Below are 57671 nucleotides of genomic sequence, written 5' to 3'. Positions count from 1 at the left end.
CGGCAAAAGCACCACGAATTCGTCGCCGCCAAGACGCGCCACGGTATCGTTGCGGCGGATACAGGAGTTCAGGCGTTGGGCCGCAGCCTGCAACACCATATCTCCCGCAGCGTGCCCATAGGTATCGTTTATCTCCTTGAAGCGATCGAGATCCAGGTACAGCAGGGCCAGCATCCTGCCATCGCGCTGCGCCTGAGCAAGACTTTGGTCGAGTCGATTGGCCAGCAATGTACGATTCGGCAGACCGGTCAGAGCATCGTAAAAAGCCAACTGGCGAACCTGTTCCTGCGCCTTTTTGCGATCGCTGACATCGAGCATGACGCCCTGAAAATGGGTAACCGCATCGCCTTGGTCGCGGCCAAGCCAAAGCCGCACATCGACCCAGGCAATATCGCCGTTGTATTTGATCAGGCGAAACTCCAGTGATAACTGTTCGTCACGTCCCCGCTTTATTGCCGAGATCGCTGCAGATAATGCTTTTTCCACGTCGTCCGGGTGCACAATGGACAAAAAATCGACCTTGCCGGAAGTAAAATCCGTGGGCTCGTAACCGAACTGCCGAATATTGTCGGACACAAACTCCGCCGCCCACTTATCTCTCAGCCGCCACAAAAAGGCCACCGCCGGACTCTGATTGACAATCGACTCCAATTCCTGGCGTTGCGCGGATGTGGCTCGCAGCTCCGATTCAGCGCGGGTGCGTTCGATAATCTCCCGATTGAGTTCGTTACGCGAGGCCGTCACGTCCTTGAGATTATCGATCATGCGGTCGAAAGCCCGGGCCAACTGCCCGATTTCATCGCCCTGAGTCATATTCAAATGCCGGTCGAGACGACCTTTTCCGATACGCTCGAACAGTGCGATAGCCCTTTCCAGAGGACGCACAATACCCCTGGAGACATAAAAACCGATCACCAGGGAAAGCAGCACTATGCCCAACGCAGCGGCCGAGATCGATAAGACTGTCCGCGATAGCGAATCGACGAAACGGTTCTGTATATCGGCGTAATCGTCCCGATAGGCCCCGGCCACAATAACCCAATCCCATGGCTCGAAATAGGTCACGGCAACCAGTTTTGCGCGATAGGGCTCCTCCGCTCTATGTCGCCACGGATATTGTTCGAAAATAACGGGGATCTCATCGTTGCTGTGCGGCCTGCGGGAAAGCTGCGAGGCCTTCTGCAGCAGACGGTGCGCGACAATCTGTATCTGCCGGTCCTCGTTTAAGATGGCCGACTTGCCATCGTAACGGGTCAGGGGCGAAATAAGCATTTTACCCCGCTGACTGCCTTTGCTGCCGAGAATATACACATAACCGGTTTTTCCGACCACGAGATCGAGAATCCCGCTTCGCAGGCTCTCCAGACTCTCTTGCCGATACCCGACATACAGGGCACCGACAAGGTGTTTGCCCGTGTTGTCCATGATCGGTTCGTAACGGGTAACATACCAATCGTTCACGACAAAGGAACTGCCCACATAAGGCTTCCCGCTCATCAGCGCGCCGATAACCGGATTCAGACTGCCGTCCGGATTACGTTGGGGGATATAGGTGCCGATAGCCCGTGTGCCGTCATCGTTAAGAACATTGGTGGCCACGCGCAGCATATCGCCGGACTCGTTCATCCGCTGAAACAGCGTGCAAGTCACCCCCAACGTTTTCTGCACCTGATCGACAATCGGAGATTCGCGGGTGATGTCGGCATTCTGACCAAGCCAGCGGGCGCCGACCAGCACCTTGGGCAGTTCTATGGCTTTGACGCTTTTATCGAACTGATTTTCGGCACTCCACCGAACCCGTTCAGGACTGAAAGACAGCCCGCCCTGCTTATCAAGCAGCTTGGTGGCAACATCGAGATTGCGTTTTAAGGACTCGTCCTGAAGCTGCTGGACGGACCGGCACATGAGATAGACGCTCTCCGCCACCTTGCGCGTTTCATTATGAATAAAGCTCTCCATTTCCTCATCGATAGCGGTATCGAGGACATGGACCTGATCGATAGATATCCCGACGATGGTGAATGCCGTAATCAATACCAGCATCAACCCCATACCGATAATCTTGGTACGAATCTTCATATATAGACCTGAGTTTTAGTGAGGCGGGACTAAACAATTTCATAAAGACATAACAAAATAGTCCCGTGCTTGAAGATCCGCCACAAAAACCCTTGCAAGACCTCAGGAGAAATATCCGCCTATCATGCTAACCTCAATCGGCAGCACAGATAAACGAAGCGCGGGAATAAAAACCAACCAATGTTTTACCACAGCATAATTTGCCATTATAGACCATACTTATCGGCCAAAGCCATAGCAAATTTTAGAGAAAAAACCCCCTTGTCACTCACCTGCGATTTGTCTATAGTGGTCGTGCAGAAAGACTCTCTGCTCTGCAGGTGAGGTTTTATTTGCCCCAGCGGAATATTTTTCAAAACGGGTTGAACAAGGATGTGTTGTGTGCCAGCCCAACCTGGATTGGGACGCCTGATACGCAGCCTGTGATTCCCACTTATTTAGGACTCGCTTGGAGGCCTGAAAACCCACGGCAGCAGTGGAGAGTTTTCTACCGGAAGCGCGCGGATATCAACCGGGCGCTTTCTGTTTTAAAACGCTTACGGGCGGAATTTATCGACAGGTAAGCAAGCCGGGACCTCAAGCCGGAAAAATCCACCTCTGCAGCCCACGCTTCGCAATCGTTCACCCTCTGCAGCAGACCTGTCTGACGCCCCTATTTCATATCCATTATCGATGCTCCGGCAGGAGCGTTATTACTACAGGAATCCGCTCCGTCATGTCCTCCAGCCAGACTCTCCAGCAGCCATCGGCAAAAGAAGAAACCGCCGCTTCCGATATCTTGCGTATCCAGCTTCACGACAAACAGGTGGTTCTCATCGGCACCGCCCATATTTCACGGGATTCCGTCGACACGGTCCGTCGCATCATCGAAACGGAACAGCCGGACGCCGTCTGTGTCGAGCTCGACCAGCAACGTTACGAAGCGATTCGCGACCCCCACCGCTGGCGCTCTTTGAACCTCATCCAGGTACTGCGTCGTGGACAGGGGGCCTTTTTGTTGGCCAACCTGGCGCTGTCGTCGTTCCAGAAGCGCATGGGCATGGGAACCGGTGTGAAGCCGGGCGAAGAACTGGCTGCAGCAGCCGAGGAAGCCGAGCAGCGTGATCTGCATCTGAGCCTCATTGACCGCAACATCCGCACCACCTTGCTGCGCGCCTGGCGTCGCACCGGTCTCTGGAAAAAACTCCAACTGTTTTCGGCTCTGGTGGCGGGCATGTTTGACAACAGCAGTATGGATGAAGAACAACTCGCGGAGCTGCGCCAGCAGGATACGCTTTCCGCTCTGTTGGAGGAGATGGGGGATAATCTTCCGGAATTAAAAACGGTCCTGGTGGACGAACGGGATCGTTACATGGCCTACCATATTGCCCAGACCCCCGGGCACAAGATCGTTGCGGTGGTCGGAGCGGCGCATGTCCCGGGCATTCGGAAAAACCTGCCTTGCTCCATGACCGAAAAAGATATTCAGGACATCAGCCGGATTCCTGAAAAATCCCTTTTATCCAAATCGATTCCCTGGCTGATACCTTCCATGGTCGTGGCGCTGTTTGTCGCGGGATTCTTTCTCGGAGATCGGGCGCGTCTGGCCGATGCGGCAACAGCCTGGTTCCTGGCCAACGGCGTACTGTCCGCCCTGGGGGCCATCATCGCCCTGGGGCACCCTTTGACCGTGATCACCGCCTTTATCGCCGCGCCCTTCACTTCTCTTAATCCGACCATCGGTGCCGGCTTTGTCACCGGCCTTGTTCAGGCATGCCTGGCCGCCCCTACCGTACAGGACCTGGAAACCGTCGGCGACGACCTGGCCACCCTGCGCGGCTGGTGGGGAAACCGCCTTACCCGGGTTCTGCTGGTCTTCTTGTTTTCCAATCTGGGCTCGACTGCCGGTACCTTTATGGCCTTCCACTGGCTCAAGGATCTTATCTGACAAGGCCCGACTCAGACTCCGAAGGCCTGTCCGCGGCTTCGCCGCCCACCTGCATCGTCACCTCGGCCATCTGCCCGGAGGACTCCGGGCGCTGCTTCAAGGCTGCCTGCAACTCCTGATCCCGCTCATAGACATCGTTACGAAACTGCAATCGGCCCTGCACATCGACCCAGGCTGTGCGATACAGAATGTGCACGGGAATGGGATTTTTGAGTCGGACCGTGTAGGGTTTGGAAGCGGCCATTTCCTTTTTTATGCGTTCCGAGTCCCACCCCTTTTGCCCGTCAAGCAGATAAATGGCAAGCTCCAGAGGTCTGGCTATGCGGATACAACCGGAACTGAAGGTGCGCTGCTGTTTGGCAAAAAGATACTGGGCCGGGGTATCGTGCAGATAGACATGGTACGCATTGGGGAACATGAACTTCACTTTCCCCAGAGGATTCCAGGGACCCGGTTTCTGCCTTAACATACCAGGAAAGCTCTTTGCCGTTATCGTCTTCCAATCGATGGATGCCGCATCGATAGTACGATTCGGATCCTTCCCCCAAGCCACGATTTCATAATGATGGGAGTCGAGATAATCGGGATTGGCTTTGATTACCGGCAATTTATCCTGCTCGAGTATGGTGGGGGGAACCGTCCAGTATGGCGCAAAAACCAGATAGGTCATTAGTGCAGAAAACACCGGAGTACGGCGAAAGGAGGTACCGACCACCACCGGCATGCGCATGATTTCACGCCCACCGTCGACCAACGTCAAAGTAAAATCGGTAATATCGACCTGTAGATAGCGATCGCCCGCATCCTGCTTCGGCCAGCGCTCTCGCTCGAGGTTAAGACCAAGCTGCTCTATCCGCCGGCCAACCGGAACATTGATCTGCGCCAGCGTATCCTTGCCCAGTACGCCGTCCGCACGCAAACCGTGCCGAACCTGAAAACGTTTCAAAGCCGCCACGGTCACCGCGTCCATCCGCCACCCCGACGACTGCCTGGATGATTCCAAGTCGCCGACCAGCACCAGAAAGCGCCTCAAGGCCGGCAGACGGGCGTCGCGATCACCAGGCCTTACCGGTGGTCCATCCGCCAGAACCGGCCATCCCCCGCCAAGAGCCAACTGGCGATAATGAGCCAGGTAGACCGCCAGCCTCTGATATCCGGCCCGGTAAGGCAGAATCTCCTCCAAAACCGCGGCCACCTCGCCCTTCCGCAGTACCTGGTGCAAAACACCAACGGCATCGATAGCGGAGACGGCAGACTGCCACTCGGCAGCATAGAGCTGAACGGGATCGACCCTTCCGTTTATCAGGTGGGATACGAATTTTAAAAAACTGTCGCTAAGCAACAGGTCGAGCAAGGCCAGGCCGGTCGGATCGCATTGTACTCCGTAGCTCTGGGAAAGATGCGCCAATTCCAGGCAGGTAGCCAGGGTGGCAACATGATAATCCGCCGGTCGCAAGCCTTCGGCGGCCACACCCTGCACACGCGCAATCCATTGCTGGGCCACAGGGGTAACACGTCCGTCATGAAACCAGGCAGGGCGATAACCACGCTGGCGATAAAAAGAAATCAGATCTTTATGCAGCTGGACCTGCAGCCCTTCCATCTGCAGAACCGGAGCGGCACCCCCACCACTGCTGACAAAAGGCTCGATCATCTCTCGCAACTGGTTCGCGACGGTAAGGGGTTTCTGAGCGTCCTCCTCCGGGCTTTGCGCAAAAGCCACCGAGCCGAGGGAAAACAGCGCCAGCACGAACACCACGATCCAGTTTCGAAAACATGCCAAGCTCAATGCCCAACAACCTTTCTGTGAGGGTAAGCAAAGACCATCCGTCGGATAGTATAAATGTACCGCAAATTGCTTAACCTCGCCGCCCGGCAACCGATAAAATTCCGTTAGCCCGGCGGCAGGTCAGGCAATCCACACGGTCTGAACATTCACGAACTCCATCAAACCGTAATGGGACAGCTCGCGCCCATAGCCCGACGCCTTGATCCCTCCGAACGGCAGGCGCGGATCGCTCTTGACCATGCCATTGACGAAAACCGCCCCGGCTTCGATGCGTTCCGCCAGGGCCCGGCCCCGTGTGGTATCGCGATCCCAGACGGAAGCCCCAAGGCCATACGGGGTATCGTTCGCCACCGCGACGGCCTGCTCGCTGTCGGCAACCCGGATAACCGAAGCCACCGGCCCGAACAATTCCTCGTCATAGGCCGGCATCCCTGGCACGACATCGGCCAGAATGGTGGGCGCATAGTAAAACCCTGCTCGATCCAGAGCCTTGCCGCCGGTCACCAGACGCGCACCTGCGGCCAAAGAGGCTTGCACCTGCTGATGCAATTCGTCACGCAGGTCTCCCCGGGCCTGGGGACCGACCTGCGTAGCGTCATCCAGCGGATCGCCGACAACCAGACCGTCCATAGCGGCTTTCAACAACCCCAAAAACTCTTCGTAAATCTCATCACATACGATAAAACGTTTGGCGGCAATACAGCTCTGGCCGGAATTCAGGCAGCGGGAGCGCGCTCCGACCTGCGCGGCCTGCTCCAGGCCGGCACCGGAGGTGACGATAAAGGGGTCGCTGCCACCCAGTTCCAGCACGGTTTTTTTGAGCATTTGGCCTGCCTTGGCAGCCACTTTACGACCGGCCGGTTCGCTGCCGGTAAGGGTCACAGCCCGCACATGGGCATGCTCGATCACCTTATCAACGGCACCGGAACCGATCAGCAGAGTCCGGAACACGTCGGGCGGGAACCCCGCTTCGGCAAACAGCTCCTCGATGACCAGCGCGCAGCGCGGCACGTTGGAGGAATGCTTCAGCAAGGCCGTGTTGCCGGCCATTAAGGCCGGGGCCGCAAAACGGAAGACCTGCCAAAAAGGAAAATTCCAGGGCATCACCGCCAACACCACCCCCAGAGGGCGAAACGCCACGAAAGACCGGGATGCATCACTGGCTACAGGCTGATCGGCCAGCATGGCAGGTGCCTGCTGCGCATAGTATTCGCAGACCCATGCGCACTTCTCGATCTCTCCCCGAGCTTCGGCAACCGGCTTGCCCATCTCCAGCGTCATCATACGCGCCAGTTCTTCGGAGCGGGTGCGCAACCGTTGCGCCACGGCAAGAAGCCGCGCGCTGCGTTCCTCAAAACAGACATGCCGCCAGTCCAGCCAGGCGCCGTGCACCCGGTCGATAATTTCGCTGATCTTGGCGGTATCGTATACTTCGAATGTCTCGTTCACTTCGCCAGTGGCGGGATTCATGGAAACCATGCTCATCGAATTATCTCCTTATTATATTGATCATTCTTTAATTGCGTTTTGTTTTTTCCATACCGAAGGCCAAAGGAGCCTGCCCCTCCGCTGCCGTGACGGGTACACATGCCCCCTTCATATATCCATCCCACAGCGGTTCTTGAACCACAGATGATTTTCTGCCATAGTAGCGGCACCCGTCACAGAAAGGAACCCCACTTTTGGATACCGTCGAAAAGCAACCGTACCTGTTTGCCCGCCTCCACTGGCACTGGCGACTGCAACGCTGGAAACGCACCTTGTCCCGCTACGTTTCGGATCCGCGGGTGCCTTACAACCCGGTGTGCGTTTCACGCCTGCTTATCGGCATCAACCTGCTGTGGTTCACCTGGATGATTCTGCGCGCGCTGGTTGCCGGCCTCGGACTCGGCACCGTACTCAATCCGCCCACCGGGCTGCTCATGTATTTCGGCGCTCAGCGCTGGAATCCCGAGGTTCTGGTTTTCCACCAGTGGTGGCGTTGCCTGACGTATGCCTATACCCACGGCGGACTGATGCATCTGGGGTTCAACATGGTGGTGCTCTACCAGGTCGGCCCCCTTATCGAAGATCACATAGGCTCGGCACGCTTTTTCATCCTTTACACCTTTACCGCCCTGACCGCCACCCTGCTGGGGTTGCTGTGGCATCCGCTGGTCCCGGTGGTGGGCGCCTCGGGATCCCTGTTCGGACTCATCGGTTTCGCCGTGGCCTATTTTCACCGCCTGGGCAACCATGCCCACACGGTGCGTAATTTCATGTTTCAGTGGGCAGCCATCGCCTTTATATTCGGCCTGATCATGGGCGCGGACAATGCCGGACATCTCGGCGGCGCCATAGGCGGAGCTGTTTTCGGTCTGCTGCTGCCCCTGGGCAAACGCGGGAACAAAATAACATCCCATCTGTTCGGCGGGCTGTCCGTAATGGCGGCGGTCGTTACACTGGCCTGCCTGCTGTTGCAGCTTATCTTCCCCTATCCAAGCTGATTCGGAACACGACCATGGCCAAACAAAAACAGCCCGTTACCCCCGCGATCCGCATGCTGCGGCAACACAAAGTCCCCTTTGTCGGTCACCTTTACAACTACGAAGAACATGGCGGCACCGCCGTATGCGCCCGGGAGCTGCAGGTGGACGAGCACGCGGTGATCAAGACCCTGATTTTGGAAACGGACAACAAAGATCCCCTGATCGTCCTCATGCACGGCGACCGCGAAATCTCCACCAAGGATCTCGCGCGACTGCTGCAAGTCAAACATGTCACGCCCTGCGCACCGCAAACAGCGGACCGTCATTCGGGCTATCAGGTCGGCGGCACCTCGCCTTTCGGTACACGCAAAAGCATGCCGGTATACATGGAGGAAACCATTGCCGAACTGCCAACCATCTATATCAACGGCGGTAAACGCGGATTTCTGGTCGCCATGACACCGCAGGATCTGATCAAGGTATTGGACCCCACCCCGGTGCACGTCGCTCAACCCTGATACGGCGGGTGGCGAAATCGAAACTGTTGCTATAATGGTAGCGACGGTATTTTTCGCCATTTCACCATCGAAGGGGGAGCCATGTCCACTCACCGCTATTCCGCGTTGCTCACCGACCTCTACGAACTGACCATGCTTGCCGGGTATTTCGAAAAGGGCATGCACCGGCAGACGGCGGTGTTCGACATGTTCTTTCGGCATAATCCTTACCATGCCGGTTATGCCATCTTTGCCGGACTGCAACCTCTGCTCGAATACCTGTCGGAACTGAGATTCACCGCTTCGGATCTCGCCTATCTGAAAGCCCTCGGTATCTTCAAACCGGCCTTTCTCGACTTTCTGGAAGGTTTCCGTTTCCGCGGCAAGGTTACCGCCCCCACCGAAGGCACAGCCGTGTTTGCCGCCGAACCCCTGGTCACCGTTGAAGGGGAACTGGCCGAAGCCCAACTGGTGGAAACCGCCCTGCTCAACATCATCAACTTCCAGACACTGGTAGCCACCAAAGCCGCCCGTATCGTCAGTGTGGCCAGGCCGGGTATCGTGGTGGAATTCGGTCTGCGCCGCGCCCACGGTCCGGATGGCGGTCTGAGCGAAGCCCGGGCCGCTTTTATCGGCGGCGCACGCAGTACCAGCAACACCTGGGCAGGCCAGGTCTTCGACATACCGATCAAGGGCACCCATGCCCACAGTTGGGTGATGGCGTTTCCGGACGAGCTCAGCGCATTTCGGGCCTACGCGGACTGTTTTCCGGATCAATGCATTCTGCTGGTGGACACCTACGATACTTTGGCCAGCGGCGTACCGAACGCCATCATCGTGGCGCGGGAGCTACGCGCCAGCGGCCACGAAGTCCGAGGCATCCGGCTCGACTCGGGCGACCTGGCCTATCTGAGCAAGGAAGCGCGCCGCATGCTTGACGAAGCAGGTTTTCCGGACATCAAGATCGTCGCATCGAGCGACCTGGATGAAACCGTTATCCAGTCCATACGCAACGAAGGTGGCTGTGTCGATATTTACGGCGTAGGAACGCAACTGGCTACATGCGGAGGAGAAGGCGGCGGTTCGCTGGGAGGGGTTTACAAACTCGTGCGTTTCGATCATCATCCGAAATTAAAAGTGACCAGCGACATCGCCAAAGCCACCTTGCCCGACCGCAAACGCCTTCTGCGTGCGGTATTGCCCAACGGAGAGTACTGCCTCGATGTTATCTGCCTGGAAGACGAAGAGCCCGGCCCCGGTACGACGGTATTCGACCCCGTCAACCCGGCACGCACCAAGACCGTACCGCCCGATGCGCATTTCGAAGAGGTCCGCCAGGTTGTCATGCAAAACGGTCAAATCACCCGGCCGTCCCCGTCCCTGGATGCCATGGCGGACCGCTGCGTCGAGCAGATGCGCCGCCTGCCCAACGGTACCATCCGTTTGACCAATCCGCATATCTACAAGGTTGCCATAAGCAGCGGGCTGCACGATATGCGCACGCGTCTGATGCAAGAGGCACTGGAAAACCAGCCCGGCTACAGGGAGGAGTAACCCTCGGGGACATCAAAACCGGCGAGACGCGACACGCCGGTTTTGATGTTGCCCAGCGACAGGAGCTGGCCACGCATAATACGCCCGGTTTCCCGGCACATACTAGGAGTGCCGGATATCCCGCAGGAAGCGCCCCCCTTACTTCTTCACCTCAGCGGATCCGGCACCACTTTTTTGCCGCCAACGCGGCCCGTAATCGATGGCATCCACAGGACACACCCGCAAACAGCGCGCACAGGAAAAACACTCGGCAGGCCACTTTTTACCGGCCAGACGGTCTTTGGCGGCCTCGACCGGACAGGCGCGATCGCAAGCCCCGCAGTCGACACAGATCTGGGAGTCGATGCGCACGCCGGTCAGACTGATTTTTTCCAGAAACCAGGCGTACCAGCCAAAAGGACAGACCAGCTGACAGAAAGGCCGGTAGATGACCAGCGACAGGAGCAGACTGACCGCCACGGCAATGCCGATGGAAACCTGGCTGAACTCGAAACCGAACAGGTTGAAAGGATTGAGGCCGTGATACAACACCCATCGAGTCCCGGTGACACCGGAAACAATGATCAGAAACGATGCGAAAATAAGCGTGCGCACCGTCATGGTGAAAAGAAACGGCAATCGCAGATTTTTATACCGGCGCAGCAGCGGCAGATCGTAGACCAATTCCTGCAAGGCACCGAAAGGACACCCCCAACCGCATATCAACTTGCTGCCCAATAATGCCATAAGGGTGAAAAACAGCAAAAAACCGAGCTTTATCCAGGGGTCGTCATAAAAGCCTGCCAGGGCTTTAACAAATTTCACCAGACCTTCCATGGGATTGGGCGACTTACCACTGGCAAATCCGAAAAACAGCACCACCAGGGCCAGCGTGGCATGGAAAGCCAGGGGACTATAACGCTTTGCCACAGGCAGCGGACACCCACGTTCAAATCGGCCGCCGCGCAGCAGCCACCACAACACGCCGCCAAGCAGAACGGGCCACAGCAGGTAGTTGTATAAATCGGGTACAGCTTGCGTTTCCCGGTGGCGGCCATCTCCGCGGGAAGCGCCTTCGGCGTCTTCTGCGTTCGGGTTATGGCCACGCCCCTTGCCGCGCCCCCGGCCCCGCATGAGCGGTTCGCTGGAAAGGGGCTCCAAGGCAACACCCGACGACAGAAGATCCTGTACCGCCTTGTCCGTCACGCCGAGTTCCCGCAGGGACAGCTGTTTGTCGATGGGGCGATCCAGCCCCAGAGCGTCGGCCAAAACACCGCCGCGAAGGTTGCAGGCATGGGCCAGTTCTGCGAACGTCATCTCGGGGTCGACCGTCACGTCAACCGATGCGGATACGGAAACATGCCCAATCGACAGAAGCAACAGCGCCAACCACATCGTGATAAACGATTTCATCGAACCACCCTTTCGGCAAGGAAACCCGCGATACCGCGTTAAACCTTGAAAAATGGCCTTTGTCATGCTATACAGCCAGTTTTCAAAAGATCCGTAAAAATAAAAAAACCATTAAAGGAGAACACTTTATGAGCGATACTAACCCCGTTGCCCGCATTGAGACATCGCAAGGCACGATCACTGTCGAACTCGACATTGAAAAAGCCCCTGTCACCGTAGCCAACTTTATCGAGTACGCAAAAAACGGCTTTTACGAAAATACGATTTTTCACCGTGTCATCCCCGGCTTTATGATTCAAGGCGGCGGCATGACTGCGGACATGGAAAGCAAAGCGACCCGGGCTCCCATCAAAAACGAGGCGGCTAACGGGCTGCAGAACAAACGCGGCACCATTGCCATGGCACGTACCCAGATCGTGGACAGTGCCACGGCACAGTTTTTTATCAATGTCGTGGACAACGATTTCCTCAATCACCAGGGACCCAACCCGGCAACCTTCGGCTACGCTGTCTTTGGCCACGTCATCGAGGGCATGGACATCGTCGATGCGATCCAACAGGTATCGACCGGCAGCCGTAACGGACACCGCGATGTCCCCGTCGAGCCGATCCTCATCGAACGCATCACCATCATCGACTGAAAAGTAAAACCTTGCAATCCATAGGATCCATGGACCTTGCAGGTCCCATGGATCCTTACCTGCAGGAACCTGGGTTTCAGCCCTTGACGCTGATCAGATATTTGAGATAGCGCCCCTCGGGGAAAGTGACCGGATAGGGGAAATCACCCGCCTGCCCGTAATTGCCGATCACACGCAAGGTCGCCCCGGCGGCCAGGGCGCCGCGCCGCAGCTCTTTGAGATAATCGGCCAGATCGACTTTCTGATGGTTGGATGAAGTAATCAATACTCCGCCCTTCTCCAGCAGAGGCAAGGCTTCCGATACCAGGTCGGAAGTCCCGCCGCTGGTGGTGAAACGGCTCTTTTTTACGGTGGAAAAACTCGGCGGGTCCATGATGATCACATCAAAGCTTCGCCCCTGCCGCTGCAGGTCTTTCAAAACATTGCGACAATCCCCGACCAGAAACTCATGACGTTTGGGATTGAGGCGATTGGCTTCGAAATTGGCGCGTGCCCATTCCAGATAGGGTGCCGAGGCATCGACGCTGGTCACTTTGGCCGCACCGGCCGCCGCCGCGGCCACCGAAAAGGCGCCCGTATAGGCAAACAGGTTCAAAACTCTGGCTCCTGCCGCACGGGCCATCAAGTCCCGCCGGTTATCCCGTTGATCACTGAAAAGACCGGTATTAAGCCCCTCTTCCAGTTCCACCAGGAGAGTAAGACCGTTTTCCTTAATCTTCAAGCGACCGGAGAATCCCTGTCCCCACAGCAAATGACTCAATTTTTTGGGCTTGTCCGCCAGTTTGCGGGTCTGTTGGGGCCGAAATTTTTCATAAATACCGACCGGCTCCAAAGCTTTTTGCAGAGCTGAAACCAATAACGGCAGATGCGGTCGCCACGCACGACTGAACAGCTGTACCATCAAATAATCGCCGTACTTGTCCACCGTCAGTCCGGGTAAAAAATCGCCCTCGCCGTTTATCAACCGATAGGCATCGGTATCGTCCAGTGCGAGATGACGCTGACGTAATTCGAGGGCCTGTTGGACTTTATCATGGACCCAATTCTGATCTAAATCCATAGGCGCAAAATCGAGCACCCGGGCCACCACCCGATCCGCAGGATCAAGCAACGCGGTGGCAAGAAAACGGCCAGCTTCATCGGCAAGCTGGATCAGGTCGCCGGCATTCCCTTTAGGCCATTTCCGGGTATAGCGATCGGCAAGCACCCAGGGATGGCCGAGTTGCAGCATCTGGGCGGTTTGCGGACCAACGATAAATGCAGATTTCTTCATGCGGATAATTCCTTTTAAATAAAACGGGTTTCCCGATGGAAACTGAAGTAAAAGAAGGTTATTCTACCCGGCAATGTTCCAACCACCAAGGTAAAAGGATCTCTTTACAAAGGTTAAATCGATGAATGACACACCCAAAACCGCCGCGGAAACCCACATGGAAAACCTCATGGCACAACTCGAACCCGGATCCGACCGTTATCGTGTCCTTGACGTGGCACGTCGCTTCAAATCGTCATGGGTCGAACTGGGGGAACAGTTGTTGCGGGTCAATCAGGGTTCGTTATACCAGCATTGGGGTTATGCCTCCTTTGAAGAATACTGTCAAAAGGAAATCCGCATCCGCAAGCCGACGGCTCAGAAACTGACCCAGGCTTACCGCTTCATCAGCCGTGAAGAACCCCAACTGCTGGCAGAAGAGTCGCCGCTGAAGTCAGTCCCCGACTACCGCAGCATTGACCTGCTGCGCCAGGCGCGCGAAGAGCATTCCTTTTCGGATGCGGACTACGCCACCCTGCGCCAGACAGTTATCGACCAGGAACGCAGCCATCCCACGGCTGTCAAATGTTTTAAAAGCCTTGCACCGGAACCGGAACCCGACGGCAAGGAGCGCTATCGCCTGTATAAACAAGCCCTGTCTGCCGCCCGCCGCCTGACCGATGCCGTCGAACAGATGGACGACGTGCCGCCGGGCCACCGCGACGTTCTGCGAGATATCCTTGCCTGGCTCGACACGGCCACCGCCGCCGAAACCGAATCCTGCGAAAAGGCGGACTGATGCCCGCGGCTCAGGGGGAGAAACCGCCCTGCCCGCATCAAATTATCCTGCAAGGCACATCCAATCTCCGAGAAGTGCCGGGCACAGGCGTTTACGCATCCCCGCTGTCTCGCAATGAAAGGCTGAATGCACAATCCGGTACTTCCCAAATCGATACCGTTCATGCTATCCTCCTTCCTCCCTGCGGCCAGTTCCTAACAAGTGGATTTCGCCGGGACAAGCCCCCGCAAGGGTGCTATAATCGATTCATTCTAGGAGAAATGAATGTCCAAGAATTTCAAGGATAAAGTCAGGGAACAATTCAGCCACTCGGCCGAAAGCTATGTCCAGAGTCCCGGCTTCGCGCAAGGGGACGATTTAAAAGAAGCCGCCCGCCTGCTGCAGCCGACCCAGGATGATATCCTGCTGGATGTTGCCTGCGGCGGAGGACACACGGCCCTGTTCTTCGCCCCCATGGTACGCAGCGTGGTGGCCTCCGACCTGGCCATGCAAATGCTGAAGCGGGCGCAGGAATTCATCAGCGAGGAAGGCGGTGTCGAAAATGTCACCTTCCGGGAAGCCGATGCCGAGGATTTGCCGTTTCCGGCCGGCGCCTTCACCTTGCTGACCTGCCGCATCGCTCCGCATCATTTTCCGGATGTGCCGCGCGCCCTGGCCGAGTTTCACCGGGTGTTGCGCCGTGGCGGAAGAATGGCCATCATCGACACATTGTTGCCCGAGGATCCGGAAATCGCCGAGTTCATGCAGACCTACGAACAGATGCGCGATCCGACCCATGTCCGTTCCTACACTAAGCAGGAATGGTCGCAGATGGTGGAAGCGGCCGACTTCATTCTGCACGATATCGAAGTCGTGTCCAAGACCCACGATTTCCAGGAATGGGCTCAACGTACCGGTATGAACCGCGACGGCGTGCAGAAACTGAATAAGTTGTTTATCGAAGCTTCCGACAAAATCCAGGATTTTTTCCAGGTCGAGACCTTCGCCGGCGAAGTCGAATCCTTCACCGACAAAAAGATTCTCATCTACGCCAGTCGGCCTGCGAAAAAACCCCATGTGCAGGCGACCAAACAACAAGAATCGTAACGACAACCAAGGCCCCGAAGCTTACGCTCCGGGGCCTTGTTCGTTTTCATCGTCCATGGATACCTTGCGGCTTATGCCGCCCACTACTCACCGATCAACTTGACCAGCACCCGCTTCCGGCGTCCGCCATCGAACTCTCCGTAGAAAATCTGCTCCCAGGGCCCGAAATCGAGTCGACCGTCGGTTATCGCCACCACCACTTCCCGCCCCATGATCTGGCGCTTGAGATGCCCGTCCGCGTTATCCTCTCCGACATTGTGCCGATAGCCGCTGACCGGCTCATGCGGAGCCAGGCCCTCAAGCCAAACCTCGAAATCGTGGTGCAACCCGGATTCGTCGTCATTGATGAAGACGGACGCTGTTATATGCATCGCGTTCACCAGAGCCAACCCTTCCCGGATACCGCTGTCGTCCAGGCACCGTTGCACATCGCTGGTGATATTGATAAAGGCTCGGCGCTGGGGTATGTCGAACCATAATTCCTTGCGAAAACTTTTCACCGCTTCCCTCCCGGACTTCAGGCACCGCCATCCTTCACGCGGGTGCGCAAATAACGTCGAATATGGTTATGGGCACGGGGCGTCACCGCCCACTCCAGCCATTTGGGCAGCACCGTGGGATTCATCCCCCGCTCAATCTCGACCTGATCCCCGTCCATAAGGCGCGACTTAAGTTGACGGGTCTGGCCATTGATGCGGGCCCGCCAGGCAAACAGACCGACTTTTTCATGGATGGCAAAAGCAAAATCGAGGGCACTGCTACCGGCCGGCAAGGTACGGATTTCCCCTTTGGGGGTATAGACCTGGATCGTGGATGCGGCCAGGCGCAAACTTTCGGTATCGAAAGCCGCCTCGCCTTCCAGCAGCGATTCCATAAGCTCCTGGAAATTCTCCTTGCGAAATTCGAAGCCGGGAGTGAGCACGCCCGACTCGTTGAAGCGTGCCAGTTTATGGGTGGTGATTTCAACCCGCAAACGGACCTGTCCGGCTTGCACGGTGGTTTTAAGGGCCTGGTAGCCGAAGGGAGACGGGATGGTGAGATGATCCCTCAGTTTGCCGGGAATGGCATTGTAAAGCTCATGCACGATACCGAGAGCCAGATAGGCATCCATGGTGCGTGCTACCTGGATTTCCAGGGTATAGAGGGAGGAAATACCGCGTCCCATGCAACGCGTGGCATCGATGGAAAAAGGCCGCCAGCGATCCTTCATGGTCGTTGCCAGACGATAGTGCTCGAAAGCCTGCCGAAAATTAGCGCGGATCTGACGAAGCTGCGGTTCAACCTGTGTTCTTAAAGCTTGCACCACGCGCCGATAGCGGTTAGCACGCCCCGGATAAAGAATATTCAGGGAAAGCGCTTCCATGTGGGAGGCGACATGGCCCATGCCCAGATGTCGGGCCAGAGGCACGTACACCGCGCGGGTTTCTTTGGCAATGAGCGCCTGCTTACCCGGATTGAGGGCGGAAATGGTCTTCAGGTTATCCATGCGGTCCCAAAACTTGAGACACAGTACCCGCACATCCTCAATGGCCAGCAACAGCTGTTTGCGATAGGTCTGGGTCTTGAGAACTTCGCGGCTGAGTTCCTCGGATGAAACCTTGGTCAGCCCATTAACCAGTCTTGCCACCTCGGGGCCAAAAGCGGTTTCCACCTCGGCCAGGGTCATGGGCGTATCCTCGACCACATCGTGCAACAAGGCCGAAACCACCGAAGCGAAATCCATCCAGTGCCGCGCAGCTTCGTGGGCGACACGCAACGGATGGATAAAAAAAGGCTCGCCCGATTTGCGAAATTGCCCTTCATGCGCTTTGGAAGCAATGGCAATGGCATGATTGAAGTCGCCAATGCCGGCATCGAGCTCCTCTTCACTCAACCCGCCACCGTAATGGGTGACCAGCAGCTCGAGGATGTCGTTAACCATGCGCCGTTCTTTGTTACTGGTTTCTGCCACATATCCTCCATGGCGAGGGGACCGAAAGGATCCTTAACGAAAAAATGATTTTTCCTGTTTATCCGCCGATATCTTTGACTTCCGGCGTAACCGGTTTACCTTTGAAGGGAGACTTCCTGACGACCTGCTATCACGTAAGGAGCGAAACCATGATCCAAAAACGCCTGGAGAGTATCCGAAAAAAACTTCTGGATCTGCGCGAAGCGCGCCTGCAAGAAATCCGTCGCCAGAACGCCGATGCCGCCGCCTTGATCGACGAAGGCGTCGCCGATACGGCGGATCAGGGCCTGACGGACAGCCTCAAGGATTATCTTCATTTGCTCGGCGATGCCGGTCGCGAAGAGATCCTCGAGATCGACGAAGCGCTGGAGCGCCTGCGAGACGGGAGCTACGGCCGCTGCGAGGCCTGTGGCAAGACTATCGACATCGCCCGTCTGGAGATCCTGCCCTTTACCCGCCGGTGTCTGACCTGCCGACAAGAAGCCGAAAAAGAAGCAAAGACAAAAGCCGGCCCCGGCAAAGGGCTGCTCTAAACCGTATCGCACCGGCATTGCCCGTCGTGGCGGGAATTACCCCGGAGGCCAGTTCATGGTGCGGCCGCCAAGCAGATGAAAATGCAGGTGCCAGACGGTCTGACCGGCGCCTTCGTTGCAGTTGTTGACAACCCGGAAGCCGTCCTTCTCGAAACCGTGTCGTTCGGCCAGTCGTGAGGCGACCTGATAAACATGTCCGACAAGCGCGTTGTCCTCAACGGCCAGATCGAGGGTGGTGGGGATATGCTTACGCGGGATGATCAGATAATGATGCGGCGCTTGCGGTGCGATATCCTGCAACACCACGACCTTTTCGTCCTCGTAGATAAACGTGCCCGGTATTTCGCCGGCAATGATTTTACAAAAAAGACAGTTGTCCGTCATCGTCGTTTTTCTCCTCGTTGCTGGCCGCCACTGACGCCCCCGCGGTACGCAGGGAAACCAGGTGCCAGCCATCTCGTGTGGCCCGGCGGCGCAGAGCGTCCTCGTGACTGAGCAGAATCACCTGTTGTCCGGCTGCACACTGTTCCAAAAACTTCACTACCTGGCTGCGACGTTTTCTATCGAGATTGCCAAGCGGCTCATCAAGCACCAGCGGCAACCGTACCGGCTCGCAACACAGCTGGTTAAAGGACAGACACAGTGCCAACTTCACCAGGGTGCCGGTGGCGCTGCTGAAATAGTCGACCGGCAGCCAATCGCCAGCCGGTCCGGGCAATTCGACGGTAAAATGCGGCGTAATGCGCACCTGCTCAATGGCCCCACCGGTCAACCCGCTCAATGTTTGCCCAAGGATGAAAGCGAAGGTTTCCAGATCGGAGCCGGTACATTCGGCCAGGGTCTTCTCCAACAGATCGCATGCCACACGCAAAGTCGCACTGCGCGCTTTGAGTTGCGCCTCTTGAGCCCGAAGAATCTCGCCCTGCGCTTCGATAGCCGAGCGGGTATCCAACAGTTCATCGAGTTCGCCAGGCTGCCAGCCCTCATCCGCAGGAAAATCCGAAGTGTCTTCAGGCGCCGCTGCCGCTGTCGGTCGAGCCGCGCCAGTGCAAGCCTGTTGCATGGGCGGCGCTTCGGCGCCATCGGCCGACGGAGTGACCGGGGCCGTCTCCTCGGGGCTCTCGGCCGGAGCCGTTGCACACTGCTGCAGCTGTTCCAGAAGCTGACGATGGCGCAGCAGATTTTTCTGCATCCGCACCATCTCGACGGGCGATGGCGTCATACCAAGAGCCTCGAACCGATCGTTGAGGGCGGTAAGTTGCTGCTGTAGTTCACCGACCGCAGCTTCGAGAGCGGTAATCTGACCATCGAAAAGACGGCGGGTCTTTCGAACCTGCAAATAGCGCCACCCCTGCCATGCACCCAACGCGCCGGCGACCAGCGCACCGGCGACAATCGGCTTGAAGCCCGGTTGCGCGCGGTACCACAAACCTGCCGCGGTCCACAAACCGGCCAGCCCCCACGCCGAACTTTTCCAACCGGGTATGCGGCATCTGCGGCGCTCCTCCTGGCGGGCACCGAGGGCGCGCTTCTGCTCGGCCATGGCCTGTCGCAACTCGGCACAGGTATTCAGCAGGTCCGGCAACTCATGAGGAATCTCACGCGGCAAACCGGTTTTGGCCAACTCCGCCTCCAACGCGGCACGTTCGCTGGCCTGATCCGTTACAAACGCGCCATGCCCTGCGGCGGTTTTGTCGGCAGCCGCATCCTCCCCGACGGGTTCCTCCACCGCAACGGGCACCGCCTCAGATGCCGTCGCCGGCCCAGCCTGGTCGCTGTCTGCAGGCTGGGCAACCGGTTTTTCGCTCAAAGGCCCGGTATCCCGACGGCAACACAGGCGAATCGATTCATGCACCGCAAACCATTCCGTTTCCAAGGTCTGCAACTGCTGTGCGATCACATCCAGCGCCCCCGGTTCCTGCGTTTCAAGGCCCCAGGGGTTGGCACTGTCTATGGTCACATACTCATCCTGCAAGGTCCTGAAAACTTCCGCCAATTCACTGGCTTCCGGATCGGCAAAACCGGCCTTCAGGCTCTCGGATAACTGTTCCACCGATGCCTCAAGCGCATCACCGCACAACTGCAATTGAAACAGGTCCTTGCGATTTACGCCCAGCAGGGTCTGCAGACGGGACAGATAGGCACGCTGTTCTTCCGGCGCGTCCCCGCTTTTGGGAGCGACACTCAAAACGGGCTGAAAATCGCCGCCAGATGTCGCTTCGGACCATTCCACGCGGCCGGTGACGAAATCCCGTTCGATTCTGACCTGGCGACCATCTGCTTCCCAGACCAGCGCCGCCCGGCAGTTGTCGGGGCTTTCCCACGGTATGAGTCGCGAAGCCTCCGGGGTGCCGAACAATACCGCCGATAGCGCCTGTACCAAAGTGGTTTTACCCGATTCGTTGGGCCCGGATACCAGGTTAATGCCAGGGGCGAATTCGACGACCTCGTCCCGGAAACGTCCGAAAGCCTGCAATTCCAGGCGCCGCAGCATCATGATGCACCTCCACCCAGCGCTTGGCGGCGCAGCAGAATCTCCCGCACGGCGGCGTCCAGCAACAACTGATTCTCGTCGGACCGCCGAACGGCCAGCGCCTGCGCGTTGCGTACCAGCAAACCGCTCAGATCGTCCTTGCGTGCCAGGGTTTCCGCCAGCGGACTGCCGAGCAACATGGACCGGTCATCGATTTCCAGATAATAAAACGCTTCTGCTGCCTGCTGTTGCAAAAGTGCCCCATCCAGTACTGCCGCCGGCTGGCCGGTCAAAGTCAGATGTACCATACCGTCAGGACTGCCGAAAGAAAGAATGCGCTGCAACACCTCGTCGTGACAGCGGCAATCACTCAGGTCCAGGCAAACCTCAGACAGGGTACGCTTGTTCACGGCAAACCTCTCAACGCTGACCGACGCGGCGTCGACACTGGCCAAAACACAGCAACGTTCGCCGTTTTCTCCGAAGGTCAGGCCCTCCGGTGTGCCGGGGCAACATGCAAGCAGGCGCTCATCTTTACGCCATTCGCAAAAGTTGTGCACTCCGCCGAGAGCCAGATAGGAAGCCCCGCTCTCCTGCCACCAGGCACTGTCGCACCACCGCGCGATATCGATGTCCAGCCCCGTCTTTGCCGGCAGGTAAAGCAGGCCGACATGCACCCCGTCGGCTGCGGCAGAAACAGCGGCAGGCCAGACGGCCCGGTCGTCCTCGATCCGACCGCTGTGCAGATGCAGAGGCTGCCCGTCGATATCCAGCGTCACGGATTCGGCCTGCTGCGGATCGAGAACCAGCACCCCGTCAAAAACTCCGCGTGCATAAACCCCATCGGGGGAGCGCGGCATATCATTTTGACCCGGCAGAACCACCGGCAGAATACCGTTGTCACATAAGCGTTGAAAACCGGCGCGCACATGAGACACCAGGTCCGTAGTCGGCCAGGGAGACGCAAACAGGTCTCCGGCCACAACCAGCAGATGTACCTTACGATCGATGGCAAGCTCAACCATACGCTCAAACGCATACAGTTGATCGTTACGCCTTGCAGCAGCGCACTCGGCCAGTTCGGCAAAAACAGCTCCAAGATGAATATCTGCGGTATGCAAAATGCGGATCATAGTCAGAAAACCGAATAAGCAATAGGTAACAAACAGATTACGCAGAGACAGACAAACGCCGTGGCAGCGAACCCTGCTTCAAAAATCCTAAGTGTGATCCACCCGAGACTGCGCGTCGTCAGCAGCGATGACGCCGCACGCGCAGACGCCGCTGATCCCACCAGCTGTGATCCGGAGTTGCGGTAAGCGCCTGCCCGACAATGATCAGGGTAAGGTCAGCCCGCCCCCGTTTATCAAACAAGGTACAATCAGCGGTTCGCTCAAGAATATCATCCAGACAGCCCACAAACAAACGTTGCCCGGGCAAACCGATGCGATGTGCCAAAGCGATGGGTTCGTTGCGCCCATAACCGCGTCGCAGCCGGCCCACCAACTCCTCCAGGGGGTAGTGGTTCATATAAATCAGCAGCGTCGCACCGGGTTGCGCCAGGTCTTCGAGGGCTGGCGCACCCGGTATTTCCGCCAGCACCCGCGAGGATACCAGGATAGTCCGCGTACAGACCCCGGAAAGGTTCAGGGTTCGTTTCAACAGAGCCGCCGCGGCGTTGGCGGTGCCGACACCGGGCACAACCTCGGCTTTGTCGCCGAGGGCCTCGATGAGGGCCTGAAATGGAGAGAAAAAGGTCAGGTCGCCGGGTTGCAAAAAAACCACGTTGCCCGCATCGAGCAGCGTCTCAATATGCGCCAAAAGCTCGTCGAAATCGAAATCGTAAGGATCGAAAACCGGTCGTTTTGCGATCAGGCCGGCAAAAGTCTCGTCCAGGGGCGCAAAGGTAAAAACAGCCTGACAGCTCTGCAGCAGAGAAGCCCCGCGCAAGGTCAGCAACTCCGGATCCCCGGGTCCGGCACCGACAAAATAGACGCGGTTCATACCGCCGGCCTTTTACTCAGATAAATAAGGAATTCACGGTTGCCCTTGGGGCCGAGGATGGGACTCTCGGTCACACCGAGCACCTGGCAGCCGAGCTGTTCGGATAACTGCCGGATGCGCTCCACCACCGCTTGGTGCTGGCTTGCATCTCTGACCACCCCACCCTTGCCCACCGCGCCCCGGCCAACCTCGAACTGGGGTTTAATCAGCGCCACGATTTCAGCCTGGTCCGTTAGCAACCCCAGGGTTGCAGGCAAGACCTTGTCCAGCGAGATAAAGGATGCGTCAATCACCGCCAGGCTCGGTTTTTCCGGCAAGGCCTGCGGTTGCAGATGGCGGATATTGGTACGCTCGAGATTCACCACCCGGCTGTCCTGGCGCAGCGACCAGGCCAACTGACCGTAACCGACATCCACGGCGTAAACCCGGGCGGCACCACGTTGCAACAGACAGTCGGTAAACCCCCCGGTGGAGGCACCGACATCCATGGCGACCTTCCCCGTCACATCGACAGAAAAAGCATCTAAAGCCTTCTCCAGTTTGAGGCCGCCACGGGAAACATAGGGAATGTCCTCACCTTTGAGGCGCAGGGACACATCTGTGGCTACCTGAGCACCGGCTTTATCCACCGTGTGGTGCCCCACCACTACCTGTCCGGCGAGAATCAAGGCTCGTGCCCGCTCCCTGGACTGCGCCAGACCACGGACCACCAGCAGTTTATCCAAACGCTCTTTTTGAACTGAACTTTTCCCCATGCACGCCTCTTCTTTTCGCCTTTTGAAAGGACCAACAGGGTACCATAGCCCCCCTTGACGGGCAACCGTTTTACCGGTTTTGAACAGGCCCCGAGCCGATCCCCCACCCTCTGCAAAAACCCGCCACACCGATAGTGTATACGGCTCCATTTTTGCAACCCCGTATACCGCATCACTCTCATGAGTTAGCCATGCCACCGGAAAGCCGCGGGATCCGGGATCTGTATCGCATGGCTTGTCGACATTCAAAACGTATTCTGACACATGTTTTTGTCATCATTTTGGCGGATCTTTTCAAATGAACCTGTATTACCAGCGAAACACCCCGAAGTCTGTTACCAGCCCTTCGTTACGTCGAACCACAACCCGGTGCATCAAGCTGCTCGCCGGCCTTGTTCTGCCCCTGTGCCTGCTCATCACGACATGGAGTGCCTCGCCCTGCCGGGCGACCCCGTTAGCAATGAAAGTCGGTTTTGTTTTCGATGGCCCGGTCGGAGACGGCGGCTGGAACTATGCCCATGAACTGGCCCGCCTCAAACTCCGGGAGACCTTCACCAACCTGGAAACCATTTCGGTCGCCAATGTTGCCCCCGAAGACGCGATTCGCATCATTGAAAACCTGATACAACAGGGGGCGACAGCCGTATTTGCCACAAACGAAAGTTTTTCAGACGCGGTTGAAAGTCTGGCAGGTCAACATCCCGACACGACATTTTTTCTATGCGAAGGTCGCTGCCGAGGCCCCAATATCGTCACCTACTGCGGCAAAATATACCAACCGGCCTACTTAAGCGGCATACTCGCCGCCCGCATGTCCGATAAAAAACACCTGGCCTTTCTCGGAGGAAGTGCGACGCCGGCCAACCTGCGCCTGCTCAATGCATTTGCGCTTGGCGCCCAGTCGGCGGATCCTTCCATCGTCATCGAAGCGGACTGGTATACCCCCACGAACATATCGCCGACAGCCGACCAACTGGCCATGGAACTCATCCACAAGGGCGTCGACGTTTATTTCAACGGTATCCACTCCGCTCAGCCCATGCAGTGGGCGATGAACCATAAGATAGATGTCATCGGTTTCGCCACGGATCTGTCGCCTTTTGCTTCCGGACAGTTACTGACATCCGCAGCATTTGACTGGTCGGGTCTCTACATGAAGTTTATCCACGAACTCAAACAGGGAACCCTCGCTCCCGGCCACCGATGTGAAGGGCTGAAATCAGGCACCACCATACTCGGTCGACTGAGCCCTGCCGTGCCGGATGAGGTGGCAGCACATATCCGGGAGCGCGAAAAAGCCCTGCGAAGCGGCCGTTTGAAGGTCTTCAGCGGCCCCATTTACGATACGGACAACAGACTTCGCATCATCAAAGGCGCCAGTGCAACCGCCCACCAGCTGAAAAATATGGATTGGGCGGTTCGCGGCGTTACCGAGCATCACCTCTCCAGTGCCGCGAAAGAAGAAAAGTTCAAGATCTACATCGTGCAAAGCTATGAGAATGACCATGTATGCGGCATTCCGCAGGAAAAAGGCATCCGGGCGGTTCTGGAAAAGCATTTTGGCAAAGCCGTCGATATACGCAGTCATTACATGAACACCAAAACCCTTAACAGCAGCCCTGCGCGGATGCGGGCCGATGCGGCCAGGGCGATAGCCAAAATTCAGCATTTCAAACCGGATCTGGTGTACACCCTGGACGACAATGCCTTCAGGGAAGTGGGTCTGAAACTCGTCGCCAAGCCCTACCCGGTGGTATTTTCAGGTATCAACAAACAGCCGCAGGAGTATAATCGCAGCACCCGTTTCCTCGATCCCCAGGGGCGGCCATCCCGCAACATCACCGGCGTATATGAACAGCTTCACCTGCAAACGGCCTTGAATGTCATGCAGGAAATACAGCCAGACCTTCGCCAGGTGGTGGCCCTGCTGGACGGCACCCCCACCGGGCAGGCGATCCGCAAGCAATTGTTGCATGAAATCCCCGAAGGAGACGGGCACCCCCGACTGACCATTCGCACCGTCACTACCGTGACCGACTATCTTCGGGAAATTAAGCACATCAACGCCGACCCCGCGGTGCAGGCGGTTTATCCCGTAGTCCTCAGCATTAAAGATGAACAGCACCGGAGTATCGGCTTTCGAGACACGCTCAGAATATTTCTGCAGAATTGCCGAAAACCCGGAATTCCCGTTAATTTCGCCTTTGCCAAACTCGGCCTGTTCGGCGGAGCCTCCGTGGACTTCGCCGCCATGGGAGAGCAGGCCGGGAACATGGGAGTGCAACTGTTGCAATACAAGGACATCCGCCAGGTGCCTGTCGAATCGGCCCGAAAAGCGGTGATCACCTTCAACACCGCCCGAGCGAAAATGCTGGGTATCAATATTCCGGACAATATGCTGGCCAGCGCCCTGGTCTTCACCGATATGCTCTGCTTCGATGCGCCGTCTGCAGCGATCTCTCCAGTGAAAGAATAACCATGCAACCGATACCGTTCCACAAATCCCTGACCCTCAAACTGCTGTTGGCGATTCTGCCGATGCCCATACTGATCACGCTAATCGGTTTTTTCGCCTACGGCAAGCTGGTGCAGCATCACATTGTAGAAAACGTGCATACCAAGCTGGAACAACTGGAACGGATCAACCGCGGCTTACTGATCACCCAGCTGGAGGGTTTTCGCGAGCAAACCTTGCGCATCGCATCGGACGAGCAGCTTATTGTTCCGCTTAAATTGAATGTCTCCTTTCAGCTGAAAGCTTACCTGGATCTTTTGCGCGAGCAGAACGACTTGGCCTCGTTGGCAATCTACACGCCGGAAGGTTCACCGGTCGCCGAACTCGGCGCGGCCCCACATCAGTCCCCGTCGGCACTGTCCGACCACCTGAACCGTGCCATGACGCGCGAACCCCTGGCTTTTTTCGGCCCGCTGGTGGCCGCTGACAACGGCTCCGAACTGGCATTGATGTCCTATGCGCCGATTCTGTCCGGCAACAAGGTCATCGGGATACTGTTTACCGGCAAAGCCATGCAACTGGGGCCGGCTTTTTCCAACTCGCTGCTGATAAGCTTCGGCAAGGTCCAATGCCAAAGCAGCGGGGCCGATTTCTTGCTGCCCCTGGCGAAAACCGTCGACAGCGACACAAGCGAAGGTATCCTGACCCTGGGCAGTCCCGAGATATGCGCATCAAAAATGTTGCTGCCGTTTCATAACCAGACAGGCTGTTTTTTACTCAGCGGTTTCGATCAGCGCCAGGCGTTGGCCAGCAGCAAGCGCGTTTTATATTTAGGCATAGGCGTCTGCGCCATGGTTCTATTATTGATCGTGCCATACGCGATTATCCTCAGCCACCGCCTTACCCACCCGCTGATGAAAATCGTCGACATCGCCCGCCGCGTCCCCACCGCGCCCGACACCATCGAGTGGCTCCCTGACAGCGACAATGAAATCGGCATTCTGAACCGGTCCCTGCAAGCGATGACCGAGCAGTTGCAATCGTCCATCCAAGAGCTGCAACAGGCGCGACAACATGCAGAGGAGGCCAGTCGCGCCAAATCGCAATTTCTGGTCAATATGAGCCATGAGATCCGTACGCCCATGAACGGCGTCATCGGCATGACCGAACTGCTCCTCGACAGCCCCCTGGCGGAGGAACAACGGCAAATAGCCGACACCGTCGCTGAATCGGGTCGCGCCTTGCTGCAAATCATCAACGACATCCTCGATTTCTCCAAACTCGAAGCAGGCAAGCTGCAACTCGAAAACATCCCCTTCGACATCTGCGGCATAGTCGAGGAAGCCGCCGGCCTGTTTGCAGCGAAGGCTCAGACCAAGGGCCTGGAACTGGTGGTGGATATGGCCGACGACGTTCCTCCGCTTCTGTTGGGGGATCCCGGGCGGTTGCGTCAGGTTCTGGTCAATCTCCTCAGCAATGCCCTTAAATTCACCAAACAGGGATATGTCCTGGTGACCCTGCGTGCCCACCATATCACCGAGCAATCCGCTACCATCGTCGTCAGCATTCGCGATTCGGGGATCGGTATTGAGCCCCAGCATATACCGCAACTGTTCCGGCCCTTCAGTCAGGCCGATGGCTCCACCACCCGCAAATACGGCGGCACCGGCCTCGGTTTATCCATTTGTCAGGACCTTATCGGCCATATGGGGGGACAAATCCATGTTTTCAGCCAACCCGGGCAAGGGTCGAACTTCTGGTTTGAAATGACCATGACCAAAGATCCCGCCTGCGGCATGCATCATGTTGCCTGCATTCCCGAGCTCAAGAATATGCAGGCACTGATCGTCGACCCTCATCCCCTGACCCGTCGCAGCGTCCAGCAACAATTGCGGGAGTGGGGCATAAAGGCCAAAACCGCTGACCATGGAAAAAAAGCCCTGGCCATGTTGCAGGCCCAAAATTTCCAGATCATACTGGTTGCCCTTACCCTGCCGGACATGCCGGGGCGGGAACTGATCCAGCATTGCTGCGACGTTGCCCAAACGGTTCCGAAACATATCATCACCCTCGGCCTGACTGGGCAAAAACTGCCGCCATGCCGCATATCGGATGCCACGACGGTCAGCTACCTGACCAAACCGATACGCCCCTCGAAGTTACTGCTGCACCTGACCAATGCACCGCCGCTGGAAGATAACGTCCAGTCGCAAACACCCTGTCCGAACCCGGCGTCTGAAACCAGCACCCCGACCAAAGCCAGGGTTTTGCTCGTCGAAGACAATCCGGTAAACCAGCAGGTAGCCAAGGGGATGCTGGAAAAACTCGGATGCAACGTCACCCTGGCTGCCGATGGTCAAGAAGCCTTGACGGCTTACAGTCACAGTCCTTTCGACCTGCTGTTCATGGATTGCCAGATGCCGAATATGGACGGATATGAGGCGACACGCGCCATTCGTGCCGATGAAAAACAGCATCATAAAACAACCTGCCCCATTATCGCGATGACCGCGCATACTCTGCCGGGAGACCGGGAGCGATGCCTGAAAGCCGGCATGGACGACTATCTGGGCAAACCTTTTACCATGCGCCAGGTCAGAACCCTGCTGAACCGGTGGCTGTCCGCCCGGAATCACGATGAACCTTCCGCAGGCAACGAAGACCACACCCCGGCCGGCACCGCGGTCTCCTCCGGCCCCAGCCGCGACAGTGCCGAAGCGCCTCTGAATCGGGACGCCCTTGCCACGATCCGCTCGATGGATGGTCCCGAGCACCAAAGCGGACTACTCAACAAGGTCATCGATATCTACCTCAAAGAAGCACCGAACATGATCGGACGCATGGAACAGGCACTGCGCCAGGACCACCTGAGCGTGGTCTACCGGCTGGCGCACAGTTTGAAATCGAGCAGCGCCAATCTGGGAGCCGGCCCTTTATCCAACCTCTGCCGCAAAATGGAAGGCGCCAAAACCCTATCCCCTGAGCAACGGGAGCTTTTGATGGCTTCGATTCAAAATGAGTACAACCGCGTGCAATTTGCTTTGATTCAGGAAGGAGGTCCGGGATGACAGATCGAGAATCGACAAGGCCGGCCATGATTCAGATCGTGGATGACGACCCGGCCATGCGACTGCTGACCCGGGCCACCCTGGAACAAGCCGGGTTCTCGGTCATTGAATCGGCGGATGGCAGCGAAGGGGTGTCGCTGTTTCGAAAAATGCGCCCGGATCTGGTACTGCTCGACGTTATCATGCCGCAAATGGACGGTTTCAACGTCTGCCGCCTGTTGCGCAAACTTCCGGAAGGCAAAGAGATCCCCATCATCATGCTGACCGGCATGGACGATGTGGAATCGGTACGGAAAGCTTTCGATGCCGGTGCGACGGATTTCATCGGCAAACCGATCAACTGGCTTCTGTTGCGTTACCGGGTCATGCACATGCTGCGCTCCGCACGCCTGTGTGAAGATCTCAGGGTGAGCCAGGCGCGAATTTCACTGGCCCAGCGAATCGCCCATCTGGGACATTGGCATTTCAATTTCAAAACCAAGGATTTTGTCTGCAGCGACGCGGTACTCTCCTTACTGGACAGAAGAGATGACATATCCGTGCATAACCCCGAATCGTTGCTGCGGAATATCCACCCGGACGACAAACCGCGGGTACAGGCGGCGCTTGAAAACGCCATCGGCAACCGTCAACCGTATCAGGAAAATTACCGAATCAACGTGCAAGGTGAAGAGCGACGCATCAACAGTCAGGGGGAAATCCAAACAAACGGAAACGGCGAACCCGAGGCCATAACCGGCATCATTCAGGATGTAACCGATATTTATCACGCCGAACAGAAAATATTCCGCTTGGCCCACTTCGATGCCCTGACCGGTCTGGCCAAACGCAAGTTTTTCATGGAAAAACTGGCTGAAGCTGTTTTCCTTACCGAACACGGTCACGGACAACTGGCGGTCATGATCCTCGACCTGGATCGATTCAAGCGTATCAACGAAAATCTCGGCCATGTCCCGGGTGACCAGATCTTGCGTAAAATGGCCAAACGTATTCAAAGAAGCCTCCAGCAATGCCATGTCCTGTACCCGAGTTCTTTGACCGAAGACCATTGCATCGCACGATTCGGAGGCAACGAATTCGCCATCCTGCTGCCTGAAGTCCAGGATACCCATCAGGTCAACCGCATTGCCGGACACCTCCTCAAGGACATAGCCCAACCATTCACGTTCGACAACTGTGAAGTACTCATAACCACCAGTATCGGCATCTGCCTGTTTCCCGAGGGAAGCGACGATCAGCAAGACATCATCCGCAATGCCGACATCGCCTTGCGTCAAGCCAAAAGCCAGGGCCGGGACACCTTCCGGCTCTATCATCCGTCCATGGGCAAACCGACCCAGGATCGCCTGATCCTTGAAAACGATCTGCGCAACGCGCTCAAAAACGACGAATTCGTCCTGTATTTTCAACCCCAGGTGGATATACGCAGCGGACAACTTCTTGGAGCCGAGACCCTGATTCGCTGGCAACACCCCCAACAGGGACTCAAGCTCCCCGGCGCATTCCTCCCCCTGGCCCTGGAATCCGGCCTGATTATCGAGATTGATCAGTGGGTATTGCGCCAGGCCTGCGCCCAGATCGCCAGATGGCAGGCCGCCGGATACGACAAACTGCGCCTGTCGGTGAATGTGTCGGGACAGCTTTTCGCACAGGAGGGTGTCGCCGCTTTGATAAGCGACATTGTCCGACAAAGCGGCATCCCGACCGGTGCGTTGGAAATCGAATTGACGGAAAACACCCTCATGCAGAACAACGCACAAACCATCAGCACCCTGACCGACCTGAAACAACTCGGTACCAATATCGCCATCGACGATTTTGGTACCGGATATTCTTCGTTGAGCTATCTGAAAAATTTTCCCATCGACACCCTCAAAATCGACCGCTCGTTCATTCGCGACCTGGAAAACGCCCCCGGCGACATCGCCATTACCCGTACGATTATTGCCCTGGGTGAAAATCTCGGGCTGACCACCATCTGCGAAGGTATCGAAACCCATCAGCAAAAGGACCTCCTGGTGGATCTGGGGTGCTATATCGGGCAGGGTTATCTTTTCGCCCGACCTGAAAATCTCGAAGCTTTCTCCCTGCGCCTGGCGCAACAGAAAAACCGAAATCGCGTCGGCCCCGCCGTTTCCGAGAACCAAAATGACTCTTCTCAGTCCGAACAGGAATTTATGCACTATAATTTGGGGCAGTGATGCTTCGACAACGCAGGCTTACCAAGTGAAATAAAAACAGATATGCCGATGTCAGCGACGGCCCCTCGGCCCACTCCTGACATCCGACCGCGCCGGGAGTACATCAACCATGCAACGTTCGGCACAAGAATGGATCGACCACCTGGATTTGATCCGCCATCCGGAAGGCGGCTATTTCCGCGAATCATACCGTGCCTCGGAAACCATACCCGCCAACGCTTTGCCGCATCGCTACCAGGGCTCACGCCACTATGCCACGACCATTTACTACCTGCTGCAGAGCAACGACTTCTCTGCTCTGCATCGCCTGGCATCCGATGAAATATGGCATTTTTATAGCGGCTCGCCCCTTGATATCCATATCATCGACCCCGGCGGCCAATATCGCAGGGCATGCCTTGGGAACGATCCTCAAAAAGGTCAATCCTTTCAGATAGTCATTACAGCCGGATGCTGGTTCGGCGCCACGGTCACCCGACAAGACAGTTATACCCTTACCGGATGCAGCGTATCGCCGGGATTCGATTTTGCCGATTTCGAACTGGCGGACCGACAGTCCCTTATCGCCGCATACCCGGCCCATGCCGATGTTATCCGACGCCTTACACGTCGATGACCGCAACGCCCCTTACACTTGACAACCATCGAACCTTTGGGCATATTGCAAAACCATTGCATCAGACCAAAACAGCCCTTTATAACGGGAGGAAAAAATGATCGGGACCCCACTTAAAAAATCCGCCACCAAATTGATGATGCTCGGATGCGGCGAACTGGGAAAAGAAGTCGTCATTGAAGCCCAGCGCTTTGGCATCGAAACCATCGCCGTGGACCGCTATGCCGATGCTCCGGCCATGCAGGTCGCCCACCGCAGCCATGTTGCCAACATGCTCGACCGGGATGCCCTGGAACGCATCATCAAGCAGGAATCGCCGGATCTCATCGTCCCGGAAATCGAAGCCATCAACACCACCTTCCTGCTGGAGCTGGAACAGCAAGGCTTCCGTATCATCCCGACCGCCCGGGCCACCAATCTGACCATGAACCGCGAAGGGATCCGCCGTCTGGCGGCAGAAGACCTGAATCTGCCGACGGCTGCCTACCGGTTCGCATCCAGCTATGAAGAATTTTGTCAGGCAGTTGAGGAAATAGGCCTGCCTTGCGTTATCAAACCGATCATGAGTTCTTCCGGCAAAGGCCAGAGCACCGTCAAGACTCCCGATGACATCGAAAAAGCCTGGAACTACGCCCGCCAGGGCGCGCGCGGTGCCGGCGAACGGGTGATTATCGAGGCCTTTATTCCCTTCGATTACGAAATCACCCTGCTGACCGTGCGTCACGTCGACGGTACCAGTTACTGCCCGCCCATCGGTCACAGGCAGGAAGGCGGCGACTATCAGGAATCGTGGCAGCCTATGCCCATGACGGATAAAGCTCTGGCCGAAGCCCAGCGTCAGGCCAAGGTCATTACAGAGGCCTTGGGCGGAGCGGGACTGTTCGGTGTCGAGTTCTTCATCCAGGGCGATACCGTCTACTTCAGCGAAGTCTCGCCACGCCCCCACGATACGGGGATGGTCACCATGGCGACGCAGAATATGTCCGAATTCGAACTGCACGTGCGCGCGGTTCTGGGCCTGCCGATACCCGCCATCGAACTGCTCTCCCCCGGCGCGTCCCACGTCGTTCTGGCCGGCGGTCAGGACGACGAAGTCAGCTTCTCCGGCGTTGAGGATGCCCTGCGCGTACCCGGCAGCAAAGTGCGTCTGTTCGGCAAGCCCGACAGCCGCCCCGGCCGCCGCATGGGCGTAGCCCTGGTGGTCGCTCCCGACGTCGATACCGCACGTAAACGAGCTGAAGAAGCGGCCGGCAAAATCCGGGTTGAACCCGTCAAATAGCCCCCGGCAAACAGAAACGAAACAACGGCCGAAGTTCCCGGGAACTTCGGCCGTTGTCACTTGTCACTTGTCACTTGTCACTTGTCACTTGTCACTTGTCACTTGTCACTTGTCACTTGTCACTTGTCACTTGTCACTTGTCACTTGTCACTTGTCACTTGTCACTTGTCACTTGTCACTTGTCACTTGTCACTTGGGATTGTGTACAACGATCTCTCCCGCAGTCAATGGACCCGGATTTTCGCGTCCCGCAAACCGCTTGCCGCGTCCCTCCTTGCTTGAACCTTGAACCTTTTCCCCCAGCACACTTGACGAAACCGATTTTCCCTGCACAATCATTAGAATAACCATGATTTGTCACACCGCAGGCAACGAATCGATGGATCAGCATTTAAAAATAATTCGGGAACTTTTAAACAAGGATCCGGTTCTGGCCGAGTACAAAGCCTACAGGAACGGCGGTCAAATCCATCTGGTCTGCAGTTGGGGGGATTTTGCCCGTCTCACGCCGGAAGCACACCCGGAACGCTGGAAGATGGATTTCTTTCTTAACAGGGATCGCTGGCGGTGTCTCGACTTCACCGGCACGCTTGAAGAATGTCTGGAACTTCTGTGTGAAGCACCTCACTACCTGTTCTGGGAAGGATAACAACCCCTGCCCCAAAAACAAAGGCGCGCTCTTTTCGGAGCGCGCCTTTGTTATGGGTAGATGGTATGTTCCGGTCAGGGTTTCAGACCGGTAATCCGAAACAGGGCCTCAAGGTATTTTTCCGAGGTCTTAAGCACGATATCGTCGGGCAGAGTTGGCGCAGGTGCCTGCTTGTTCCAATCCAGGGTTTCCAGATAATCGCGCAGGAACTGTTTGTCGAAACTTGGCTGCGCCCCGCCCTGGCGGTATTCATCCTGCGGCCAGAAACGCGAAGAATCGGGGGTCAACGCCTCATCGATCCACATCAGACGGCCATCACGCAGTCCGAATTCAAATTTGGTATCGGCAACAATGATTCCCTTGGCCGCCATTTCGTCCCGTGCCCTGCCGTAAATGGTCAGCGCCACCTCGCGAGCTTGTGCCGCGATATCCCCGCCACAGAGTTCTGTGGCCTTTTCGAAGGAGATATTTTCGTCATGGGCCCCCAGTTCGGCCTTGGTCGACGGGGTGAATATAGGCTCGGGCAACTTCTGGCTTTCGACCATGCCGGGCGGTAAGGCAATGCCGCACACGGTACCCTGCTGGCGATACTCTTTCCAGCCCGATCCGGCCAGATAACCGCGTACGATGCATTCGATGGGCAAAGGCTCGGCCTTGCGCACCAGCATACTGCGACCCTCAAGCTGGTCCCGGTAAGGTCGGGTTTCCGCCGGGAAGTCGTCGACCTCGGTAGACACCAGATGATGGGGCACGATATCGGAGAAAGCATCGAACCAGAATTTGGAAATCTGGGTCAATACGAACCCTTTGTAAGGAATGCCTTCATTCATCACCACATCAAAAGCCGAAATGCGATCGCTGGTGACGATCAGCAGATGTTCGCCAAGGTCATAAATATCGCGAACCTTGCCTTTGTTAACCAGCTTGAGATTGGGAAAATCGGTCTGCAGAACAATGGGTATCATAGAGTTTTTTCACCTTCCAGAATATTTTGCAAGGTCGGCTCGACCTTGATCTTCGCTTCGCTCTTGAGCTTTTCAACGAGCTCCGTCAGCAACTTTTCACGCTTATTGGTAAGCACCGAGGTCCGCAGCTGTTCGCGGGCGGCATCGGTCAATTTGGCCGGGTCGGCTTCCATGCGATGCATCAGGGTCGCTACCACGAAGCGGCCGTCGATGACATAAACTTCATCGGCCACCGGAGCCTCTTTGGTCAGGGCAAAGCCCGCAGTAGCCAGCGCCTCGGAACTGCCGATGCGCGGAATGAAATTACCGTAAGAACGGGGAAATAAACCGGTTTCGCCCATCTCCACCTTTTCCTTGCGGGCTACATCCGCCAGCTTCTTCCCGGCCTTCAGTTCAGCCAGAACAGCTTCAGCGGCCTGTCGGGCCAAGCCGACGCTTTCCTGGCGACGGTAGGCTCGCTCAACCTCGGCGCGCGCCTCCTTCAGTTCAGGAATATAGCTGGCGTGGCGTTCCTTGACGACAAAAGTCAGGACACCCTGATCCCGCACGATGGGACGGGCCAGTTCGCCTTCCTTAAGAGCAAATGCAGCCATGCTGAGTTCGTCGTCGGAACCCAACCCGTCGATGGCCTCGCCACGACTGAAAAGGCCTGTTTCCCGAACCTGCAGACCATTGGCCGAGGCCGCAGCGTCGATGTCGCCATCCTGGCGATGGGCACTATACGCCATCATGGCCTTGTCCAGCGCATCCTGCCGCGCCAACTCCTTGCGCAGGTTGGCACGGACATCGTCCCGCACATCGTCCAGCGGCTTGGTCTGGGCTTCGATACGACCTTCGCATTTAATGATATGGTAGCCCATCGACGTTTCCACCAGATCGCTGATTTGACCGGGTTTCAGGGCAAACGCCACGTTTTCGAAATCGGGCACCATGCTGCCATGGGTGAAATACCCCAGGGCACCGCCTTTAATAGCGCTGCCGGCATCGTCGGAATGGGTACGGGCCAGCTGGGCGAAATCCTTGCCGGCGCGCGCTTGTTCCAGGACTTTTTGGGCAGCGGCACGCTTTTTCTGGCGACCGTCCTCATCCAGACCGGCGGTGATGCGAAACAGGATATGAGAGGCTTTGACCTGTTCCTCCACCCAATACTGATCCTTGTGCTTGTCGTAGTAATCCTGAATGGCCGCATCATCGACGGAAATGTCTTTGGCAACATTGTCAGGATCGAACCGCACAAAACGCAAGGCGATCTTTTCCGGTTGCCGAAAGTCCTCGCGGTTTTCCTGAAAGTATGCCTGCAGCGCTTCGTCCGTAACCGTCACCTTGCTTTCATAACGACCCGGCGCCAATTTCACAAAAGCCAGGTCGATCTTTTCATTGCGGTTGCGATATTCATGATCGATATCCTGATCGGTGACTTCGGCATCCTGCTTGATGGCCTCGACCACCTTGCCGAGCAGCAACTGCTCGCGCATGTTGCGTTCAAAAGCCCTGGAGGTCAGATGCTGATAAGCAAGCACCTCCTGGTAGCGCTTGCGATCGAACTGACCGTCTTTCTGAAAAGCCGGAATATCGGCAATTGCCTGACGTAATTCGTCTTTATCGACCGCGATATCCCGATTGTCGGCTTCCTGCAACAACAGCAGACGGTTTACCAGCTGCTCGTATGCCTGGGTATTCAGCTGCAACTGTTTTTCAATCTCCGGTGGCAGACTGCGACCGAAGCGCTTTTCCATCTCCTGGCGCATGTTCTGGTAGGTTATCTGGAAATCCTGATAACTGATAGCGTCTCCGTTGACGTGGGCAATTGCACTGCCGTCCCCGCCGGATCCGCTGTTACCTTTGCCCCAGACCAGGAAAATGGTTCCGACAAAAGCGGCAATGATTGTCCAGAAAACGATTTTTACAAGCACTGACCGCTGCTTTTTGCGAATCAGGTCTAGCATATGGGCGGGCTCCTTTGCATGTTAGTTACAGGTAGGAAAAAATAAGAGGAAATGTTAGTCAATCGGCCCCGGAATTGCAACTCATTTTTCCTTTTGTCTCTTGAAATAACATCGGCTTTTTGCTAGTGTGAAGCTCATTTTTTCAGGCACCTGCCTGACCGTTCCCATACCGGGAGCGGGCGAAAGGAGAAACCCGCCATCATGTTTAACCTTGTCGACTCCATCTTCGGTTTATTTTCAAACGACCTGGCGATTGACCTGGGCACCGCCAACACCCTGGTCTACCTCAAGGGCAAGGGTATCGTGGTCAGCGAGCCTTCCGTGGTTGCGGTGCAAAAAGACAGCATGGGCCAGAAAAAAGTCCTTGCGGTCGGCATGGAAGCAAAAAAAATGCTCGGCCGTACGCCGGGCAGCATCGTTGCCATCCGCCCCATGAAGGACGGCGTCATTGCCGACTTCGATATTACCGAAGAGATGCTGCGGTATTTTATCCGCAAAGTTCACAACCGCAAGACGCTGGTAAGACCCCGTATCGTCATCTGCGTACCCTCCGGCATCACGCAGGTCGAAAAACGCGCTGTCAAGGAGTCGGCGGAGTCCGCCGGGGCGCGCGAGGTCTACCTCATCGAGGAACCGATGGCAGCCGCCATCGGAGCCGGACTGCCTATCACCGAAGCCTCCGGCAACATGATCGTCGATATCGGCGGCGGCACCACCGAGGTGGCGGTTATTTCCCTGGCCGGGGTCGTCTACGCCAAAAGCGTGCGCGTCGGTGGCGACAAACTGGACGAGGCCATCGTGCAGCATCTCAAGCGCAAATATAACATGCTCATCGGTGAGCGCACCGCCGAACAGATCAAAATCGAGATCGGCGGCGCCTACCCTGACGAGGAAGTGCGCACCATGGAAATCAAAGGCCGCGATCTGGTGTCCGGTATTCCCAAGACCCTGGAGATCGACTCCAAGGAGATTCGCGAGGCTCTGACCGAAACGGTCAATGCCATCGTCGAGGCGGTGCGCATCGCCCTGGAGCGCACTCCGCCGGAACTGGCGGCCGATATCGTCGACAAGGGTATCGTTCTGGCCGGCGGCGGCGCCTACCTGCGCAATCTCGATGCCCTGCTGCGCGACGAAACCGGCTTGCCGGTGGTGATCGCGGAAGATCCGCTGTCCTGCGTCGCTCTCGGCTCCGGCAAAGTTCTGGACGAACTCGATCTGTTACGGCGCGTTACCGTGACCTCCTGACAGTCCTGTCCCGACGGGCGACATAGCATTTCAGGCAAAAGAGGGCGCTCGGCCCTCTTTTGCATTGCGATACAGGGTTTTTCATGCTGGAAATGCTCAGAAAATACCGTACCCCGCTGCTGGTCATCTGCCTGCTCATGACCGCCCTGCTGATCTATTCTTCACGTTTACGCAAACAACCCCAAACCACCCTCTTCGAAAAGGCGATCCTGCAACTGGCCAGCCCGCTTCAACGCGGCTTCAGCACGAGCATGCGCTCCCTTACGGGGCTGTGGCAGCACTATCTGTGGCTCATCGATACGCAACGGCAAAACGACCGGCTGCTTGAAGAAAACCGTCGCCTGCAGGGGCAACTCGATCTGGTGCGGGAATTTCAACTTGAAAACCAGCGCCTCAGCGCCTTGCTGTCGCTGCGTGAAAGGCTGACCATTCCGACTCTGCCAGCCCGCGTCATCGCCGAAGATGCCACCAGTCTTTTCCAAACCCTCATCATCGACCGGGGGACGGAAGACGGATTACACGAGGGGTTGCCTGTCGTCGTCCCCGAAGGGGTGGTGGGACGCATTATCCGCTGCTCCGCCCGGCAGTCGCGGGTACTGCTCGCAACCGACGCATCCTCGGCCATGGCCGTGCTGGTGCAACGCAGTCGAGCCCGGGGCATTTGCCGGGGGCGCGGCCAATCGTTGACCCTCGACTTCGCTCTGCTGCGTGAAGATATCGCTACCGGAGACACCATCATCACATCGGGCAATGGCGGCATTTTCCCCAAGGGACTGCCCGTGGGAACCGTCAGCCATACCCAGACAAACGATCTGGACCTGTTCCAAACGGTCACAGTGACCCCCGCCGTCAACTTCTCCCGGCTGGAAGAAGTTCTCGTCATGCTGGACACCGTCCCATGAAAACCCTGACCTGCTACCTGATTCTCGGGCTGATACTGGCTGTGATCGAGACCCTGATTCCCCAAACCATGGCCAGCAAACCGGACCTGCTGCTGTTACTGGTATTGACCCTCGGTTTAAAAGAAAAAGTCATTCTCGGTGGATCTGCCTCCTGGCTGCTGGGCTGTTTACAGGACAGCGTCTCGGGCTTTTCCCTGGGCCTTTACGGGCTGGTCTACCTGCTGCTGTATCTGATCCTTCGAAGCATCTCCGGCCACCTGAACAGCGAAAGCCCGATACTGTTGCTGTTTCTGGTTTTCGTCAGCAGCCTGTTGCAGTCCCTGATATTGGTTTTCACCCTGGGTTTTCTTGCCGAGCACGGCACCTACTGGCGCCAGATCCTCACCGGTATCCCCGGACAAATCCTGGTTAATTTGCTGGCCGCCCTGCTGTTCCTGCAAATCACGACCTGGCTGAAACCCTATAGACGCCGATTTTTAAAACAGGCCGGGGGGCTGTTTTGAACCTAGAATTTGAAAGCGACTGGCAGACCCTGCCGCATAGCCGCAAACGTTATGTACTGGCGTCCCTGATCGCCGCTATTATCTTTTTACTGCTGTTGTTGCGCCTCTGGCAGTTGCAGATCATCAGCAATGATCACTATCGTACTCTGTCGGAGAAAAACCGTACGCGCTACATCCCCATAACTGCCCAGCGGGGACGCATTTTCGATCGCGACGGCAAACTGCTGGCGGATAATCGGCCAGCCTTCGATGTGGCGGTGTTGCGCCAGGAGGTAGACGATCCCTCTTTATTGCTGGAACGGCTGGCCGGCTTTTTATCCATCGACCGGGAAGAATTGCGCAAACGCTGGAATGCCGGCAAGCGCCTGCCCCGTTACCGCCCGATCACCCTGGCCTGGGATGTCGACCGCGACACCCTGGAAAAGATCATGGAAAACACCGTCGATCTGCCCGGAGTGTTGATGGAAACCCGCCCGGTACGCTCCTTTCCGCTGGGGGCCGTGGCTCCTCACTTCCTCGGCTACCTTGGCGAAATTGCCGAAAAGGATCTGAAACTGCCGGAATTCGAGGAATACAGTCCGGGCGATGTGGTGGGCAAAGCCGGTATCGAAAAAAAGCTGGAACATGTGTTGTGCGGCATCAATGGCGAACGACGGGTTGAAGTCGATGTCCAGGGCAAATCCATGCGGATTCTCAAAACCCAGGATCCGCAACCGGGCAACCAGGTCGTCTTGACCCTGCAGGCCTCCCTGCAGCAAGTCGCGGAAAAAGCCTTTGACGGTCAGGCCGGGGCCGCCGTGGTGCTCGATGTTCACACCGGGGAAATCCTCGCCATTACCAGTCAACCGACCTTCGACCCGGCACAATTCGCCCGCGGTCTGACCACCAGGGAATGGCGCGCCTTGCAGAACAACCCCTTGAAACCGCTGCAAAACCGCGCCATCAGCGGACAATATCCCCCGGGGTCCATTTTTAAAATCGTCACCGCCCTGGCCGCCCTCAAAGCCGGGGCCGCCAGGCCTGACACCCGTGTAAACTGCGAAGGCTCCACCACCGTCGGCAATCACACCTTTCGCTGCTGGAAGCGTCGCGGACACGGTGTGACCGACCTGCGCAAAGCGCTTAAAGAAAGCTGCGATGTCTGGTTCTATGAAGTAGCCCTCAACGTCGGCATCGACCGAATCGCCGCCATGGCGCGGGAACTCGGCCTGGGCAGCGCCCTTGGGTTCCAGGTGGGCATGGAAAAAGGCGGTCTGATACCCGACCGGGCCTGGAAAAAGGCTCGCTACGGCACCAGCTGGTATCTCGGCGAGACCCTGAACGCCTCCATCGGGCAGGGGTATATCCTGACCACGCCGCTGCAACTGGCCACCATGACCGCTGCCGTCGCCAATGGCGGCACGGTGTTTCGTCCGCATATCGTGAAAAGCATTGAAAACCTCACAAGCGGGATCGTACAACAAACCGAGCCCGAAATTCTCCACCGGGCCGACTTATCCGCCCAGCATCTGAATGCGGTACGCAAGGGATTAGAAGCCGTGGTCAACGAACCGGGGGGCACAGCCTGGAAGAGTCGACTTGAGGAGTTGCCCTATGCGGGAAAAACGGGGACCGCCCAGGTCGTGAAACTGCGCGACGACATCAAGGACGAAAAGCTGATTCCCTACCGGTTTCGCGACCATGCCCTGTTCGCCGCCTATGCACCGGCCCGCAATCCCGAGATCGCGGTTGCCGTGGTGGTGGAACATGGCAGCCATGGCAGCAGTGCTGCGGCTCCCATAGCCAAAACCATTATCGCCCACTATTTCGGGTTGGACAAACAACCTTCCTCGGATAAAACCCTGTCCAGCGAGTGACTCAATTATGTTTGACCGTCGTCTTCTCACACACTTCGACTGGGGACTTTTGTTGCTGGTGTTGATTATTGCCGGGCTCGGTATCCTCAACCTGATAAGCGTCACCTCATCGTGGGCATCGCCGGCCGCGCCGTTTTCCCTCAAGCAGCTTTCATGGCTGGGAGGCGGACTGATTATTGCGGTCAGTATCTGCGCCATCGACTACCGCCGGCTCGAATATCTGGCCTTTTACCTTTACGCCGGCAACCTTTCACTGCTTCTGCTGGTACTCGTCATCGGTCGCACCTCCATGGGCGCCACACGCTGGCTGGATCTCAAATTTTTCAACCTGCAACCCAGCGAACTGATGAAAATCGTCATCATCATCGCCCTGGCCTGCTTTTTCAGTCGACGGGACTCGCCGCAGGGTTATACATTTCGGGAACTCTGGGCCCCATTCACCATGTTGGCGATGCCCGCGCTGCTTATCATGAAACAGCCCGACCTCGGCACCGCCATGATCGTGCTGATGATCGGTGCTTCCATGGCCTTATTCGCCGGGATTCGACCGGCCACCCTGACGGGCCTGGGATTGCTGGCCGGCAGTGCCGCCACCGGCGGATGGTTTTTGCTGCACGGCTACCAGAAACAAAGAATTCTGACCTTTCTGAATCCGGAAGCCGATCCTCTCGGATCGGGCTACCACATCATTCAATCGAAAATTGCCGTCGGCAGCGGCGGCTTCTGGGGCAAGGGCTTCATGAAAGGCACCCAGTCCCAGCTCTCTTTTCTGCCTGAGCGCCACACCGACTTTGCGTTCTCCGTTTTTGCGGAGGAATGGGGATTTATCGGATGTCTGACTTTACTGGCGCTGTTGCTGCTGCTGGTAATCTGGGGACTCAACATTTCGCGCCACGCATCAACGCGATTTGGCATGTTTCTGGCTTTTGGTGTTAGTGCCATGCTGTTTTTTCATATCGTCATCAACCTCGGCATGGTTATCGGCCTGCTGCCGGTCGTCGGTGTCCCGCTGCCGCTTTTTTCCTACGGCGGCACCAGTATGATTACGACTATGACGGGCGTGGGGCTGTTGCTCAATGTCAGCATGCGACGGTTCAAGTTTTAAGCGGGGTCGCGCACGACCCGCCGAACGCCCTCAAAACCGTTGGCGCAGGCAATGATGCCCCTTAGCCTTATCTGCGCATACGATAACCCGGCCTCATCCCATAAAGGATAAAACCATGAGTGCGACGCAACTTACCCCCGAAACCTTTACGGAGTGGGCTGACTCCGATCCGGAACTGGCCTGTGCACTGGCAGCGGTTCAGGATCTGCCGGCCATGACCGATATTGTCAACGACTTTCTCCTTACCATCGAAGATCCTGACTGGAGCGCTAAAAGCGTGGCTCAGGTCATCTCCCGAGATCCCGTGGTGGCGGCCAGCGTTCTGAAAGTTGCCAACAGCTCCTACTACAGTTTTCAGCGCCAGATCAACAATCTCGAAGGCGCCATTGCCGTTTTGGGTTTGGCCACCATAAAGAGTCTGGTTTTGACAGCCGGTGTCAAAAACATGAACAAACGCTTCGGACTAATCGAAAAACTCTTATTGGAAGATGCCATCGGCTGCGCCTTGTGTGCGCGTGAAATTGCCAGAAAAACCCGTTGTTGCGACCCCGAAGAAGCCTTTTTGGGGGGGCTGCTGCGGCATATCGGCAAAATCGCCATGAACAATCTCGACAGCGAAAAGTATTCGGAACTGGTGCAGGCCGTCTACAACGGGGAAGACAACCTCACGACTCTGGAGCGCAAATTCTTCCCCTACAGTCATGCCGCCATCGGCGCAGCCATGCTTCACCATTGGCACCTGGCACCCCAACTGGTGGCCAGCACCCTTTTTCACAACGATGCCGTTTCGCCCGAAAAAATCGGCGAACAGGCCAGTGTCCTGGCTTCGCTGGTACACCTTGGAGGCCTCGTCTGCCTGCGCCTCGGCTTCGGTCAGCGCACCCCTCAGGAAGAACTCGATGTGTATCATGACCCGGCAACGGAACGCCTGGCCCTGACGGAAGAAGATATCGACGACATTCTGCACGATATCCCCGAGGCCGTCACCCAGACCTGCGCGTCTTTCATGGGATAAACCGCGCAAAGGCACCGGTTTCCCCGGTGCCTTTGCCCATAAAATAGCACAAACACAGTCTGCGCCCCCCCCCAACCAACATACCTTTCAGATCCGGTTGCGACATATTACGTCACACCCATGCAGCAAACTGAACACACCACAAAAGGAGGTGTCCATGTTCGAGTTGCTGCTGCTGATCGGTTTTCTGTATGCCGGGTTTTTCCCGCCGACCCCGGCACCCCATCCCTCTAAAACCGCATCCCGCCCCTTGGATGATCGTCAAGCGCCGGATGCCCGCGTCTTTGACAAATCCCGCATGAGGTGAAAAGACTTGCCAGCAAAAGTAAGAATTGCTAATCTTGCGATTAATCGTTCAAGACAAGGCAGTCCGCTTTTATTGCAACCGCTGCCATGCAGTTCATGCCGCCCCGATCCGGCTTCGATGCCGTCCACCCTCCATAATGAACCTCAACGTTTTAAACATGCCGGTTCTTGCGGCAGCCTATGTAACCGGTGTATTGGCGGCCCAGGCCATACCTCCGCCACTCTGGCACCCGGTCGTACCGTTGATACTGGCCATGGCATGGTTCCCGACACGCCACACCAGGACCGGGATTTTACTACTTATGCTCTTTATCATGGCGTGCGGTTACTGCCTCTGCCATACCCAGCTCCGGTTTGCCTCTGAAACAGACTTCCCGCGATCCCTCCCCAAAAACTCGTTTCAAACGATTTACGGCCGCATTCAACAGGTAAAAACGACCCCGAACAACCGCAAACAGCTCGATCTCCGCCTCCACCATGTTTTACAAAAACAGCATCCTGCGACGGCGGCAGGCGGCGTACGCCTGACCATCGAAAAATCGGCTCGTCGCTTCCGCCCGGGTGACGAGATCGCCGTGCGCACCCGTCTGCGCATTCCGCGTCGGTTCGGAACGCCTGGAGAATACGACTACCCGCGTTATCTCGCGGCTAAAGATATACAGTTTACCGCCTTCATACCTGACGATGAGAGTATCGCTCTGCTGAAACGAGCCGAATTGAATACGCTGAGCCGCCTGCGCAACTCCGTGGGAGATCTTATCGACCGCTCCGTTCCGGACCGGAACCAGGCAGCGCTGACACGGGCTTTGGTCATCGGCGACAAAGACGCCCTGCCCCGACCGCAGCGCCAGCGTCTGGCGCATCTCGGGTTAACCCATCTGTTCTCGATTTCCGGCTTTCATTTCGGACTGGTCGCCACCTTCGGCTACATACTCCTGCAGGCCATCGTGCGCCGCAGCGAAGGACTTCTGCTTTTGCTGCCGCCCCGTCGTTTGCTGCCCTGCCTGCTACTGCTGCCGTTATGGTGCTACCTGCAACTGACCGGCCAGGCTCTGCCAGCCATACGTGCATGGCTCGCCATGGGAGTCGTGGCCGCACTGCTATGCACCCGACGTTGCTGCCGACCGACCCATACGGCACTGGCGATTGCCTGTGTCATTCTGGTTGCAACCCCCATGGCTTTGTTCATGCCGTCCTTCCAGCTGTCTTTCGCCGGGGTATTCGGCATCCTGATTTTCCTGCCCCGCTGGAGCCGCATGCTCCCGGACATGTCCATGCGCTGGCGCCGAGTAGCGCAGATAGGCATGGTCACCCCGGCGGCAACCATAACGACCACCCCCTTTGTGCTCTGGCACTTCCACCTGGTGGCGCCCGCGGGCCTGCTGGTCAACCTGTGGGCCGGACCGCTGTTCGCGGGATTGATCATTCCCGCCGGGCTGCTCGGCCTGATATTGACACCGGTCTGGCCGACAGGGGCTGCAGGCTGTTTTCGAGGCATGGGAATGGTTACCGCCTGGATTTTGGGTGCCTCCGAGCCACTGCTCAACATCCCGGCTCTGGGCCCGCGCCAGCTTTATCTGCCCGGATCCTCGCTGCTACTTATAAGCCTGATGGTCGTGATCCTGTTGCTGCCCTGGCGCAAGTGGCACGCCCTGTTGCTGCTCACCTTAGCGTTAGCCCTGGGACTGTGGCCGGCGCCACACCCGGAACAACTGCGGGTAACCGCGTTCAGCGTCGGGCAGGGAGATGCCTTGCTGGTATCGGACAAGGCGGGGCGGCACTACCTGATAGACGGCGGCGGCATGCCCCGCAGCAGCTTCGATACCGGCGAACGCCTGGTCGCACCGGCACTGGGGCGTCTCGGCATCCAAAGACTGACCGCGGTCATTCTGAGCCATGACCATCCTGACCATCGCGATGGTCTGGTTCACATACTCAAGCACTTTCCGGTGGAATCCTTCTGGAGCACGATACCCCGTGAGGATCTCTGGCCGCCCTTGCGCCGAGTACTCCAGGAACGGCACATCCCGGTGCGCACCTTCTCACCGGGCTGGACAACCGTCGAGGCCTCCGATCATTCGGAAGTATCCCTGTTCGTCCCCCCGCAGACATCTGCCAACCTCAATGATCGGTCCATGGTGTTTTATGCCCGCTACGGCCGCAACGGCGTACTTTTGACCGGCGACCTCGAAGGCCCGGGAATCGCCCATTTATTGCGGGCCACGGCAGTTCGCCCCGTGACCCTCCTGAAGCTGCCCCACCACGGCAGCCGTACCAGCCCCGTCGACAGGCTGTGCGAACACTTCCACCCTCATGTGGTTTTCGCCAGCCTCGGCCATAACAATCCCTTCGGTTTTCCCCACCGGCAAACACTGCATCGCCTCGACAGGTATCGACTCCCCCTGTGGCGAACGGACCTGCACGGGACCCTGAGCTTTGACCTCAAAAACGACAGGTGGCACGTAAGATCCTGGCACAACGGGCTTTTCCGTTGACAGCCCGAGACGGCTTTGTTAGTTTATTCAATCATTTAACTTGGAGAATATCCGGATGAAATCCTCAACCATCCTGGTTGTAGATGACGAGCTTTTTTTTCGCCGTCTTTACGCCAACCTCCTCAGCGAAAATGGTTATCAGGTGGAGACTGCCTCGTCAGGCGAGGATGCCGTCATCCGGCTTGCCCAAGGTGATATCGATATCGTGCTTGCAGATCTGGTCATGCCTGGCATGAGCGGGATGGGTATACTCGATCACTGCCGCAAACTCCGCAACCCCCCGGATGTTGTTCTGGTCACGGGACACGCCTCCGTCGAATCGGCCATTCAGGCACTTAAAAATGGGGCGCGCGATTACCTCATCAAACCTTTCGATCCGACGGAACTGCTGCATGTCGTCCACACCTGCCTCGAACAACGCCATCTGCTCGACGAAAACTTTGTCCTCAAAGCTCAAATCCAGCTGCACCAACGCGGGCAACACCTGGCGGCCCAGTTCGACCTCGATCAATTATTCACCGAAGCGCTTGCCGCCGTTCTGCAGGAAGCCGGCGGGGGGCGCGGCCTGGCCTGCCTGATCAACGATGGTCAGATTTCGCAACTGGCGAGCACCAAAGATCTGCAGGAAACCGAAGCGATGGCCCTCATGGATGCCTTGCAGGATCATCTCACCAACGGCACCGAACTGCGCATATTGACCCGGACGGAGCTGCCGGAGGCCCCGCAACTTCCCGAGGGGTTACATACCATCGGCATTTTCCCCTTGCGCTCGCCCTACGGCCTGCACGGCGCCATGGTATTATGCAATCCGCTGGAAAAAGACTTTGACTCCGACCTGCCCCGCGAGAACCTGTGTTACCTGTTGGAGCAGACGGCCCTGGGATTCGAAAATGCCTGCCGTTTTAAAAGCGCCCGGGATCTGATCTTCATCGATGATTTGACCGGATTGCACAACTATCGATACCTGCAGATGATCCTGGAGCAGGAAATTCTGCGCGCCGAGCGTTACGGACTGGAATTTTCCCTGGTCTTCATCGACCTTGATTTTTTCAAGCAGATCAACGATACCCGCGGACACCTGGCCGGCAGCCAAGCCCTCAAGGACGTCGCGGAACTTTTGCGTCAATGTGTCCGGGACTCGGATGTCCTGTTCCGCTACGGCGGCGATGAGTTCACCGGCTTTCTGGTGGAAACCGGCTGCGAAGGCGCCGCCGTGGTCGCCGAACGTATCCGCCGCTCCATTCAGGAACATGTATTTTTCCCGACCAGCGACAACCCTGCGAAAATCACAGCCACTGTCGGATATGCGACCTATCCAACCGATGCCGGCACCAAGCAGGAGATTATCCACCTGGCCGACAAGGCCATGTATGCCGGCAAGCAATGCCGTAACGCGGTACGCGGCGCCTGGCAACTGGCGGAGATGAAAGACGAGCCGGCGGACGACGCATAACCGCTCCGCCGCAAGCGGAAGTTTCAACCCGAAAGCATTATAAATATCGCCCGCTAGCCATTGCGCCAGCGGGCCTTCTATTGCCCTCGGCAGCACCCTGACCTCCGGGATCAACCATTTGCCGCAGCGGCCATGACACCATGAAAGAAGGGATCTATTGTGAGCATATCAGGCATTAAGGGAATGAACGACATTCTCCCGAGCGACGTTGAAACCTGGCAGTTTCTGGAACGTGAGGCACACCGCATTTTTAAATTGTACGGGTTTGCCGAAATCCGCGTTCCCGTCGTCGAAAAAACCGAGCTGTTCTGCCGTTCCATCGGCGAAACCACCGATATCGTGGAAAAGGAAATGTATACCTTCGATGATCGCAGCAGCAATTCCCTGACCCTGCGTCCCGAAGGAACGGCACCGGTCATGCGTTCTTTCATCGAGCATAAATTGCATGCCCTGGATCCCGTATCCAAACTGTATTACATGGGCCCCATGTTCCGCTACGAACGCCCGCAAAAAGGTCGTTACCGGCAGTTCCATCAAATCGGCGCCGAAGCCATCGGTGTCGACGATCCCATGATGGACGCCCAGGTTCTGGCCATGCTGTGCCACTATTTCGATGCCGTGGGCATCGACAACGTGGAACTTCATGTCAACTCCCTGGGCTGCCAGGAATGCCGCCCCCAATACCGCCAGGCTCTTACCGGCTACCTGGAAAGCCGCCTGGACAAGCTGTGTGCGGACTGCCAGCGACGCTATCAGACCAATCCTTTGCGGGTGCTGGATTGCAAGGTGCCAGCCTGCCAGGAAGCCACCAAGGATGCGCCTTCGGTTCTGGACCTGCTTTGCAGCGGTTGCAATGACCACTTCGCCCAGGTCCGGCAACACCTGCAGGAACTCCAGATCGACTACACCATCAACGCACGCATGGTTCGCGGCCTGGATTACTACACCAAAACCACCTTCGAAATGGTCACCAATCAACTCGGCTCCCAGAACGCCGTAGCGGCCGGCGGTCGTTACGACGGCCTCATCAAGGAACTGGGCGGCCCCGCTCTGCCCGGCATCGGATTTGCCATGGGCGTTGAACGGCTGGTGCTGATGAAGGGGGAACAGCAGGTTCAGCCGCCCAGACCCGACGTATTTCTGGCCGCCCTGGGCGAAGCCGCCGGCCAAAAGGCGTTTGCCCTCATGTATCGCCTGCAGCGACTCGACCTGCGCGCGGAGATGGCCTTTACAGGCAAAAGCCTTAAGGCCCAGATGCGCCGGGCCGGCAAGCTGAATGCCCGCTATGTGCTCATGCTCGGCGAGGAAGAACTGGCCTCGGGCCAGGCCCAGCTTCGCGACATGGACAATGGCAGCCAGGAACCCATCGCCCTGGAGGGCATAGAGCAGGCCCTGCTGGAAAAGACACGAGGAAACTAGCCGCGCCGCGCAGCATCGCGTTTAACTGCTTGACGATCTTCGGCGGCAGCCCGTATAATTTGCAATTCGCTTTTACGGCAGGATTCCAACGAATGTGCCGCCTTCTTGAATTATTATCTGCATCAGCAAGGAGCCGAACTTGATCGATATTCTGGGTGATTGGAAAAGAAGCCATTTCTGCGGCAGCATTACCGCCGCCGACACCGGCAAAGAAGTGTGTCTTATGGGCTGGGTCCAGCGGCGTCGCGACCACGGTGGCCTGATTTTCATCGATCTGCGCGATCGCCAGGGTATCGCCCAGCTGGCCCTCGACCCTGACCGCGACCCTGAGGCGCACGCCAAGGCCGAGCGGGTCCGGAACGAATACGTGGTCGCCGTGCGGGGCATCGTTTCCGCGCGCCCCGAGGGCACAGTCAATCCTAAAATGGCCACCGGCGAGGTTGAAGTCGAGGTCAAGGAACTGCGCATGCTCAACGGTGCGGAGACGCCGCCGTTTTTAATCGAGGACAATGTCGATGTCGCGGAAAACATCCGTCTCAAGCACCGCTACCTCGACCTGCGGCGCCCGGCTTTGCAATCCAACCTGGTGCTGCGCCACAAAGTCGCTCAGATCGTGCGCAACTACCTCAACGATACGGGCTTCATAGAAGTCGAAACGCCTGTCCTGACCAAAAGCACCCCGGAAGGGGCGCGTGACTATCTGGTGCCGAGCCGCGTCAACCCCGGCATGTTTTACGCTCTGCCGCAATCGCCGCAGCTGTTCAAACAGTTGCTCATGGTGTCCGGCTTCGATCGTTACTACCAGATCGTCAAATGTTTCCGGGACGAAGACCTGCGCGCCGATCGCCAGCCCGAATTCACCCAGATCGACTGCGAATTGAGTTTTGTAGACCGCCAGGACATCATGGATATCATGGAGGCGATGATCGCCACCGTGTTTCAGCAAATCCTCGGCATCGAGCTTTCGCTGCCCATGCCGCGCATAACCTACACCGAGTCCATGGCCCGCTTCGGTGTCGACAACCCGGATATGCGATTCGATCTGGAGCTGGTGGAAATTTCCAACATCGCCAAGGACTGCGGTTTCAAAGTCTTTGCCGACGCGGTGAAAAAAGGCGGCATCGTCAAACTGCTCAACGCCAAACAATGCGCGTCCTTCTCCCGCAAGGAAATCGACGATTTGACCGATTTCGTAAAAATTTACGGTGCCAAAGGGCTGGCTTACGTTAAAATACAGGAAGACGGTTCCTGGCAGTCGCCCATCGCTAAATTTTTCACGGAAAAGGAAATCGCCCTCATCGACGAAGCGGCCGGCTCCGAGCCCGGCGACTTGCTGCTGTTTGCCGCCGACACCTTCAAGGTTGCCAACGAATCCCTCGGCCGCCTGCGCGGTCATCTCGGACAAAAACTGGGATTGGCGCGCAAGGACGACTTCCGGTTTGCCTGGGTCACCGACTTTCCCCTGTTGGAGTGGGACGGTGAGGCCCGGCGTCACGTGGCGGTGCATCATCCCTTCACGGCACCTCTCGATGAAGACATTGCGCTCCTCGACGGCGATCCCGGCAGCGCTCGCGCCAAAGCCTACGACCTGGTGTTGAACGGCTCCGAAATCGGCGGTGGCAGTATCCGTATCCATAACCGCGAGATACAGAACAAGATGTTCTCCCTGATGGGCATCACGGCCGAGGAAGCCGAGGAAAAATTCGGATTCCTGCTCGGCGCCCTGAGCTACGGAGCGCCCCCTCACGGTGGCATTGCCTTCGGACTCGACCGTTTGATGATGATCCTGACCGGATCCGATTCCATACGTGACGTTATCGCCTTCCCCAAAACCCAGAAAGCCACCTGCCTGTTATCGGAAGCGCCTGGTGCTGTCGACGACAAACAGTTGCGGGAACTCTCCATCCGGCGCGCGGTCCGAAACAATTAGCCGCTGCGGCCCGGGTTTTTCGGGCCTCGATCGCCTTAACGTAATCCTTCGGTGATTGCAAAGACGACGAAAGTGGACTATGGCAAGACTTGTTTTACTTTTGCTGACTCTGCTTATGATGGCGGGGGGGTGTGTCGCCCCCCCGCTACAGGAGTTGCAATCGGCCCGCACCGCGCTGGACGAAGCCCTGGCGGCGGAAGCCGCCGTACTGGCACCCAACGAATATCAGGCAGCTCAAGATGCCCTGCGTGACGGCGAAGCTCTGGTCGACAAAAAGAAATACAAACTCGCCAGAGAGATCCTGCCTTTTGCCGAGGCCCACGCCCGCCGTGCGATTTTGCAGGCGCAACGGGAGCAGGCAGACAGGGAATTACAGAAAATCCGCTCGCAGGAACTTCTGCGAACCGCGCAGCTGCCCCACGAACCGGTTCGTCAGCCAACCCCGCAAACGCGTAAAGCAATTACCACCCGTCCCGTTTCGCCACCCAAGCCAAAACCCCGTCCGATCCTGACGGTTTATCGCGTCGGAGCCGGTGAAACCCTGTGGACGATTGCCTCGCAGCGGGAAATCTACGGCGATCCTCTGCTCTGGCCATTACTCTACCAGGCCAACCGCGACCAGATACGCGATCCCAGGCAGGTTTATCCAGGACAGTCTTTGAGCATTCCACGCAAACTGACCGAAGAGGAAAAGGCCACGGCCCGTGAAAAAGCTCTCAGGTCAGAGATTTTCCCCGTTGGTTCGGAATCCCCCGCAAAGGATACCTCCGGACATAAGCCTGCCGCACCCAATAACGCACCTTCGAATTAACCGGCGCCGCATCATCACGCAACAGGGGCTGGCCGCCGGCTGAAGAACCCCCTTGACAGGGTTTGCCCCTTCTGTAGACTGAGGAAACCGTATACACTGACAACCGTCCCCGAGGGACGTCATTCCCATTAAAAGGAATTTGCCATGACTTACCAACATCTCAAAGTTCCTCAAGGCGAAAAAATCACCCTCAAAAACGGGCGGCTACACGTTCCCGACCACCCCATTGTTCCCTTTATCGAAGGTGACGGCACCGGTCCCGATATATGGCAGGCCGCCGTGCGGGTTTTTGATGCGGCTGTGGAAAAAGCCTACAAGGGCAAACGCCGCATCAGCTGGATGGAGGTCTACGCCGGGGAAAAAGCCTTCAACATGCAGCTCGGGTGGCTTCCGGACGAAACCCTGCAAGCTTTCAACGATTTCCTGGTCGGCATCAAAGGTCCGCTGACCACCCCTGTAGGGGGCGGCATACGCTCCTTGAACGTGGCTTTGCGTCAGGAACTCGATCTATTTGTCTGCCTGCGACCGGTTCGCTACTTTGAGGGGGTACCCTCGCCGGTCAAAAAACCCGAGGACGTCGACATTGTTATTTTCCGGGAAAACACCGAAGATATCTACGCCGGCATCGAGTGGCAGGCGGGCAGCGCCGAAGCGCAAAAAGTCATCCACTTCCTGCAGCAGCAGATGGGCATAGGCAAAATACCCTACTCCGAAGCGACCGGCATCGGCATCAAACCGATCTCCCGCCCGCGCACCGAACGGCTGATTCGGGCCGCGATCCAGTACGCCATCGATCACCATCGCCATTCCGTGACCCTGGTCCACAAGGGGAACATCATGAAATTCACCGAGGGGGCCTTCAAACAGTGGGGCTACGAGCTTGCCGCCCGGGAATTCCGTGAGCAGATCGTAACCGCCCGCGAGAGTTGGATTCTCGCCAACAAGGACGATCATCCCGAGCTGGGCGATGAGGAAATCGCCCGCATGATCGACCCCGGCTACGCCATGATGACCCCCGAACAGCAAGCGGAAATTCGTCAGGAAGTAGCCGCCACCCTTGCCACCCTGCTGCCGACCCATGGCAACGGACAGTGGCGGGAGAAGATCATGATAAAGGACGCCATTGCCGATATTGCCCTGCAACAGGTTTTAACCCGGGCCAGCGAATTCGATGTCATCGCCACCATGAATCTCAACGGCGACTACCTGTCCGATGCGCTGGCCGCACAGGTCGGCGGGATCGGCATCGCGCCAGGGGCCAATATCAACTACCAGACGGGGCATGCCATCTTCGAAGCCACCCACGGCACGGCCCCCAAATACGCCAACCTGGACAAGGTCAACCCCGGATCCGTCATTCTGTCCGGCGTTTTGATGCTGCAACACCTCGGCTGGCAAGAGGCCGCCGAGCTGATTGTTCGAGCCATGGAGAAAACCATCGGCCAAAAGCGCGTCACCTACGACTTTGAGCGCCTCATGGACGGCGCCACACTGCTGAAATGTTCGGAGTTCGGCAGTGCCCTTATTGATAATATGGTTTAAATTCGTTCAATGGTCCGGCGTGCAGACCTTCCTGGCACGCCGGCTTTTTCTGGAGGGAAAATAGTATGGTCAAACCTAAAATCGCCCTTATCGGAGGCGGCCAGATAGGCAACTCCATTGCCCATCTCGCGGCCATGCGGGAACTCGGCAATGTCATCATGTTCGATATCAAGGACGGACTTGCCCAGGGCAAATGTCTGGATATCGCGCAGGCAGCTCCCATATCCAATTTCGACGTGCAGCTCTGCGGCTCCAATGATATCAGCTGTATCGCCGGAGCCGATATCGTGGTCGTTACCGCCGGAATCCCGCGCAAACCGGGCATGACCCGTGAAGACCTGATAGAAATCAACGCCCGGATCATGGTTACGGTCGCCGAGGGCATCAAAACCCATGCCCCGGAATCGATTGTCATCGTACTGTCCAATCCTCTGGATGCCATGGTAACCCTGTGTCAGAAAATCACCGGATTTCCTACCCAACGGATCATGGGTATGGCCGGCGTCCTCGACTCGGCGCGCTTTGCTTCCTTCATCGCCTGGGAACTCGGCGTTTCTGTGCGCGACGTCAACGCCATGGTGCTGGGCGGACACGGTGACGCCATGGTGCCTATTGTACGTTTTGCCAATGTCAACGGCATTCCCGCCCTGGAACTGCTGAAAAACAAATACGGCGACGAAGACAAAGCCCGCCAGGTCATGGCCGGCCTGGTCGAGCGCACGCAGGATGCCGGTGGCGAGGTGGTGCATCTGTTGCAAACCGGCAGTGCCTTCATCTCCCCCGCGACAAGTGCCATCGCCATGGTCGAAGCCGTCATCCATGACCAGAAGCGACTGTTGCCGGTGTGCGCTATGCTCGATGGCCAATTCGGGATCAGCGGTTACTATGTCGGTGTGCCTTGTATCCTGGGCGTCGGCGGCGTTGAAAGGATCGTCGAATTTGAATTGACGGAAGATGAACAGGCCCTGCTCGATCACTCGGTAGGCGAAGTCAAAAAACTTGTCGACAGCCTGCCTCTGTAGAACCGACGTTCGTTCTGTTTGGTTGGATGGATGTAAAAAAAATGCCGGATCGGGGTAACGGAAAATCCCCGGTCCGGCATTTCGTTTCAGGCCCCTGCTATTCCCATCGATCGCGCCCGCCTCATTTCCTCCTCGGTAAGAAACATGGCCAGCAATTCACCGACCGTATGTCGCGTCTCCAGAGGGTGGCGCAAAGGCAGGTCGAGATGGATGCGATAGCTGTTACAACGCCCCACACGGTACCTTTCGATAACCCCACAATCGACCAGATCCTTTATAATTTTTTGCGTGGCCCGTTCGGTGATACCGACCTGCAATGCCACTTCTCTCAACACCATATCGGGGTTTCTGGCCAGACATAAAAGTACATGGGCGTGATTGTTCAAAAAAGTCCATTGTTTGTGCCCTCCGGGAAAATCGTCCCGGTAGGCATCCGTATCTGAAGGTTTCAAAACGCTCCTCCACTCTCAAAGCATCCGTGGTATCACAATGTTTGCAAAAGCGGTCGACCGGCCCGGTTACCGTTTGGTGGTGAATCATACCACATACGTACCCCGTTATGCTGCCGGGAAAATACCGGTGGTGACCTCAGCCTGCCGTTGCCCCGGCGGTAAAGCGCCGACCGGCCGCTTTCCGGCCTTCCCGGCAAATCGTCGATAAATCGCGGCCTGCCCTCCGACTGCCCCAGGACCAGGCCGACCGATTCAAACGATGTATCTTTATTGACCAGGGATGCAAAATTTTCTTGACTTGCCAACTCGATTTTGGGTAATTTCCTTCAACATACGAATTTTTTTACGCGAGAATTTAATTACAACTTTATCGACCCAATTGTCAAGGAACTAACCGGCAAAATTTTCCCCGCCGGTCAAGTCTCTCTGCAATGAACCATCCGCCGGCCTGTACAGAACATCGGTTTACCGATGCAGGACGACAATCAACAATCAAGGAGATCGGAACGCATGACGCGACAAAAAGTTTCCATCGACGGCAATACCGCCGCGGCACATGTGGCACACGCTACCAATGAGGTTATCGCCATTTACCCCATTACGCCCTCTTCCAACATGGGGGAAATATCGGATATCAAAAGTGCCCAGGGCGAAAAAAATATCTGGGGGACGGTACCCCTGGTTACGGAAATGCAATCGGAGGCCGGAGCGGCCGGGGCCGTCCACGGCGCCCTGCAGGCCGGCGCCCTGACCACGACCTTCACGGCCAGCCAGGGTTTGCTATTGATGATCCCCAACATGTTTAAAATCGCCGGCGAACTGACCCCGACGGTATTCCATGTCTCGGCACGGGCCATCGCCGCCCAGGCCCTGTCGATCTTTGGCGATCATTCCGACGTCATGGCCTGCCGTTCCACCGGATTCGCCATGCTCTCCTCCAACAACCCCCAGGAGGTTATGGACTTCGCTCTCATTGCGCAGGCCGCCACCCTGCGTTCACGTGTTCCCTTCCTGCACTTTTTCGATGGATTCCGCACCTCCCACGAAATCCAGAAAATCGAAGAGCTCACCTTCGACGACATGCATGCCATGCTCGACGAGGACCTGATCGCCGACCACCGGGCCCGGGCCCTGTCGCCGGACCATCCGGTGCTTCGCGGGACCTCGCAAAATCCGGATGTCTATTTCCAGGGACGGGAAACCGTCAATCGCTTCTACCGGGCCACTCCCGGCATCGTCCAGGAAGAAATGGATAAACTCGCCGGGCTTACCGGGCGCCAGTACCGCCTGGTCGATTACGTCGGTGCTCCGGATGCCGAAAAGGTCATCGTCCTGATGGGCTCCGGCGCCGATACGGTGCACGAAACCGTCGAAGCCATGAACGCCGCCGGCGAAAAGGTCGGCATGCTCAAGATCCGCCTCTACCGCCCCTTCCCCGCGGAGGCCTTCCTTGCAGCCCTGCCCGCCTCGGTGCGCAAAATCGCGGTACTGGACCGCACCAAAGAGCCCGGCTCCCTCGGCGAACCGCTGTACCTCGACGTGCGCGGCGCCATCGCCGAAGCAGCCGCCACGGCATCCGTACCGACCGTCGTCGGCGGACGTTACGGTCTCGGATCCAAGGAATTCACCCCCGCCATGGTCAAGGCGGTTTACGACAACCTGGATCTTGCCGAACCGAAAAACCATTTCGTCGTCGGCATCGAGGACGATGTCTGCGGCACCAGTCTCCCCGTCGATGCCTCCTACAGCAACGACGCTTCGGGGATTTACTCGGCCATGTTCTACGGTCTCGCCTCCGACGGCACCGTCGGCGCCAACAAGAACTCCATCAAGATCATCGGCGACCTGACGGACAACCATGTGCAGGCCTACTTCGTCTACGACTCCAAAAAAGCCGGCACGATCACGACTTCGCATCTGCGCTTCGGCAAGACCCCGCTGCGTTCGCCGTACCTGGTCAGCAACGCCGACTTCGTCGCCTGCCACAACTTCACCTTCCTGGAGAAGTGCGACATGCTCTCCAAGGCCAAGCCCGGCGCGATGTTCCTGCTGAACTCCCTGTTCGACAAGGATACGGTCTGGGAGCAGATCCCCCGCGAGGTGCAGCAACAGATTATCGACAAAAACCTGCGGCTGTTCGTCATCAACGCCGTGGACATCGCAGAAAAGATCGGTCTGGGCGGGCGTATCAACGTCATCATGCAGACCGCGTTCTTCAAGATTACCGGCATCCTGCCCATGGATACGGCCCTGGACGCCATCAAGGATGCGATCCGCAAAACCTACGGCAAAGCCGGGGAAAAAGTGGTGGATATGAACTGCCGTGCCGCCGATGCCGCCCTGAACGACATCGCCGAGGTGACCATCCCGGCAACGGCCGACAGCGCTCTTTGCAAACCGCCGCTGGTGACTCCCGGGGCCCCGGCCTTCGTGCAGGATGTGGTCGCCACCATCATCGCCGGCCAGGGCGACAGTCTGCCGGTATCGAGCATGCCGGCGGACGGCACCTTCCCCACCGCCACCTCCCGTTACGAAAAGCGCAACATCGCCCTGGAAATTCCGGTGTGGGACGAGCACCTTTGCGTCCAATGCGGTCTGTGCTCCTTCGTCTGCCCCCATGCAACCCTGCGCATGAAAATCTATGATGCCTCCTACCTGGAGCAGGCACCGCAGACCTTCCGCACTGTCGATGCTCGCGGCGCGGAATTCGAGGGGAATAAATTCACCCTGCAGGTGGCTCCCGAGGATTGCGTCGGTTGCGGTATCTGCGTCGAAGTGTGCCCGGTCAAAGACCGCCAGGATGCTTCCCGCAAAGCCCTGAACATGCAATTCAAGGTGCCCCTGCGTGAGCAGGAAGCTGTCAACTGGGATTTCTTCATGGCCCTGCCCGAAACCGATCCGGCCAAGGTCAAGCGCGACACCCTGAAGGGCAGCCAGTTGCTGAAACCGTTGTTCGAATTCTCCGGCGCCTGCTCGGGCTGCGGCGAAACACCTTATCTCAAACTTATGTCCCAGTTGTTCGGCGACCGTGCGCTGATCGCCAATGCCACCGGCTGCACCTCCATTTACGGCGGCAATCTGCCGACCACTCCCTGGGCCACCCGCGATGACGGACGGGGCCCGGCCTGGTCCAACTCCCTGTTCGAGGACACGGCGGAATTCGGTTTCGGTATGCGCCTGGCGGTGGATAAATTCAGCGAAGCCGCCGGCGAACTGCTGGCCCAGATTATCGATTG

At 57.2% G+C, this 57671-nt stretch carries 44 protein-coding genes and 1 other RNA gene (2 of these 45 cut by a window edge); 30 read left to right on the top strand and 15 right to left on the bottom strand.

The window, feature by feature from the left end:
• Nucleotides 1-2079 carry the 5' portion of a Cache 3/Cache 2 fusion domain-containing protein gene (locus PCAR_RS17725; protein ID WP_011340797.1) on the bottom strand. The gene continues 348 nt to the left of window position 1, outside the view, so the window shows 2079 of its 2427 coding nt (coding positions 1-2079); it begins with the start codon at nucleotides 2077-2079; its stop codon lies off the left edge, out of view.
• Nucleotides 2080-2382: 303 nt separating this feature from the next.
• Here PCAR_RS17725 and ssrS point away from each other — a divergent pair.
• A non-coding RNA gene (gene ssrS / locus PCAR_RS18335) (6S RNA) lies at nucleotides 2383-2565 on the top strand.
• Between the two features lie 229 nt (nucleotides 2566-2794).
• Entirely contained in the window at nucleotides 2795-4006 is a 1212-nt protein-coding gene (locus PCAR_RS06205) for a TraB/GumN family protein (protein WP_011340795.1), read from the top strand.
• On the opposite strand, the gene PCAR_RS06200 is transcribed toward PCAR_RS06205, so the two are convergent.
• Both PCAR_RS06200 and PCAR_RS06195 read right to left on the bottom strand, forming a co-directional pair.
• Nucleotides 3999-5789 (bottom strand): L,D-transpeptidase family protein, encoded by a 1791-nt coding sequence (locus tag PCAR_RS06200; RefSeq protein ID WP_148204307.1) that lies wholly within the window; start codon nucleotides 5787-5789, stop codon nucleotides 3999-4001. The two genes, PCAR_RS06205 and PCAR_RS06200, sit on opposite strands and share 8 nt — an antisense overlap.
• 126 nt (nucleotides 5790-5915) lie before the next feature.
• Nucleotides 5916-7280, bottom strand: a complete 1365-nt coding sequence (locus PCAR_RS06195; RefSeq protein WP_011340793.1) for an NAD-dependent succinate-semialdehyde dehydrogenase — start codon at nucleotides 7278-7280, stop codon at nucleotides 5916-5918.
• 197 nt (nucleotides 7281-7477) lie between these two features.
• Here PCAR_RS06195 and PCAR_RS06190 point away from each other — a divergent pair, with 197 nt between their 5' ends.
• From PCAR_RS06190 to PCAR_RS06180, 3 genes are all read left to right on the top strand, one after another.
• Nucleotides 7478-8281, top strand: coding sequence for a rhomboid family intramembrane serine protease (locus PCAR_RS06190; RefSeq protein WP_011340792.1), 804 nt, complete (start codon nucleotides 7478-7480; stop codon nucleotides 8279-8281).
• A gap of 14 nt (nucleotides 8282-8295) precedes the next feature.
• Nucleotides 8296-8781 (top strand): Cys-tRNA(Pro) deacylase, encoded by a 486-nt coding sequence (gene ybaK, locus PCAR_RS06185; protein ID WP_011340791.1) that lies wholly within the window; start codon nucleotides 8296-8298, stop codon nucleotides 8779-8781.
• Between the two features lie 81 nt (nucleotides 8782-8862).
• Complete coding sequence (locus PCAR_RS06180; RefSeq protein WP_011340790.1) at nucleotides 8863-10314, top strand: nicotinate phosphoribosyltransferase; 1452 nt, start codon at nucleotides 8863-8865, stop codon at nucleotides 10312-10314.
• Nucleotides 10315-10452: 138 nt separating this feature from the next.
• Here PCAR_RS06180 and PCAR_RS06175 read toward each other — a convergent pair whose 3' ends face one another.
• Complete coding sequence (locus PCAR_RS06175) at nucleotides 10453-11706, bottom strand: 4Fe-4S binding protein (protein ID WP_011340789.1); 1254 nt, start codon at nucleotides 11704-11706, stop codon at nucleotides 10453-10455.
• Between the two features lie 128 nt (nucleotides 11707-11834).
• Here PCAR_RS06175 and PCAR_RS06170 point away from each other — a divergent pair, with 128 nt between their 5' ends.
• A complete protein-coding gene (locus PCAR_RS06170) occupies nucleotides 11835-12347 on the top strand; it encodes a peptidylprolyl isomerase (RefSeq protein WP_011340788.1) in 513 nt (170 codons plus the stop codon).
• A 76-nt stretch (nucleotides 12348-12423) separates the two neighbouring features.
• Here the strand turns inward: PCAR_RS06170 and PCAR_RS06165 are convergent, their stop codons facing one another.
• Nucleotides 12424-13620 (bottom strand): class I SAM-dependent rRNA methyltransferase, encoded by a 1197-nt coding sequence (locus PCAR_RS06165; RefSeq protein WP_011340787.1) that lies wholly within the window; start codon nucleotides 13618-13620, stop codon nucleotides 12424-12426.
• Between the two features lie 121 nt (nucleotides 13621-13741).
• Between PCAR_RS06165 and PCAR_RS06160 the strand changes: the two genes are divergently transcribed.
• Nucleotides 13742-14398, top strand: a complete 657-nt coding sequence (locus PCAR_RS06160; RefSeq protein ID WP_011340786.1) for a hypothetical protein — start codon at nucleotides 13742-13744, stop codon at nucleotides 14396-14398.
• Between the two features lie 264 nt (nucleotides 14399-14662).
• The gene (locus PCAR_RS06155; RefSeq protein WP_011340785.1) at nucleotides 14663-15484 is read left to right on the top strand and encodes a class I SAM-dependent methyltransferase; all 822 of its coding nucleotides are present in this window, start codon (nucleotides 14663-14665) and stop codon (nucleotides 15482-15484) included.
• A gap of 83 nt (nucleotides 15485-15567) precedes the next feature.
• On the opposite strand, the gene PCAR_RS06150 is transcribed toward PCAR_RS06155, so the two are convergent.
• A complete protein-coding gene (locus PCAR_RS06150; RefSeq protein WP_011340784.1) occupies nucleotides 15568-15984 on the bottom strand; it encodes a secondary thiamine-phosphate synthase enzyme YjbQ in 417 nt (138 codons plus the stop codon).
• Nucleotides 15985-16001: 17 nt separating this feature from the next.
• Nucleotides 16002-17435, bottom strand: coding sequence for an HD domain-containing protein (locus tag PCAR_RS06145; RefSeq protein ID WP_011340783.1), 1434 nt, complete (start codon nucleotides 17433-17435; stop codon nucleotides 16002-16004).
• Between the two features lie 149 nt (nucleotides 17436-17584).
• Between PCAR_RS06145 and PCAR_RS06140 the strand changes: the two genes are divergently transcribed.
• Complete coding sequence (locus PCAR_RS06140) at nucleotides 17585-17968, top strand: TraR/DksA family transcriptional regulator (RefSeq protein ID WP_011340782.1); 384 nt, start codon at nucleotides 17585-17587, stop codon at nucleotides 17966-17968.
• 36 nt (nucleotides 17969-18004) lie between these two features.
• Here the strand turns inward: PCAR_RS06140 and PCAR_RS06135 are convergent, their stop codons facing one another.
• The 5 genes from PCAR_RS06135 to PCAR_RS06115 form a co-directional block, all read right to left on the bottom strand.
• Nucleotides 18005-18352, bottom strand: coding sequence for a histidine triad nucleotide-binding protein (locus tag PCAR_RS06135; protein WP_011340781.1), 348 nt, complete (start codon nucleotides 18350-18352; stop codon nucleotides 18005-18007).
• Nucleotides 18327-20465 (bottom strand): ATP-binding protein, encoded by a 2139-nt coding sequence (locus PCAR_RS06130; RefSeq protein WP_011340780.1) that lies wholly within the window; start codon nucleotides 20463-20465, stop codon nucleotides 18327-18329. The genes PCAR_RS06135 and PCAR_RS06130 overlap by 26 nt, the downstream gene beginning before the upstream one ends.
• Nucleotides 20462-21574, bottom strand: coding sequence for a metallophosphoesterase family protein (locus PCAR_RS06125; protein WP_011340779.1), 1113 nt, complete (start codon nucleotides 21572-21574; stop codon nucleotides 20462-20464). The genes PCAR_RS06130 and PCAR_RS06125 overlap by 4 nt, the downstream gene beginning before the upstream one ends.
• 118 nt (nucleotides 21575-21692) lie before the next feature.
• On the bottom strand, nucleotides 21693-22445 hold the full coding sequence (locus PCAR_RS06120) for an SAM-dependent methyltransferase (protein WP_011340778.1): 753 nt from the start codon (nucleotides 22443-22445) through the stop codon (nucleotides 21693-21695).
• Nucleotides 22442-23200, bottom strand: coding sequence for a TlyA family RNA methyltransferase (locus PCAR_RS06115; protein ID WP_011340777.1), 759 nt, complete (start codon nucleotides 23198-23200; stop codon nucleotides 22442-22444). The genes PCAR_RS06120 and PCAR_RS06115 overlap by 4 nt, the downstream gene beginning before the upstream one ends.
• A gap of 298 nt (nucleotides 23201-23498) precedes the next feature.
• On the opposite strand from PCAR_RS06115, the gene PCAR_RS06110 reads away from it, so the two are divergent.
• From PCAR_RS06110 to PCAR_RS06085, 6 genes are all read left to right on the top strand, one after another.
• Nucleotides 23499-25676, top strand: coding sequence for an ABC transporter substrate binding protein (locus tag PCAR_RS06110; RefSeq protein ID WP_011340776.1), 2178 nt, complete (start codon nucleotides 23499-23501; stop codon nucleotides 25674-25676).
• Between the two features lie 2 nt (nucleotides 25677-25678).
• Nucleotides 25679-28723, top strand: a complete 3045-nt coding sequence (locus PCAR_RS06105; RefSeq protein ID WP_011340775.1) for a response regulator — start codon at nucleotides 25679-25681, stop codon at nucleotides 28721-28723.
• Nucleotides 28720-30924, top strand: a complete 2205-nt coding sequence (locus PCAR_RS06100) for a two-component system response regulator (protein WP_011340774.1) — start codon at nucleotides 28720-28722, stop codon at nucleotides 30922-30924. The genes PCAR_RS06105 and PCAR_RS06100 overlap by 4 nt, the downstream gene beginning before the upstream one ends.
• A gap of 109 nt (nucleotides 30925-31033) precedes the next feature.
• On the top strand, nucleotides 31034-31540 hold the full coding sequence (locus tag PCAR_RS06095) for a cupin domain-containing protein (RefSeq protein WP_011340773.1): 507 nt from the start codon (nucleotides 31034-31036) through the stop codon (nucleotides 31538-31540).
• 97 nt (nucleotides 31541-31637) lie between these two features.
• On the top strand, nucleotides 31638-32819 hold the full coding sequence (purT, locus tag PCAR_RS06090) for a formate-dependent phosphoribosylglycinamide formyltransferase (protein WP_011340772.1): 1182 nt from the start codon (nucleotides 31638-31640) through the stop codon (nucleotides 32817-32819).
• Between the two features lie 349 nt (nucleotides 32820-33168).
• Nucleotides 33169-33468, top strand: a complete 300-nt coding sequence (locus PCAR_RS06085; RefSeq protein WP_011340771.1) for a hypothetical protein — start codon at nucleotides 33169-33171, stop codon at nucleotides 33466-33468.
• 74 nt (nucleotides 33469-33542) lie between these two features.
• Here the strand turns inward: PCAR_RS06085 and PCAR_RS06080 are convergent, their stop codons facing one another.
• Together PCAR_RS06080 and PCAR_RS06075 are read right to left on the bottom strand one after the other, a co-directional pair.
• The gene (locus tag PCAR_RS06080; protein WP_011340770.1) at nucleotides 33543-34433 is read right to left on the bottom strand and encodes a phosphoribosylaminoimidazolesuccinocarboxamide synthase; all 891 of its coding nucleotides are present in this window, start codon (nucleotides 34431-34433) and stop codon (nucleotides 33543-33545) included.
• Nucleotides 34430-36379 (bottom strand): SurA N-terminal domain-containing protein, encoded by a 1950-nt coding sequence (locus PCAR_RS06075; RefSeq protein ID WP_011340769.1) that lies wholly within the window; start codon nucleotides 36377-36379, stop codon nucleotides 34430-34432. The genes PCAR_RS06080 and PCAR_RS06075 overlap by 4 nt, the downstream gene beginning before the upstream one ends.
• A 201-nt stretch (nucleotides 36380-36580) precedes the next feature.
• On the opposite strand from PCAR_RS06075, the gene PCAR_RS06070 reads away from it, so the two are divergent.
• The 14 genes from PCAR_RS06070 to mdh all read left to right on the top strand — a co-directional run bounded on the left by PCAR_RS06070 (nucleotide 36581) and on the right by mdh (nucleotide 53983).
• On the top strand, nucleotides 36581-37624 hold the full coding sequence (locus PCAR_RS06070; protein WP_011340768.1) for a rod shape-determining protein: 1044 nt from the start codon (nucleotides 36581-36583) through the stop codon (nucleotides 37622-37624).
• A gap of 83 nt (nucleotides 37625-37707) precedes the next feature.
• Nucleotides 37708-38526 carry a rod shape-determining protein MreC gene (mreC, locus tag PCAR_RS06065; protein WP_011340767.1) on the top strand — a complete coding sequence of 273 codons (819 nt, stop codon included), beginning with the start codon at nucleotides 37708-37710 and terminating at the stop codon, nucleotides 38524-38526.
• Complete coding sequence (gene mreD, locus PCAR_RS06060) at nucleotides 38523-39029, top strand: rod shape-determining protein MreD (RefSeq protein WP_011340766.1); 507 nt, start codon at nucleotides 38523-38525, stop codon at nucleotides 39027-39029. Before mreC ends, mreD begins: the two co-directional genes overlap by 4 nt.
• Complete coding sequence (gene mrdA, locus PCAR_RS06055) at nucleotides 39026-40885, top strand: penicillin-binding protein 2 (RefSeq protein ID WP_011340765.1); 1860 nt, start codon at nucleotides 39026-39028, stop codon at nucleotides 40883-40885. The genes mreD and mrdA overlap by 4 nt, the downstream gene beginning before the upstream one ends.
• Before the next feature lie 7 nt (nucleotides 40886-40892).
• Nucleotides 40893-41990, top strand: coding sequence for a rod shape-determining protein RodA (gene rodA / locus PCAR_RS06050; protein WP_011340764.1), 1098 nt, complete (start codon nucleotides 40893-40895; stop codon nucleotides 41988-41990).
• 115 nt (nucleotides 41991-42105) lie between these two features.
• Nucleotides 42106-43005: an HDOD domain-containing protein gene (locus PCAR_RS06045; protein ID WP_011340763.1), complete on the top strand. Its 900-nt coding sequence runs from the start codon at nucleotides 42106-42108 to the stop codon at nucleotides 43003-43005.
• Between the two features lie 157 nt (nucleotides 43006-43162).
• Entirely contained in the window at nucleotides 43163-43312 is a 150-nt protein-coding gene (locus PCAR_RS18780) for a hypothetical protein (RefSeq protein WP_011340762.1), read from the top strand.
• 157 nt (nucleotides 43313-43469) lie between these two features.
• Entirely contained in the window at nucleotides 43470-45806 is a 2337-nt protein-coding gene (locus PCAR_RS06040; protein ID WP_158447408.1) for a DNA internalization-related competence protein ComEC/Rec2, read from the top strand.
• 55 nt (nucleotides 45807-45861) lie between these two features.
• Entirely contained in the window at nucleotides 45862-47259 is a 1398-nt protein-coding gene (locus PCAR_RS06035; RefSeq protein WP_011340760.1) for a GGDEF domain-containing response regulator, read from the top strand.
• Between the two features lie 183 nt (nucleotides 47260-47442).
• Nucleotides 47443-48678 (top strand): histidine--tRNA ligase, encoded by a 1236-nt coding sequence (hisS, locus tag PCAR_RS06030; RefSeq protein ID WP_052643327.1) that lies wholly within the window; start codon nucleotides 47443-47445, stop codon nucleotides 48676-48678.
• 139 nt (nucleotides 48679-48817) lie between these two features.
• Complete coding sequence (gene aspS / locus PCAR_RS06025) at nucleotides 48818-50608, top strand: aspartate--tRNA ligase (RefSeq protein WP_011340758.1); 1791 nt, start codon at nucleotides 48818-48820, stop codon at nucleotides 50606-50608.
• Nucleotides 50609-50687: 79 nt separating this feature from the next.
• Entirely contained in the window at nucleotides 50688-51419 is a 732-nt protein-coding gene (locus tag PCAR_RS17720; RefSeq protein WP_011340757.1) for a LysM peptidoglycan-binding domain-containing protein, read from the top strand.
• A gap of 144 nt (nucleotides 51420-51563) precedes the next feature.
• Nucleotides 51564-52961: an NADP-dependent isocitrate dehydrogenase gene (icd, locus tag PCAR_RS06015; RefSeq protein ID WP_011340756.1), complete on the top strand. Its 1398-nt coding sequence runs from the start codon at nucleotides 51564-51566 to the stop codon at nucleotides 52959-52961.
• A 65-nt stretch (nucleotides 52962-53026) separates the two neighbouring features.
• Nucleotides 53027-53983: a malate dehydrogenase gene (gene mdh, locus PCAR_RS06010; protein WP_011340755.1), complete on the top strand. Its 957-nt coding sequence runs from the start codon at nucleotides 53027-53029 to the stop codon at nucleotides 53981-53983.
• Nucleotides 53984-54069: 86 nt separating this feature from the next.
• On the opposite strand, the gene PCAR_RS06005 is transcribed toward mdh, so the two are convergent.
• Nucleotides 54070-54435, bottom strand: coding sequence for a helix-turn-helix transcriptional regulator (locus PCAR_RS06005; protein ID WP_011340754.1), 366 nt, complete (start codon nucleotides 54433-54435; stop codon nucleotides 54070-54072).
• Nucleotides 54436-54945: 510 nt separating this feature from the next.
• On the opposite strand from PCAR_RS06005, the gene nifJ reads away from it, so the two are divergent.
• Nucleotides 54946-57671, top strand: partial view of a pyruvate:ferredoxin (flavodoxin) oxidoreductase gene (gene nifJ, locus PCAR_RS05995; RefSeq protein WP_011340753.1) — the 5' portion only. 817 nt of this gene lie beyond the right edge of the window; only the first 2726 of its 3543 coding nucleotides appear in the window; the start codon lies at nucleotides 54946-54948; its stop codon lies beyond the right edge, outside the window.

Source organism: Syntrophotalea carbinolica DSM 2380 (genome assembly GCF_000012885.1).
In the GTDB taxonomy this organism is placed as follows: Bacteria; Desulfobacterota; Desulfuromonadia; order Desulfuromonadales; family Syntrophotaleaceae; genus Syntrophotalea; species Syntrophotalea carbinolica.
This window is presented reverse-complemented; position numbering and strand designations above follow the sequence as displayed.

Excerpts from the sequence above, each read along its gene's own strand:
- PCAR_RS06205 (WP_011340795.1), top strand. The coding sequence starts at position 2,795 with ATGTCCTCCAGCCAGACTCTCCAGCAGCCATCGGCAAAAGAAGAAACC.
- PCAR_RS06195 (WP_011340793.1), bottom strand. The coding sequence starts at position 7,280 with ATGAGCATGGTTTCCATGAATCCCGCCACTGGCGAAGTGAACGAGACA.
- ybaK (WP_011340791.1), top strand. The coding sequence starts at position 8,296 with ATGGCCAAACAAAAACAGCCCGTTACCCCCGCGATCCGCATGCTGCGG.
- PCAR_RS06180 (WP_011340790.1), top strand. The coding sequence starts at position 8,863 with ATGTCCACTCACCGCTATTCCGCGTTGCTCACCGACCTCTACGAACTG.
- PCAR_RS06175 (WP_011340789.1), bottom strand. The coding sequence starts at position 11,706 with ATGAAATCGTTTATCACGATGTGGTTGGCGCTGTTGCTTCTGTCGATT.
- PCAR_RS06170 (WP_011340788.1), top strand. The coding sequence starts at position 11,835 with ATGAGCGATACTAACCCCGTTGCCCGCATTGAGACATCGCAAGGCACG.
- PCAR_RS06165 (WP_011340787.1), bottom strand. The coding sequence starts at position 13,620 with ATGAAGAAATCTGCATTTATCGTTGGTCCGCAAACCGCCCAGATGCTG.
- PCAR_RS06160 (WP_011340786.1), top strand. The coding sequence starts at position 13,742 with ATGAATGACACACCCAAAACCGCCGCGGAAACCCACATGGAAAACCTC.
- PCAR_RS06155 (WP_011340785.1), top strand. The coding sequence starts at position 14,663 with ATGTCCAAGAATTTCAAGGATAAAGTCAGGGAACAATTCAGCCACTCG.
- PCAR_RS06140 (WP_011340782.1), top strand. The coding sequence starts at position 17,585 with ATGATCCAAAAACGCCTGGAGAGTATCCGAAAAAAACTTCTGGATCTG.
- PCAR_RS06135 (WP_011340781.1), bottom strand. The coding sequence starts at position 18,352 with ATGACGGACAACTGTCTTTTTTGTAAAATCATTGCCGGCGAAATACCG.
- PCAR_RS06130 (WP_011340780.1), bottom strand. The coding sequence starts at position 20,465 with ATGATGCTGCGGCGCCTGGAATTGCAGGCTTTCGGACGTTTCCGGGAC.
- PCAR_RS06125 (WP_011340779.1), bottom strand. The coding sequence starts at position 21,574 with ATGATCCGCATTTTGCATACCGCAGATATTCATCTTGGAGCTGTTTTT.
- PCAR_RS06120 (WP_011340778.1), bottom strand. The coding sequence starts at position 22,445 with ATGAACCGCGTCTATTTTGTCGGTGCCGGACCCGGGGATCCGGAGTTG.
- PCAR_RS06115 (WP_011340777.1), bottom strand. The coding sequence starts at position 23,200 with ATGGGGAAAAGTTCAGTTCAAAAAGAGCGTTTGGATAAACTGCTGGTG.
- PCAR_RS06110 (WP_011340776.1), top strand. The coding sequence starts at position 23,499 with ATGAACCTGTATTACCAGCGAAACACCCCGAAGTCTGTTACCAGCCCT.
- PCAR_RS06105 (WP_011340775.1), top strand. The coding sequence starts at position 25,679 with ATGCAACCGATACCGTTCCACAAATCCCTGACCCTCAAACTGCTGTTG.
- PCAR_RS06100 (WP_011340774.1), top strand. The coding sequence starts at position 28,720 with ATGACAGATCGAGAATCGACAAGGCCGGCCATGATTCAGATCGTGGAT.
- PCAR_RS06095 (WP_011340773.1), top strand. The coding sequence starts at position 31,034 with ATGCAACGTTCGGCACAAGAATGGATCGACCACCTGGATTTGATCCGC.
- purT (WP_011340772.1), top strand. The coding sequence starts at position 31,638 with ATGATCGGGACCCCACTTAAAAAATCCGCCACCAAATTGATGATGCTC.
- PCAR_RS06085 (WP_011340771.1), top strand. The coding sequence starts at position 33,169 with ATGATTTGTCACACCGCAGGCAACGAATCGATGGATCAGCATTTAAAA.
- PCAR_RS06080 (WP_011340770.1), bottom strand. The coding sequence starts at position 34,433 with ATGATACCCATTGTTCTGCAGACCGATTTTCCCAATCTCAAGCTGGTT.
- PCAR_RS06075 (WP_011340769.1), bottom strand. The coding sequence starts at position 36,379 with ATGCTAGACCTGATTCGCAAAAAGCAGCGGTCAGTGCTTGTAAAAATC.
- PCAR_RS06070 (WP_011340768.1), top strand. The coding sequence starts at position 36,581 with ATGTTTAACCTTGTCGACTCCATCTTCGGTTTATTTTCAAACGACCTG.
- mreC (WP_011340767.1), top strand. The coding sequence starts at position 37,708 with ATGCTGGAAATGCTCAGAAAATACCGTACCCCGCTGCTGGTCATCTGC.
- mreD (WP_011340766.1), top strand. The coding sequence starts at position 38,523 with ATGAAAACCCTGACCTGCTACCTGATTCTCGGGCTGATACTGGCTGTG.
- rodA (WP_011340764.1), top strand. The coding sequence starts at position 40,893 with ATGTTTGACCGTCGTCTTCTCACACACTTCGACTGGGGACTTTTGTTG.
- PCAR_RS06045 (WP_011340763.1), top strand. The coding sequence starts at position 42,106 with ATGAGTGCGACGCAACTTACCCCCGAAACCTTTACGGAGTGGGCTGAC.
- PCAR_RS18780 (WP_011340762.1), top strand. The coding sequence starts at position 43,163 with ATGTTCGAGTTGCTGCTGCTGATCGGTTTTCTGTATGCCGGGTTTTTC.
- PCAR_RS06040 (WP_158447408.1), top strand. The coding sequence starts at position 43,470 with ATGCCGGTTCTTGCGGCAGCCTATGTAACCGGTGTATTGGCGGCCCAG.
- PCAR_RS06035 (WP_011340760.1), top strand. The coding sequence starts at position 45,862 with ATGAAATCCTCAACCATCCTGGTTGTAGATGACGAGCTTTTTTTTCGC.
- hisS (WP_052643327.1), top strand. The coding sequence starts at position 47,443 with ATGAACGACATTCTCCCGAGCGACGTTGAAACCTGGCAGTTTCTGGAA.
- PCAR_RS17720 (WP_011340757.1), top strand. The coding sequence starts at position 50,688 with ATGGCAAGACTTGTTTTACTTTTGCTGACTCTGCTTATGATGGCGGGG.
- icd (WP_011340756.1), top strand. The coding sequence starts at position 51,564 with ATGACTTACCAACATCTCAAAGTTCCTCAAGGCGAAAAAATCACCCTC.
- mdh (WP_011340755.1), top strand. The coding sequence starts at position 53,027 with ATGGTCAAACCTAAAATCGCCCTTATCGGAGGCGGCCAGATAGGCAAC.